This window comes from Arthrobacter sp. HS15c (assembly GCF_040812005.1).
Lineage (GTDB): Bacteria > Actinomycetota > Actinomycetes > Actinomycetales > Micrococcaceae > Arthrobacter.
This window is the reverse complement of record NZ_JBFOHM010000005.1, coordinates 113,087-170,757: the sequence shown is the minus strand read 5'-3', so window position 1 is coordinate 170,757 and position 57,671 is coordinate 113,087. Positions and strand designations below refer to the sequence as shown.

Sequence of the window (57,671 nt, the reverse complement as noted above, 5' to 3'; positions counted from 1 at the left end):
CCACAATGGAAAGTGTTCACTCAGTGAACGTCGCGTTCAAATTATTACCAGATAAGTCCGTCCTGGGACCTGAATCAACGGAGATGATGGCCATGAAAAGACGCGCAACGACCGCGCCCGCCGACCACCGATACCTTCCGCCCCTGTGCGTGCGGGCCACCACACGGGCGCATGCCTACTGCGTCCTGCCACCGGACTACGAGCTGGCGCTATTTCCCGACTTTGCAGTATGACCATGCCCAATTGGCGCCACAGGCAGAAGTCGAAGCACCGCAGAGAACCCGCCAAGCTGCTCCGGGAACGTGATGCGCGCCGGACCGAAGCACTCGCACAGAGCATCAGGGAGTTGAGCAGGGGAGCGGGACCGCAAGGAGTAACGCACACCCTGGTGGCCGAGCGCGTAGGAGTGCCGGTTCAGTACGTGCGCTGGAAATATCCGTCCGTGGAGCATCTCCTCGCGATGGCTGAAGCCTACTGAGGCAGAGATGCCTCGGCTCCCCTGCGGCAGTGGGCGGCGTCAGGCAGGCCCGGGTAACCCGTTCAGGAATCCCCTGAGTCAATACCGAGAAGCGCCTTCGCGATGTCCCGGCTTGCCGCACGCAGCTGGTCAATGGTCTCCGGCAGGCCTTCCGATTTCAGCCGCTGCTCGGGTCCGTTTACGGAGACGATGCCCACCAGCGCACCCGCCACGTCCCGGACTGGAAGTGCCACCACAAAGAGGCCTTCTTCGAGTTCGCTGTCAAGGACGGCATAGCCCTGGTCCCTGACTTTGTGCAGCTCCTGGATGAGCGCTTCTCGCTTGGTGATGGTGTTGGGAGTGAACGCTTCCAGCTTCCTTGGCAAGGCCTGAGCCACTTCCTCATCGCTCATCTCCGCGAGCATCAGCTTTCCGGTGGCACTGGCGTGCACAGGATAGGTTTCCCCAACGTACATTGTCACGTTCAGATACCGGGACCCCGAAGCTTCCGCGATCACGTCGTAGTTCACGGCGTCCCGCACCATTGCCAGGCTCACGGTCTCATTAAGCCTGACGGCGTATTCGTCCAGTATGGGCTGAACCCTGGCCACCGCACCTGTATACGGGTCAGCCAGCCGGCCCAGGCGGGCCATTTCCCAGCCCAGGGTGTAGCGGTTGTCCACGCGGTCCACAAACCCCGTTTGTTCCAGGCTCAACAGGAGGCGGAAAGCCGTTGGACGCGTCATGCCCACGGCCTGGGCGAGTTCGGTGACGGTGATGCCTGCGCGGTGCCGGCCAAGCTCACCGAGAAGCACGGTGGCCTTGATGACGGACTTATTTGTGAGGTCCACCGCCTCGGCCGGGGCATCATCGCCGTCTGTTGCTGCCTGCACGTCCATGCCTGTTTCCGCTGCCACATCAAACCCCGGTTTCGTTCGCGTCTGCTCAAGGCACGTGCCCCGATTGGATGTCCCCACCATCCTATGCCTCAAGAAGCGAACGGGGCGTTCAAGAATATTGGCGCCCGCCCTTACCGCTGACGGCGCTCCTCAGCATCGGGCAGGAGGCCGTCATGGACGACGTCGACGCCCCGCCCGCCAGTGAGCTTACGCATGGCCACGGGTAATCAACGGCGAAGATGCCGGGCCTCCACCGCGTCGCGTGCTGCGACGGCCAGCAGGCCCGTGTCCGAGGCCACGGGCATGAAACGGAAGCCGAGGCTGATCATGTTTTCGGACAACATCGGTTCGCCGGTGTAGATGCCGGGGACGACGTTTGCTTCCCGGCAGCGGCGCGCGATGTCCGCGAGGATCCCGTCCTGCCCCTCGCCGGTGAGTTCCTCCGGTGTCATCCCCAGGCTGAGGGAGAGGTCGTAGGGGCCCACGAAGATGGCGTCAGGTCCGGTGGCAAGGATGGCATCAAGATTGGCCAGGCCTGCGGCCGTTTCGATCATGAGGATACACAGCGCGTCGCCCTCCATTCCCCCGGGGGCCGGTTTAGCGTAGCGGGGGCTGCGGCGGGTTGGTCCGTAGCTACGCTTGCCGCGAGGTGCAAAGCGGGTGGCCGCGACCAAAGTGGCAGCAGTCGCTGGATCCTCCACAGTGGGAAAGATAATCCCGCATGCACCCGCGTCGAGCACCCTGCCGAGCGTGCCGACGTCCACTGCCGGGTCCCGGAAGCTCACCCACGCACCCGGGTGGATGCCGCCGTCGTTAATTGTCAGGCGGGGTGTGGGGAGGCCAGCGGAGTGGGCGCTTTCACCGTAGATCTTCATAGGTTCCTTCGGAGAGGTTTTTCGATGCTGGCAGAAACAGCCACAGATGCCTGGCCAGGGCGGAGCCGGCCAGGCATCTGTGGCTGTTGAAAGTTGTTTACAGCAGAGCCGCCTGGCCGAGCGGGGCTGAAGTGTCGCTCAGGCTCAGGCCCTTGGTTTCCGGCGCCAGGTACTGGGAGATCACTGCGCCCAGGACACAGATGCTTGCGGCGATCAGCATCGTGGTTCCGACGCCAAGGCCAGCTACGGACAAGGGCAGGATGAACGTTCCAGCAGCCGCGCCGATCCTCGAAATCGCCGTGGCGAAGCCGACTCCCGCGCCGCGGATTTCCGTGGGGAAGACCTCGCCGGGATAAACGCCGGTCAGGGCCGTGGAGACGGCGTTGAAGAACGAGAAGACTATGAAGCTGATGAGGATGATCATCGGCGACATGTGGGAGAACAGTCCGATGACAACCAAGGCCGCGGCGGCGATCCACATCGGCGGGATGGACAGCTTGCGGCGTCCCACCTTTTCAATGAGGAACATCGCGGCCAACGATCCGGCCACCACAACACCGTTGAGTACGAGTGCTCCAGCCAGGCCGTCTTCAACCCCCAGGCTTTCCAGGACGATGGGTGCGAAGGTGGCGATGGCGAAGTAGGGGGTGACGTTGCAGACCCAGTACATGCAGACGAAGATGGTCGAGTTTCTGTACTGCGGGGAGAAGAGCTTGGCAAAGTTGGGCTTTTCCGGCTTCTCGTGCTCAAGGTCCTTAATGTCGGCCTCCTCCATGCACTGGTGGGCGATGGCAAACGCCTCCTCACGGCGCCCCTTGCTGATGAGCCAGCGCGGAGATTCAGGCGATCCCAACCGGAGCAGGAACACAATGAGTGACGGCACGGTGCTCATGCCCAGGATGATGCGCCAGTCTGCGTGGATTGATGTGGACATGTAGTAGCCCACTGCGTAGGAAAGCAGGTAGCCCACGTACCAGGCAACCTCCTGGAAGGCCATGAGTTTGCCTCGCAGCCTGGCCGGCGAGAATTCGACAAGAAGGGGCCAGCCGATGGCGTAATCGGCCCCGATGGCCATGCCCATGACCAGGCGGATCACAAAGAGCTGCCAGGCGTCCGCCACAAAGAACTGCGCAGCGGAACCAACGAGGAAGATAGCAAGGTCGACGATGAACATCGGCTTGCGGCCGACCTTGTCCGCGAGGTAACCGCCGATGGGGCCGCCAAAGAAGATGCCGATCAGGGCCGAAGCTCCGATAAGCCCCTGCATGGTGGCGGACAGGCTCAGGTCCGCGGTCAGGGCCGGCATGACCAGTCCGATGCCGCCCAGAATAAAGCCGTCAATAAACATGCCGCCGGCGATCACGCCGCTGAGCTTGACGAGGAACTTCTTCTTTTGCGGGTCCTGGGGAGCCGATGAGTGCACTTGGGGCCTCTGTGCGGGTGTAACAGGTGTGTTCACGATGGACTTCCTTGTAGATCGTGCTCTTTCTGGGGAAATTTTCCAAGCGCCGGCTTTGGAGTTGCCGGGTGATTAAGGGGCGGTTGTTCACGCCCGGTACGTTCATTTTTCGAACGTCGTGATCAAAAATATGGCATGCGCCACATTGGGTGTCAATAGTTACGTCGAAGAATGCCCACGGAAAATCCGCCCCTTGACAGTGAGCTGGCTTACATTCTAGATTGAACGCAGTGTTCAAAAATTGAACGTCAAAATCTTCAGTTACGGCATTGTCCGGCACGAGTCCAAGGAAGCACCGCTGCCATGAAAAACGAACCCCTCAGCCTTTTCGCGTTTGACGTCTTCGCCCCCTCGCACCTGACTTCCGGGTCATGGCGCAATGACGGGGACCAGGGCTACCGCTACACCGACCTGCAATATTGGACCGGCATCGCACAGAAGCTGGAAAAGGCCGGGTTCGACGGAATCTTCTTCGCCGACAACGTCGGCTACCACGACGTCTACCGCGGAAACGGCGACGCCGCCCTTCGCGATGCAGCGCAGTTCCCGATCAACGACCCGACCGTGCTGATCAGCGGCATGGCTGCCGTGACGAAGCACCTCACGTTCGGGGTCACCGTCTCGGCAACATACGAGCCGCCCTACCTGCTGGCACGCAAGTTCAGCACACTGGACCACCTGACCGCCGGCCGCGTCGGCTGGAACATCGTGACGTCGTACTCAGACGCAGCCGCACGTAACCTTGGCAAGCAGCAGCAACTCACCCCCGCCGAGCGCTACGACATGGCCGACGAGTACATGGACGTGGTCTATAAGCTCTGGGAAAGCTCATTCGAAGAGGACGCCGTGGTCCGCGACGCCGAATCCGCCACGTACATCGACCCCGCCAAGGTGCACGCCATCGAACATTCCGGCGAGCACTTCACGGTCCCCGGTTTCCACCTCTGCGAGCCTTCACCGCAGCGCACCCCGGTGCTGTTCCAAGCCGGTTCCTCCGCCAGAGGCATGGAGTTCGGCGGCAAGCACGCCGAGGCAGTCTTCATCCAGAGCACATCGGTCGAGGGTGCCAAGCGTACTGTGGCCAAGCTCCGCCAGGCCGTGGCCGACGCCGGCCGCGATCCCCGCGACGTCAAGATCGTTATCCTGCTGACTGTCGTCGTTGCAGCCACCGACGAGGAAGCACAGGCCAAATACCGCAAGGCAGTGGAAACAGCCCCGATCGAGGGCATCCTGGCCCGCTTCAGCGGCTGGACCGGCATCGACATGTCCGAGTACGAACTCGACACGCCCCTGCGGTCCGTCGGCACCAAAGCAGGCCAGTCCATGGTGGACATGTTCTCCAAGGCGGACCCTGACCGGGATTGGACGCCGCGCCAGATTGCCGAGTTCCTTGCCGTCGGCGGCACCGGCTCCACCATCATCGGTTCCCCGGAAACCGTCGCAGCCGAACTGCGCCGCTGGCGCGACGAGGCAGACATCGACGGCCTCAACCTCAGCTACACCACCAAGCCCGGGGGCTGGGAGGACTTCATCGAACTGGCGTTGCCTGAACTCCGTGCCCAAGGCCTGATCGCCCCGGAACGCGGTGAGGACCAGGAACCGGTCACCCTGCGCGAAAAGCTCTTCGGCCAGAAATACACCCTGGCTGGCCACCCTGCCACGGCACAGCGGGCCAGGCACCTCAGCGACGCTGCCCGCTAAACGCTGCAGCTACCAACGGAATTATCAACGAAGGACCCTCTCATGACTGAACAAACTGACGTCGTCGTCATCGGTGCCGGCCTTGCCGGCCTCATCACAGCCCGCGAGCTTGGCAACCGCGGCCACAAAGTAGTGGTCCTGGAAGCCCGCGGCCGCATCGGCGGCAGGCTCTATACCGAGCGCCGTCTGGGTCAAAACCTGGAACTTGGCGGCAACTGGCTGCACTGGACCCAGCCCCATGTCTGGGCCGAGGTCACCCGCTACGGCCTGGAGGTCTCCCGGGGCCCGCGCTCGGAAGAAACCTACTGGCTGGCCGGCGATGAAGTACGCCGGGGCAACCTGGACGACTTTATGAAGCTGATCGACCCCGGCATGACGCGCCTGCTGGAAGACACCATGAAGTGGCTGCCCCGCCCCGACGCGCCGCTGACCGTCGAAAACCTGGCAGAGGCGGACCAGTACAACCTGCAGGAAATGCTGGACAAGCTGGACCTCTCCGAGGACGAGCGCAACGCCAACGAAGCCGCCTGGGTAGGCCACTTCAACGCACCCCTGGACCAGTGCGCCTACGTCAACGCACTCCGCTGGACCGCCGGGTCCTCCGGACACTGGCACCTGATGCACGAGGCCTCGGCCATCTACCGTCTCAAGGACGGCAACGACGGGCTGGCCAATGCCATCGCCGAAGACACCCACGCCGACATCCGCCTCAACACCCCGGTGACCGCCATCCGGCACACCAGCGGCGGCGCCACCGTCACCTACGGTGACGGCCAGGAAATCCAGGCCACCAAGGTGGTCATCACCCTCCCCCAGAACATCCTGCACAAGCTCGATGTCCAGCCTTCCCTTTCCGAGGGCAAGCTCGCTGCGAGCCACGAAAAGACTGCTTCCCAGGGGGTCAAGGCCTGGATCCGGGTCAAAGGACCCATCAAGCCGTTCTTCGCGTACTCCGCCCAGGACAAACCGCTTTCCGTCATCCGTACGGAATTCGTCGGAGACACGGATGCCGTCCTGGTCGGCTTCGGAGCCGACGCCAACCGCATCGACGTCACCGACATCGAGCAGGTCCAGGAAGCCATCAAGGTCTGGCGCGATGACCTGGAAGTCCTTGAAGTCACCGGACACAAATGGGGCGAAGACCCCTACGCAGAGGAAACCTGGCAGATCCAGCGCCCCGGCCAGCTCACCAAATACCACGCTGCACAGCAGGCCAGCGAAGGCGCCCTGCACTTCGCCAGCAGCGACACCGCCAACATCTGGGCAGGATTCTTCGACGGCGCCGTCGAAAGCGGCCTGCGCACCGGCCGCCTCATCCACACGGAACTGAAGGGCGAACGGTCATGACCGCCACCGCCATTGCCCCAACGACCATCGACGCCGAACGCTACCGGGCAGTCATGAGGCACCTTCCCACAGGAGTAGCCGCTGTCTGCTCCACCGATCCTGTGACCGGCATCCAGAACGGCATGATCGTGGGAACGTTCGCCTCCCTGTCCATGGAACCGGCGCTGGTGACGTTCAGCGTGATGCACTCCTCCACGAGCTGGCCAAAGATCTCCGAGGCCGCGACCTTCAGCGTCAGCCTGCTTTCCGAGGACCAGCAGCAGGTCTGCCGGGCACTGTCCGCGAAGGGCGGCGAAGACAAGCTCGGCTCCGTGGACTGGTCCGAATCCGTGTGGGGCACCCCGCACATCCACGGTTCCCTTGCCTGGTTCGACTGCCGGATCGACCAGCAGTTCACGGCCGGGGACCACATAGTAGTCATCGCCAGCGCCCTGGAAATGACGCCCGCTGAGCGGATTTCCGCGCCGCTCATCTTCCACGGCGGCCGCTTCGGCAGCTTCCGCGACGCCGCTTGAACCGCGAACTCCCCAAAGGACCCGACATGGATATCACCCCAGCCAACGCCTCGGCCCTGGCCGACATCACACCCGCCTACTACCGCCAGGTCCTGGGCAAACTCCCCACCGGAGTTACGGCCATCACCGGCATCAATGACGACGACGAGAAGCTCGGCCTGGTGGTCGGCACCTTCCAGTCCCTCTCCCTGGATCCGCCCCTTGTTATGTTCTGCGTGGACAAGTCCTCCTCCAGCTGGCCGAAGCTTCGCAAGCTGCAGAAGTTCACCGCCAATATCCTCTCTGATGACCAGATCAGCATCTGCCGTTCGCTATCGAGGAAGGGACCCCAGAAGTTCGAGGGCCTCCCCTGCGCGCCCGGCCCCCTGGGCACCCCGCATCTGGACGGCGCCACCGCCTACATAGACTGCACGGTCACGGCAGAGGTGGTGGTGGGCGACCACTACATGGTGGTGGGCGCAGTAACAAACATGGAGGAAGGAAGCGGCGACGCGCTGCTCTTCCGGGCCGGCAAGTTCGGACAATACCTTCCCATCGAAATTTCGGCACCAGTTGAGTCAGTGCCGGCAAGGAGCGCATCATGACCCGCCAGCAGACCATCCTCGACGCATGGAACCGTGCCTGGGGCGACGGCGACCTTGCCGCCTTCGAACAGATGCTCGCGCCGGACTACGTCCGCCGGTCCAAGTCCGGCAGCGAAGACTACGCCACCCTGCGGAAGACCATCGAGGCCACTCACGCAGCTTTCCCCGACACCACCACGGAGATCCTCCATATTCTCGAGGACGGCGCCACGGCCGCGATCCACTGGCAGACCAGGGGAACCCACCAGGGCGAGTTCATGGACGTTCCCGCCACGGGCCGCACCATCACCGTTTCCGGCGCATCCTTCCTGCGTTTCGACGGCGACAAGCTGGCGGAGGAATGGGTTGTCTGGGATCCGCGCGAGCTCCTCGCCGCCCTGGGCATCTGGCACCTCGGACCAGGCAACGCGTAATCAGACGCTTCCCCTCACTACTTTCCTACCGCCCAGGAGGGCATCACATGACGCTTCACGGACACTCCCTCATCGCCGGGGAATTAGCCTCGGGAACCGGCGGCACCACGCATGGGATCAACCCCGCCACTAACGAACAGCTGGAACCGTCCTACACCCTGATCGGCGAAGACCAGCTGCGGACCGCCACAGAGGCCGCGGCGGATGCTTTTGACTCCTTCAGCACACTGTCACCGGACCGGCACGCCCGATTCCTGGATGCCATCGCAGAAAACATCGAGGGCATTGGCGACGAACTCATCGAGCGGGCTTCCAACGAAACCGGCCTGGGCCTGGACCGCCTCCGCGGCGAACGTGCCCGCACCGTCGGCCAGTTGCGGCTTTTTGCCGAGGTGGTGCGCCAAGGTGACTTCCGCGGCGTCCGGATCGATCCTGCCATCCCGGACCGTGCACCGTTGCCCCGCGCAGACATCCGGCAGCGCCAGATTCCCTTGGGCCCGGTGGCCGTCTTCGGTGCCAGCAACTTCCCGCTCGCCTTTTCCGTTGCCGGTGGCGACACCGCTTCGGCGTTCGCTGCGGGCTGCCCGGTGATCGTCAAGGCACACAATTCCCACCCTGGCACGTCGGAACTCGTGGGCCAGGCCATCGTCAAGGCAGTCAGCGACCTGGGCCTCCACCCGGGGGTGTTCTCCCTCGTTTACGGCTCCGGCGCCAGCATCGGCCAGGCCCTCGTTGCCGATCCAGCCGTCAAGGCTGTGGGGTTCACCGGCTCCCGCGCCGGCGGAACTTCCTTGATGCGCACCGCCGCAGCCCGGTCGGAGCCCATCCCGGTCTACGCGGAAATGTCCTCCATCAACCCGGTTTATGTCTTCCCCGGAGCCCTCGAGGACGACGCCGAGGGGCTGGCCACGCAGTACGTCGCCTCCGTGACGGGCAGCTCGGGGCAGCTCTGCACCTCCCCCGGCCTGGTCTTCGTTCCTGCCGGCGAGGCGGGGGACCGCTTCGCCGCCGCCGTCTCGGGCGAGATCATCCCGCTGTCCGGACAGACGATGCTCAGCGGCGCAATCGCCTCAGCCTGGCACCACGGCCACGACGCGCTGGAGGGTGCCGCCGACGTCGAGCTCCTTGGCCGCGGCCGGAATGGTCCCGGTCAGAACGCACCCGCACCGGTGGTCTTCAGCTCGGAACTGGATGCCTTCACAGGTAACCCGGTGCTGCACGAGGAAATCTTCGGCGCAGCCAGCTTGGTGGTCCGCTACAAGGCCGTCGAGGACCTGGTGGCAGCCACCGGCAAGCTCGACGGCCAGCTGACGGCATCGTTGCACGTTACCGACGCCGACTACGCCGCTGCCGCTCCGCTCATCCCGGCCCTGGAACGCAAAGTGGGCCGGATCGTCATCAACGGCTGGCCCACGGGCGTTGAAGTAGGCCACGCCGTGGTCCACGGCGGCCCGTACCCGGCCACCTCGGACTCCAAAACGACGTCGGTGGGGACCCTGGCGATCGAACGGTTCCTCCGCCCCGTGGCTTACCAAAACTTCCCGGAGCAGCTCCGCCCCGAACCACTGCAGGACGCGAACCCCTGGAACGTCAGCCGCCTGATCGACGGGCAGCCGGAACACCGCTAGGCCGGCGCCACACCCCAAACCTTCCGGTCCCGGGCACGCCTCCCGCAACGAGTCGCCCGGGGCCGGAACCCGAACCACAGAGAAACTGAGGGACCATGTCCACCACCACGCTTGAAGATGTCGCCGGCACGCTCCGCACCGCCCGGCTGCAGGGACAGCCCGTCTCCGCCCCCACGGAAGCCTGGCCCGCGCTTGACGCGGACGCCGCGTTCCAGGTCCAGAAGATCAACGTTGAACACGCCCTCGCCGGTGGCGACCGGCTCGTTGGCTACAAGCTCGGCAACATCGCCAAGGTCATGCAGGACGCCTTCGGCCTGGACCAGCCGGACTACGGCCATCTGCTGGCAGGCATCTTCGAATTCGAAGGAGCCACCATCCGGCGGGACAATTTCATCGCCCCCTATGTGGAGCTCGAACCGGCATTTGTGCTCCGTTCCCGCCTGGGCGGCCGCAACACCACCATCGCGGACGTCATCAACGCCATCGATTACGCATTGCCCGCCATCGAGATCATTGACTCCCGCGTCAAGGACTGGGCCATCGGCCTGCCGGACACCCTGGCGGACAACGGCTCCACCGGCGCCGTCATCCTGGGCGGCACACCCCGGAAAGTCACCGACCTGAACCTGCGCGATACCCGCGGAGTCCTGACCTTCAACCACCGAGAAGTCATCTCCGGGACCACCGGAAACATCCTCGGCAACCCCCTCGCCGCCGTCGCGTGGCTGGTCAACCGCCTCGCGGACTACGACGTCGAGTTTGAAGCCGGCCAAGTGGTTCTCCCGGGCAGCTGCCTCCAGGCTGTGCCAATGAACGAGACCGGCCGCTGGTCAGGGACGTTCGAAGGCTGGGGCACCGTCGAATTCGACGTTTCGGCCTGACCGTGCGCCTGGCCAATATCTCCGGACGCCTCCACCTCGTGACGCCTGACGACCACGTGATCGACGTTTCGATGGAAACCGGCGGACATTTCAGTCCCCGGATCCAGGACTGCTACGAACGCTGGCCGGAGCTTCGCAGCGTCGCCTTCACGCTGGAGCAATGGAGCGGAACCCCGCTGGCCGACGTGCTGCCGTCGTCCTTCGGAAATCCCGCGCCGCAGCCCCGGCAGGTCTTTGCGATCGGGCTGAACTACGCGGCGCACGCCGCCGAGGCCTCACTGGCCGTTCCCGATGACCTCACGGTGTTCACGAAATTCGTGACCTCCCTGGCAGGCCCGCACGGAACCATCGTCCTTCCGCCAGGCACCGTGGACTGGGAGGCCGAACTCGTCGTCGTGATCGGCCGCGGCGGGTACCGCATCCCGGCTGAGGAAGCGTGGAAGCATGTGGCTGGCGTGTCCGTGGGACAGGACCTCTCGGAGCGCACCCTGCAGTCCTCCGGGCCGGCGCCCCAGTACAGCCTGGCAAAATCCTCCCCCGGGTTCGGCCCCATCGGGCCGCTGCTGGTGACCCCGGACGAATTTGATGACCCGGACAGCCTGGAACTGGGCTGCTCCATCAACGGCCAGGAAGTCCAGAAGGGCAACACCTCGGACATGGTGTTCCCCGTGCCGGAGATCATCGCCCGGCTTTCGCAGGTGACGCCGCTCCTGCCCGGCGACGTGATCTTTACCGGCACGCCTCCCGGGGTGGGCGTTGGCCGGGTGCCGCAGCGATTCCTCAACCCCGGGGACGAACTGGTCACCTATGTGCGCGGCATCGGCGAGATGCGGCACACATTCCAGTAACGAGCAGCAACATGCGGGCTGCCGGACACCCTTTGAGGGCCGGCGCCCCGCAGCGTTGGGTCTACCCGTCCAGGCGCACACCGCGCAGCAGCAGGAGCGTCCCGCCCATTACAGCCAGCCTGGGCTGAAAGCCAGGACATGGTGAGTGGCTGGCCGATGCCAAGCCCCAACCCCAGCACAGCCATGACCACAAACAGCAGCCATACCGGCATGGGAACTGCGGCCGCGGAAAGCGCGAGAGTGGACAACGCAAGGCTGGACACCAACAACCGCATGCGCCCCAGCTTCCGGGACATCTGCCCCAGCACGAGCCGGGAAACCATGGAGAACACGGCGCGGATGGTGAGCATCAGGCCAACCGTTGCCGCAGTGAGCCCGCGCTCGGACCCGAGCGCCGGGAGGTAGACCATGGTCAGGTCAACCACGGCCAGAACGGTGGCACTGGTGGCCAGGGCCCGGGCGACGCCGGGTGTCCTCAGCAGCGAAACAGCACCACCGCTGCCATCAGCGGCACCTCCGGCTGCTTTCCTTTTGCCGCCGCTGACTTTGGCCGAGACGCCGAAGGTGGCCACAAAAAGCACCAGGCTCATGCAGGCGGAGAGGAGGAAGATGGCCTGGGTGTCGGGACGGATCGATGCCCCTCCCACCAGGGAAATCGCCAACGGCCCCAGTGCCTGGCCCAGCGAGGCCGCGAAGGTCAGGTATCCGAAGGCCGAGTCCATCCTGGACGAGGCAGCATTGTTGGCCACCACGGCCTGCTGCCCCACTACGCAGGCAAGCTGGCCGGCACCGAGGAACGCGGTTCCGATGACCAGGGTCACGATCGACGACCCCCACAGCAGCAGGAAGGCAGAGCAGGCAAGAACGACGGCGGATCCGATGGCCATCAGCCGGCGCTCACCCAGGCGGTCCACCAGTCCGCCCGTCGGGACCGCGAGCAGCAGCGGAAAGACCGCGTAGCTGGCCGCAAGGAGACCCAGTGCGAAACCGGGAACATCCAGCTCGAGTGCACGGTAGGTGGCTGCCGGACGCACCAGGAAGGTCACCGCCTGGATCAGGGCGGAATGGGCAAGGAGGGCTGCGGCCGAGCGTCGTCCGAGTTCACCAATCATGTGGTGACGCTGCTGCCCGTGATGGCGCGCACAGCAGCGTCCCGGGCCCCCATGACGTGGTCGAAAGCGAGCTTGGCGGCTTTCTCCGGCTTTCCAGCGGCCACAGCCTCCACCAGGATCCGATGCTGTGCCAGGGCCTGGTCCCGCCGTTCCTGCGTGCTGTTGGTGAAGTGGCGGTACCGCTCCATCTGGCTGGAGATCTGCTCATGGAACCGCCGGGCCCACGAATTCCCCGCCATCTCGGCGATCTTGGCGTGCAGCGACATCCCCTGTTTCATGGCTTCATCGGCAAACCGCACCATGGCGGCATTGCGTTCAAGAATGCCGTTGAGGGCTTCGATGTCGGCCGGGGTCGCCTTCAGGCACGCCTGCCGCGCCATGAGCGACTCCATCGCCGCTCGCACCTCGTACAGCTCGGAAATTACTGCCTCATCAAGGGCGGGCAGCCGCACGCCCCCGGTAGGTTGCTGTTCCAGCAGGTTCTCCGAAATGAGCCTTCGTATGGCCTCCCGCAACGGGGTACGGCTTACTTGCAGTGCCTCAGCCATTGCCGGTTCGTAGATGCGCGCCCCTGGCTCCAGCTCAAGGCTCAGGATCTGCCGCTTCAGCTCCGCGTAGACAACGTGTGCCCCGGTGTTCCGGGACGGTGATTCTGCCATGTGGTGACCAGGTTGGCGCCCCGGCGGGCATGCCGTAGCAGCGCAGCCCCGGTCGACAGCTCCACGACGTAGACCACCAGGGGCGGCAGGTCACCGGTAGCCACCAGGACGGCGGCGAAGACTCCGGCCCCGCCCAGATTGAGCCAGCCCGGCCAGCGCGGGTCCTGTGGCAGGGCGCCGGAATTGGCGTGGGCACGCGCCCGTGCCAGCAGCGCGCCACCCAGGGCAGCCATCCCGGCAAGGCTCGCCCCCATGTACCCCTGGAAGGGCCAGCCGGGCAGCTTCCCCAACGCGAAGGCCTCCGGATCGCTGTATCGCGTCTTCAGCTGGCCCAGGAACAGGCCAGCTCCCGCGACCCATCCAAGCGCGGCGCCTTGGGCAAGCCGCTGCCCCGCCAAGAATTTCCGGCTGCCCCGACCGCTGCCCGTATCCCAGTAACGGGCAAGCATCACCACCCCAACGGGCAACGCAGCTGTGCCTGCAGCCAAGAGCACTTGCTGGGTACGCCACTGTCCAGGGTCCGCCAGCAGAATGGCCAGTTTGCGCTGCGGGTCACCTTCGACGTACACCCGCGAGACTGGCATAAAGGCCCCGGCCAGGAACGTCGCCGATCCCGCCGCCATGACGGCCGCCGCCGTCGCATCTCCGCGAATTCGCCGAGCCATGGGATTACGTTAAACCTCGACGTCGGCAGAGACAAGGACGTGGAACTGACGTCACACAACGCGACGGCATCCGGATCCGGACAGGCAACGATCTACCCTTGACACGTGACTTTGACTAAGATCCGTACCGCCGCCGCGAGCTCCCTCGCCGCCGCCGGTCTCCTGCTTACCCTCGCCGCCTGTTCCACGCCGGCCACCACCCAGCCATCCGCCTCTGCGCCGGTTTCCTCGGCAGCGGCCTCATCCAACGCCTCCGGCGGGCCCTGCGCCGGTGTGAAGGTCGTCGTCGATTCGGGTGCCCTGAAGCAGGACGCCGCTGAAACGTCGGTCTGCGTGGCCGTGGACGCAAAGACTCCCGCCTCCAAGGTGCTCGAAGAGGCAGAGGTGAAAACCGTAGGCACTACCCAATACCCCAACGAACTGGTGTGCCGCGTAAACGGTGTGCCCGCCGCAGACTTCGAGATCGTCCACAAGGGCGGCACGTACAAGGAAGAGTGCGCGGGAATGCCTGCCGCATTCGCCTACTGGTCCCTCTGGGTCAAGCCCGCCACTGGTGACTGGGCCTACGCGCAGGAAGGCCTCGCCACCCTGCAGGTCAGCCCGGGCGAGAGCCTCGAACTGCTCTACACCGTCGACGGCGTACCGGCCGCACCCACGGCATGACCTTTAGACCCGCGCCGCTACGCGCAGCGGCGGCTCTCGCCGTCGTGTTCATCGCGGCGCGGGTCATCTACCGCTTCCTTTTCAACGGGGCGGGCATCGGCGAACCGGTGCTGCTCGACCTGCCGGCGGTGCGGCTTTCTGCTCCCTACGCCCATGTGGTGCTCCTCGGCCCGCTGACGGCCCCCGGTTTGTGGGCGGCGGTCCTGTCCGCCCTGCCGATTGCCGGGGTGATCCTCGGTTTCGGCATCCTCAATGCGTTTGTGGACGTGGCCCGCGGCTTTGTGCACCTGGCCCGCCGCGGCCCCATGCAGGGCATTGCCCGGATGCTGGTGGTTGCGTGGGCGGCGCTTCCGGCACTTGCCGACGCCGTGACCTCCGTGCGCCTGGCGTTCCGGTTGCGGGGCGAACGCTTCGGAGCCCGTGCCCTGGTGCCCGTGCTCGAGCGCACCCTCGAGCACGCGAGCCGGGTTGCCGCGGCCCTGGAGCTGCGCGGCTTCGGAAGCCGGGCAGCACACCAGCCCGGCCAGGGGACCGAAGTTCCGGTCCTGATCCGGGACGCCCAATTCCGTATCGGTGACGCCCAGGTGCGCGTCGCAGCGTTCACGCCGCCGAGCGGGTCCATAACGGTCATTACCGGGCCCACAGGCTCCGGCAAGTCCACCATCCTGCGGGGCATCGCCGGCCTCCTCTCCCACGTTGACGGCGGCGAAATTACAGGCACCGTGCGCGTCGCCGGAACGGACCGCGCCGCCACGCCGCCGCGCGATACCGCCCGCCTCGTCGGCGTCGTCCTGCAGAATCCCCGCGCCGCCTTCGCCTCCACCCGGGTCCGGGACGAAATCTCCCTCGCCCTTGAGCTGCGCGGCATGGCATCCGGCACCGCCAACGCGCGGGTGCTGGAGGTCGCGGAGACTGTCGGGGTGTCGGCGCTGCTGGACCGGAATATCAGTACCCTCTCGGCAGGGGAGGCCACTCTCGTAGCCATCGCCGCCGCGGTGGTGGAGCATCCGGCCCTGCTCCTCGTGGATGAACCCCTGGCCGACCTCGACACCGCGGCACGGGCACGCGTCATCGCCGTACTCGATACCCTCGCCCGCGACGCCGGTGTCTGCGTCATCGTGGCGGAGCACCGGGCACAGCCGCTCGTACCGGTCGCCGATTCGTGGTGGACCATCATCGGCGGCGCCCTGGTACCCGGTGCCGCGCCATCCGCCCCGTCCGCCCCTGCCGCCGCGCCTCCAACGCCGGCACAGCCGGCTGACCTCGTTCCCGTACTGACGGCCGCAAACCTCGCGGTGCACCGCAAGGGCAAGCCGCTGGTGCGCGACGCATCCCTGACCCTGCACCGCGGTGAAGTGGTGGCACTGGTGGGGCCGAACGGTGCCGGGAAGTCGTCCCTCCTGGTGGCGCTCGCCCTGGGTGAAGGTACGGCGGGTCAAGGCACCGGCAGTGCAAGAATGGCCGACGGCGGAACGCTCGACGGCGGCCGCGTCGCCCTGGTGCCGGATGCCTCGGACGACCTCTTCACCAGGGATACCGTCGCGGCGGAGCTCCGCGCCGCCGACCGGCGCCAGGCCCGCGCTCGCCGCTCAGACCGGCGGCACCCAGACCGCCGCCGCCCGGGCACAGACCGGCTTCCCGCGGTGCCTGCGGAGTCACGCCTGGCCCGTCTGCGGGGAGACGTTAGGATGCCCATCGGACAGGAGCATCCCCGGGACCTCTCTGCGGGTGAGCGCAGGATCCTTGCCATCGCGCTGCAGACTATGGACGACCCCCAGGTGCTCCTGATCGACGAGCCCACCCGCGGACTCGATCCTGCGGCGCGCACCGCAGTCTCGGCGGCGCTGCGCGCGGCAGCGGACTCCGGCGCGGCGGTCCTGATCGCCACGCACGACCTCGACTTTGCGCACGGCCTCGGCGCCCGGATCCTCCCGATGCATGACGGCGTCGCGCCCGCTTCAGTGGAGGCCGAGGTCCCCGAAGTGCACCTTCCGCTCCCCCGGCCAACAAGTGCCGGACGAAAACCGCGGGTCATCGAACCGGACTCCCAGGGAGCGGTAACAAAGCGCCGCATCCGGATGCCGCGGGGCGTCGAGCTCGCCGTCCTCGCAGCGGCAAACCTTCTGGCGCTCGGTGCTTTCTGCTGGCCGCTGCTCGCCGCGGCCCTCCCGGAGGATGCCGCCGCGGCCCTCCCCTACGCGGCCCTGGCCATTGCGCCGCTCGCCGTCGTCGCCATCGTGGTGTCCTTGGACGGCTCGGTCAGCTCCGCGCACACGGTGGCGTTGCTCGGCGTCCTGGCAGCAGTCGGTTCGGCAGTGCGGGTGGCGAGCACCGGCGTCGGGGGCGTGGAGGCAGTCTTTATCCTGCTGATCCTCGCGGGCCGGGCCTTCGGTGCCCGATTCGGCATGCTCCTCGGTGCCGCCACGATCGCCGTCTCGAGTGCCTTGTGGGGCGGGATCGGGCCGTGGACGCCGTTCCAGATCTTCGCCTGTGCGTGGGTGGGCGCCGGCGCGGGGCTGCTCCCCCGCCGGGTGCGCGGGAAAGCCGAACTGTGGATGCTGTGCGGCTACGGTGCCGTGGCGTCCTACCTGTTCGGCCTGCTGACCAACCTGTGGTTCTGGCCGTTCGCCGTCGGCGCTGGCACGGGCATCTCCTACGTGGCCGGCGCGCCGCTGGCCACCAACCTCAGCAGCTTCCTGCTCTACTCGCTGGTGACGTCGACGGCGGGCTGGGACACCCTGCGCGCCGTCACCACCATCGTCGGAATCATTGTGGTGGGGCGGGCCATCCTCGCCGCGTTCCGGCGGGTGAAGCCGGTCTCCAGCGGTGGCGGTAAAGCCGCGAAGGCCTCCTCCGCCCAGGCCGGGGACCAGCACCAGTTCACACCCTGAAGTGCTGCACCGTTCCAGGACACGCAATCGGCCCGGGGACGCCCAAAAACGGGTGTCCCCGGACCGATTCTGCGTCCTCAGCCAAGCTCAGTGTCAGACGTTGGCTTTCCGCTTGAACCAGCCCCACACGGCCGTGGCCACGAACAGGACCAAGCCGATGAATGCCAGCCACAGCAGGCCCTTCACCACGAAGCCGAGGATCGAAAGGACAAGCCAGATAATAAGCAGTGTGATGATAATTCCCATAGGGGAAGCTTAGGCCCTCAACTCACACCTTGAAGTACTTCGCCTCGGGGTGGTGGAAAACGAAAGCGTCGGTGGACTGTTCGGGGTGCAGCATCAGCTCGTCGCTGAGGACCACGCCCATCCGCTCGGGTTTCAGCAGCTCCGTGACCTTGCGGCGGTCCTCCATGTCGGGGCACGCGGGGTACCCGAGGGAGAACCGGGCACCGCGGTACTCGAGCTTGAACAGGCCGGCCTTGTCCTTGGGTTCCTCGGAGGCGAAACCCAGTTCCTGGCGGATCCGGGAATGCCAGAACTCGGCCAGCGACTCGGTGAGCTGCATGACCAGGCCGTTGAGTTCGTAGTAGTCGCGGTACTGGTTGGCGGCGAACATCTTGGCGGTGAACTCTTCGATCTTCGAGCCGGCGGTGACGAGCTGCACGGGCAGGACGTCGATCTGCCCCGATTCGCGGGAGCGGACAAAGTCGGCCAGGCACAGGTGCCGGTCGCGGCGCTGGCGCGGGAAGTCGAACCGCAGCCGCTCGGTGCCGATCGGACCGCCTGAACCGCCGTCGGGGGCGAGCAGACCCGCAGTGCCGAGGACGCCGTCGGCATCCTCACCGTGGTGCAGGACTACGACCTGCTCCCCTTCGGCGACCACGGGGAAGTAGCCGTAGGCGACGGACGCGTCGAGCATGCCCTCGCCGAGGATGCGGTCCAGCCAGTACCGCAGGCGCGGCCGGCCTTCGCGTTCCACGAGTTCCTCGTAGGAGGCGCCGTCCTCGCCGCGGCCGGGCTTGAGCCCCCACTGCCCCATGAAGGTGGCGCGTTCGTCGAGGAAGCTGGCGTAGTCGTGCAGGGCCACGCCGCGCACGATGCGGGTGCCCCAGAACGGCGGCGCGGGTACGTGGTTGTCGGCGGCGACGTCGGACCGGCCGGGCATGGCCTCCGGTTCGGTCACCGTGAACTTCGGCCCGCCCTTGTGGATCCGCTTCTTCAGCGGCGGAAGGCCGACGGCGGCGGGGTCGGCGCCGCGGGCCACCTGCACCAGCGGTTCCATGAGGGCCAGCCCCTCGAAGGCGTCCTTGGCGTACCGGACGGTGCCTTCAAACTGCTCCGCCAGGTCCTGCTCAACGTAGGCGCGGGTCAGGGCGGCGCCGCCCAGGATGATGGGCCACTTCTTGGCGAGGCCGCGGGACTGGAGTTCGGCGAGGTTTTCCTTCATCACCACCGTGGACTTCACCAGCAGGCCGGACATGCCGATCACGTCGGCGTCATGTTCCTCGGCTGCGGCCATGATCTCGGCGATGCCCTGCTTGATGCCGATGTTGATGACTTTGTAGCCGTTGTTGGTGAGGATGATGTCCACCAGGTTCTTGCCGATGTCGTGTACATCGCCGCGGACGGTGGCGATCACCATGGTGCCCTTGCCCGACGAGTCCGACTTCTCCATGTGCGGCTCGAGCAGGGCCACCGCGTTCTTCATGACCTCGGCGGACTGCAGCACGAACGGCAGCTGCATCTCGCCGGCGCCGAAGCGCTCACCGACGACCTTCATGCCCTCGAGGAGCTGGTCGTTGATGATGGCCAGCGGGGACATGCCTTCGCTGCGGGCGAGGTCCAGGTCCGCTTCCAGGCCCTTGCCTTCGCCGTCGATGATGCGCCGCTGCAGGCGTTCGCCGGTGGGCAGGGCGGCGAGTTCCGCGGCGCGCTGGTCCTTGAGCGCTGCGGTGTCGACGCCGGCGAACAGGTCCAGCATGATGGCCAGGGGGTCGTACGTGACGTTGCCGTCGGCGTCGTATTCGCGCCGGTCATAGACGAGGTCCAGGGCGACCTTGCGCTGTTCTTCCGGGAGGGAGGCGAGCGGCACGATTTTGGCGGCGTCGATGATGCCGCTGGACAGGCCGGCCTGGACGGCCTCGTGCAGGAACACGGAGTTCAGTGCCATGCGCGCTGCCGGGTTGAGGCCGAAGGAGACGTTGGAGACGCCGAGGGTGGTGTTGATGCCGGGGTACTTGGTGGTGATCTGGCGGATGGCCTCGATGGTTTCGATGCCGTCGCGGCGGGTTTCTTCCTGGCCGGTGGCGACGGGGAAGGTCAGGGCGTCCACAATGATGTCCTCGACGCGCATGCCCCATTCGCCCACGAGTGCGTCGACGAGGCGGGAGGCGATGGCCACCTTGCCCTCGGTGGTGCGGGCCTGGCCCTGTTCGTCGATGGTCAGGGCGATCACGGCGGTGCCGTGTTCCTTCACCAGCGGCATGATGCGCGCGAAGCGGCTGTTGGGGCCGTCGCCGTCCTCGTAGTTGACGGAGTTGACCACCGGGCGGCCGCCGATGAGTTCGAGACCGGCCTGCAGCACGGGAGGTTCGGTGGAGTCGATGACCAGCGGGAGGGTGGAGGCCGACGCGAAACGTGAGACAACCTCCTTGATGTCGGCGACGCCGTCGCGTCCTACATAGTCGATGCAGACGTCGAGCAGGTGTGCGCCGACGCGGACCTGCTCGCGGGCGATGTCCACGCAGTCGTCCCAGCGCTCTTCGAGCATCGCCTGGCGGAACGCCTTGGAACCGTTGGCGTTGGTGCGCTCACCGATGGCGAGGTAGGCGGACTCCTGGTCGAAATTCACGTGGTGGTAAAGGGAGGCGATGCCGGCTTCGCGCTCGGTGGGGACGCGGCTGCCGTCGGCGCCCCGGCCGCCGCTGGTGACGGCGGCGGAGGTGCGGAAGGGGGCAAGGCGTTCGACGACGGCGGCCATGTGCTCCGGCGTCGTACCGCAACAGCCGCCCACCAGGCCCAGGCCGAACTCGCGCACGAACTGCTCGTGCGCGGTGGCGAGTTCGCTGGGTGAGAGGGGGTAGTGCGCGCCGTTGGGGCCGAGGACCGGGAGGCCGGCGTTGGGCATGCAGGCGATGGCTACGGAGGACTGCTTGGACAGGTGGCGCAGGTGCTCGCTCATCTCGTCCGGTCCGGTGGCGCAGTTCAGGCCGATGGCGTCGACGCCGAGCGGCTCGAGGGCGGTGAGTGCGGCGCCGATCTCGGATCCCATGAGCATGGTTCCGGTGGTTTCGACGGTCACCTCGACGAAGATGGGGAGCCGGATGCCGCGGGTGACGATGGCCTGTTTGCAGCCGTTGACCGCGGCTTTGGTCTGCAGGAGGTCCTGGCTGGTTTCGATGAGGAAGGCGTCCGCGCCGCCGTCGATGAGGCCCTCGGCCTGCAGGGCGAAGGTCTGCTTGAGGTAGTCGTAGGTGGTGTGGCCGAGGCTGGGGAGCTTGGTGCCCGGCCCCATGGAGCCCAAGACCCAGCGCATCCGTCCGTCTGTTTTTTCTGCCGCTTCGGCGCGCTCGCGGGCGATCTCCGCGCCCTTGCGGGCGAGCTCTTCGATCCGGTCGTCGATCCCGTAGTCGGAGAGGTTTGACCAGTTGGCGCCGAAGGTGTTGGTTTCCACCGCGTCGATGCCGGTGGCGAAGTACGCGTCGTGGATGTCCGCGAGGACGTCCGGGCGCGTGTCGTTGAGGATCTCGTTGCAGCCTTCGAGCCCCAGGAAGTCTTTTTCAAGGGACAGTTCCCGGCCCTGCAGCATGGTGCCCATGGCGCCGTCGGCAATGACGACCCGGTGGTTCACTGCGTCCAGGAGCTCCTGGGCGCGGACGGGGCGGGGGACGGACTCAATATCAAGCGCGAAACGAGGCATCTAAACAGGTTACGTGCGGGGGCGCGAACGTGACGCTGTGTGTCCGTGTACTACGGCGGGGATGGGCGCCCGACCTGCCAGTGCCGGTCCGCACATCGTCAAAGAAGAAGGGACCAGCTGCCAGAGGGCGTTTGCATATTCTCCAGTGGGACTGGCACGACATGGGCGCTCGTATTCATTCCTTGCTTAAACAGTCCGGGTTTGGCGAGGCGTCGGACGATTACCCCGAATAACTACTGTCACCACATGCCGCGGCTTCGCACCAACGACAGGCACTTCATCGACCCACACGGATTCCCTAAGCGAGGGAATCCCATAGGTATGGTCCGTCAAGTCAAGAATCGCGGCAATCGAGACCCTGGGACCAACCACTGTGTAGCCGGCAGCCTGACCTCCATATGCGGCAAGCAGCGCGCTTCGGGAGGCGTCCCTAAGCTCGCGTTTTACCTCGATCGTGAACCTATAATCTTGCGTGACCGTGACGTCGGCCCGACCTGCGCCGACATCGGGCTCCTCCATGCGCGTGAAGCGCCGCAACGACGAGCTTTTCAACCATGAATTCAAATCTCGCTGGAGGAAGACCTCAGTAAAATTCTTCCCGTCTGTCCGTGGAAAAAGGTAGGTAACGTCGGGGCCACCACTTCCCCGTCCAACATCCGCCCTATCCGCAGCGAACCGAAGTACTTCGACAAGCACTTCAACAAATTCTTCCCGGACAGTACCGGCTAGGTCCTCACAGCTCGCCAAGCCGTCCAGGGCAGTTCCCAATAGCTGGTCGACAACTGGATCACTCCGCCGAGCGCGTGCTCGAGCACGCGCCTCCGCTGCCTGATTCATCCAACCAATCACAGCCGGTACTACTTCGACTGCATGTGCTAGTTCAGCTGCGACAGCGGGGTCCGCGTCGGTGCCAAGTTCGGCAGCCAAAGCGGGCGCCGCTGCCCACACTTTTCCCGACGCACCACCTCCATCAGGCCTCTCGACTGAGTACAGAGAATCCAGAAGTCTCCGAGCGGCTTCTGCGTCAATTTCCTGGACCGCATCTGACTCCAAGGCATCCCTTAGGTGTGCAAGCAGGCCCTCACGTCGAATAAAGGCAGCCTGAACAGTTGGCTCCAATACGGTTCGAAGCCCATCAGGAGAAATCACGGTTACGGATCGGGCTGCTTGATAGGCAGCAAGGACTCGCGACAACGTATCAATGGGAGTCAGCCACGAAGACTGATGCAGTGGATCCGTGGCGGCCCTCAACGTATGAGCGAGCGAGTACCACTCGATTTCGGCCTGACGCCTAGGTCGAGCCCAACTGCCCATCGCCGTCCGAGTTGAGAAGATCGCCCGTTGTGACATCGCCTTTGTCAAGTCCTGAATTGCCTCTGATGAATCATCGGAGGTACCCGTCGGAGACCCGGCAAAAGCCACCATAATGTCCAAGGCACAACGAAAAATGGTCGCATCATCACGGGATTCAGCCATTGCCTCTACAGCAACGAATTGATCACGTGTGGATGTCAGGCCTGTCATGATGGCGTCTAATGATTCGCCTTCAAGTGCGGTTCGGAGTCCTACCTGCGCAAGCTCGAACAAGGCATCCGCTTTTGCCTCGTCGAACTCGGCCAGTCTGTCCAGGACATTTATGAGTTCGTCCTCGCCCCACCGATCGAGCGCTAGCCCCACCAATGAAGGCAATCGTTCAAGAAATGTGCTGGCGTCCTGCGACGTGACGGACAAAAGTAGGTCCAAGGCACGAAGCCGCGCTGCCGAGTGCGATAAGCCAAGCCGCGTCAACACCTCAAGGTATGCGTAGGCCTGGAAGCCGTCGGTTGCCCGGTTGATCTCTACCTGGCTGGCAAGAGCTACGGCAAGGGGGCGGGCATGCGCATCCATAAAGCGAGGACAGCTTAATGCAACATCGGCCGTCTCCATGAACACTAGCCGCTGGAGGTTAGGCAGCACCGACGCGACTACTTCGAGAAGTTGTTTCGACCGCGGGTCATTTGCCCGCGACGCAGCTTCGGCGAGGGCAACAAACTCAGGAGCGGATTGACGCGCCGCTTGCGTGACCACATCCCCATCATCTAGGTCAGCCGAGTCCACCCTTTGGTAAATGTCGTCGCCGAATGCCTCCAGCGCCTCTAGATCCATAGGCCCGGGAACCGCGAGTTGAAGCAATATGTCAGCTAGATGCATCACTCGTGCCACCTTTCGTGTGCGGCCGTAATCCTGTCGACGCTAGATCTCCCATTTATGCGTTCATTCAGGCGAATTACCACGTCCTTGGCTGCTCACCTTGCAACCCCTAATCACCACAATGGACTTCCGTCCAGGCTCGAATAAGTGCTCTCCTGTGCAACATTTCCAAGAACGGCTGCTGGCTCCGCTGACGCAACGACAACCTGCAATGTCGGAAGTTCATCTTTCAACGAATCCAGCTCACGCAAAAGTGTCGCTTCATCCTCGACTGTTAGCTCATCCGAACCCGGGGAGTCAAGAAGGATAAGTCCGGGATGGCTGCCCACGCCCGCTCGATGGCCAACTCGCAGCAAAGCGACGACAACCGCTACGCGAAGCCGGAGGCGCTCCCCGCCCGTCACATTCTTGAATGACGCCTGCACGCCAGCTGTCGTCACCTGCATGCCGCCTCTGCGATCGAGTTCAACATTCTCCAGGTTGTCGATCCCGAACTTCTTTCCGAGGGTGACGATTTCCTTGTTTAGTTCCGCAAACACTGTCGCGGCCGAGGCGCGTGTCACCCTGGCAAGCTCTTCGACTGCTGCCTCGAGCACTACCAGCGACTCAGAGGTCTCCAACTCCACACTGCCTTCAGTTACACTCTCCAGGCTTCCCTGTAGTCGAGCCTCCTCCAACTGAAGCGCCAAGCGTTTCGTGAACTCGTCTGAACGGCTAGTGTTACTTAATTCAACTGCGAGGGTTTCGACTTGTTTCTGTGCTTCCCGCTCATCTGTTGCAGCTGCGGCAGCAGTCTCCTTGGCAGCTGTTTCCGCCTGTCTTAAGGCTTCCAATACGTCGCCGGCATCCTCCGGCGCTCCATCTGCATCGGCGTCAATCCCAGAAAGGGCCGGGAGCTCTTTCGTGCATACGGCGCACTGATGGACGCTCAATTCCAGTTCGGTGCGTTGCGACTCGATGCTCTGCTCGCACCGCGGGCAGTGTTTGGGGAGAAGTCCATGGAAGAGCGCCGCAGCTAGCTCGGTTTCCCGAATGTCATTCATCTGCCGCTCCTCAGCCTGGCGCACCGCCTTCACCTCATGAAAGGTACGGCCAGCGGCCCTGCTCTCTGCTGAAGCTGATTCAAGAGCCTGTTCCGCGTCACGTAACTCCGCTGCGACCACTTCATACGAGCGACTAGATCCAGAGGGCAATGACTTCATTTGCTTCTGAACCTCTGCAAGTCTGACAGCCAGGGCAGCCCGCTCTTTAGCTCTTGCCAATGAGTCCCCTGCTATCTGTCGTGCCTGGTTTGCTTCATCCTGCCGCGCCTGCTTGGAAAGTGTGGTGAGCCGGATGTGAGTGCTCATCAACGGGACGTTGCAAAACATCTGCAGAATGCGCGCGGGAAGCCCTGCAAACACCGTATCCCCTAGCAAAACCTCAGACCCTGCCCGAGGCAGGTAGAGGCCGCCGAAGTACGCCGGCCAGCTGTTGACCTGAGGCCGCCCTTGATCGCTTCCACGGAACTTTTGGAAGTTCGTCATTGGTTCCAAAGCAAGTAGCGTCAGCATCATCTGATCCTGCTGCTTCGCGAATTCACCTTCCGATAGTCCTGACGCGAGCACATGCACCTCACCACTCGGGGAATCGCCGGCCAGGTAAGAGCGCAATGTTTCACTATCGCTGGCCCTCAAAACGTCTGCGACGAACCCATGTTCTTGCCTTTGAAGTACGACGGCCATTGGCATTCCGTTTACGGAGTACTCAAGCGAAATTCGATCAAACCAAGGTTTGACATCATCACGCAGTCGTCGTGGACTACCGCGCAATCCCCAAGTGATCAGTTCCAATATCGTCGACTTGCCACGAAGGTTTTCATTCGTAATCAGGGCAGTGACACCTCTTGAAAATTCAAACGTTTTCTCGAACGGACCGTCCCACAGAGTGTTAACTCTTTTGCCTTTTATCGAGAGTCGGAGGATGTCCAACGATCGCTGCGCCGGCGGCACTGGCATTAACGACACGCCATGACCAACGAGCACATTTGCCACCGTCTCTGCAGACAGATTTGAGCGTCTAACTATCGCATTTGTCAACTCATCTGGAGTAGGGACACTCATTCTTGTTTCTCCTCAATTTCCTCGCGAATTGCCGCTAGACGCCGCCGCGCTCGTTCGGTGATGCTCGGGATACGCACACCGTGAGACGTATTCAGATATTCGTCCACAATGTATTGACGGTCCTTCAGCTGGGTTGCGCCTTGCCCCTCCGCTAGCTGAACAACTAAAGCCGACCGCGCCGAGTACCACATCAATTCCGGGAAGTCAGTACCAATTTTGGCAACCGTGTCCCTCCCTGCCTGAAGCAGGAAGTAATCCGTCCGAGTTACGTGCCCAGGCCGACCCTGCTTGCGCCGGACGACGAGATCCGCATGGCGTAGCACTGCCAGCGCATCCTCGAGATCTTCGTAGGCGCCGAAGAGGTATCGGAGCATCGGGTATCGGCGCATCTCCGGTTCCTCGGTGTCCAGGATCTCTGCGGCCAGTCCTAAGAGGGCCAAGTCCTGATCACCGTTTTCATAGTCGTTGAGCAGTTCATTCGCTAAGTAGTCGGGGTTCCTGACCCAGAAATCCAACTTCTGCAGGCGGACTTGAGACCGTACCACCCCTACCGCGGACGCCAAGGCGGCATCAGCTGAGACATCGGAGTTACTTATCGGCTCTGCAGCTTTATCGATCAGCATGAGGATTCGTACCGCATCCTGCATACGCGTCGTCGGACTGCTCATTCAACCCCCGTTACCGCCCGAAGGCTGAACCAAAAGACCCTGAGGGCTGCGATTGCCGCTCTGCCTCGGACACAATCTAACCAGAGCCTGCACGACAAAGACCTGCGTTCCATGACTTTTGGAGAGGTGTCGCTGTAATCGAGTCAGCTCAGAGCAGGCTTGATCATTTCGCGTGCGCGACAGGGGAGTCGAGCGAACTTTGCAATTCGACGGAACACTTCCCAAGTTTCATTTCGCGGCATTAAACCTCCGCCACTGAACCGCGAACTTGGCCTAGTACAGCCACGCGTAAGCCCCGCCGGCAGCCAACAGTGAAGCGTGCGTCCCCTGCTCCACGATCTGGCCGGCCTCCATTACCAGGGTGAGGTCCGCGTCCCGGATCGTGGAGAGACGGAGGGCAATGACAAAAGAAGTCCGGTCGGGCCGTGAGGCACTCATCGCCTTCCGCACGAGCACCTCAGCCCGCATATCCACAGAAGAAGTCGCCTCATCCAGAATCATCCCGGCCCTGCAACAGCCTGCCCATCGCTCAGCAGCGGCAATGACGACCCGCTGGTTCACAGCATCCAGCAGCTCCTGTGAACGGACGTGGCGGGGAACGGAGTCACTATCGAGCGCGACACGAGGACTGGGGGCCGGAACGTTGTGCTGTGTCCCTGTACTACGGCGAGCGAGGTGGTGGCCGCCTCCGTAAACCGGCATTTCATTGTTGGCTACGAACTGAGTTTGTGCCGTTGAGAACGGAGGACCGGAGCCGGTACGCCGGGCACGCGAACTGCCAGCCTAGGAGATCGTCCCTCGGGGGTACTTCTCAACCATCGCCGCCAGAGCCCCGTTAGGTATGCGCTGATTGTCCGAACGCCTAGTCATTGTCCCCGAAACGGTCGATATTAGACCGGGCCATCATCGAGGCATCTGGCAGGTCGGAGACCATCACTGTATCTGCGGTCTGCGGCATTGTCCGATCAGCTAGAGTACGACGAAATTACGCACACCTACTGTTCTGACTCCTGCTACAGATTCATGGCGCCGAATGGCACATGAACGCTCGGCGTCATGAGTGCGGTTCTTTCCAAATGGTCCGTCTGGTCATCAAAAAAGATGTGTGGCTTCAGAACGCTTGTGACAAGCGATTTATCCACTCCACCTAGGAAGAATGCATCGTTGACCGTGACACCCCAGGATTTGAGCGTCGCCATAGCTCTTCTATGCGCTGGCGCATTGCGCGCGGTCACGATCGACGCGTGGACTCTTCGCTTATAAAGAGGATCCGTATTACAGCGTTCTTCCTCGATGCGTTGTATTTTATTCACGTTGGCAAGGAAATCTCGCAGTAGCCCGGGATCGTGGGGGGTTGCTGCATTCAGCTTTTCGTGTTCACGGAATTGCTCAATGCCACTCTCCTGGAAGATCTGCTCTGAACCGTCATCGGCAATAACTCCGTCGAAGTCGAAGGCTATGCGAAGGTCGTGGTCAGCGGGATCGTCCACGTAGGTGGAATCGAGAACACGACCCGCTGGAAGATTGGCCGCCACGGCCTCGCGTACATCTCTGTCATTGGCCGAAAGGAAAAGGGACATATTCAACGCTGGCATGAATTTGTACGGCGATTTTCCTTGCATGAAAATTGCTCTAGTAATAGGCAATCCGTAAGCCTCGATCGAGTTCATGACCCGCAGACCGGTGTCGGGGTCGTTGCGGGAGAGGATGATCACTTCGATCAACGGGTCGTCTTCGTCACCCAAGTCGTTCAAGGAGAGGAGCCGCTGTACGAATGGAAATGCCACGCCAGGGTTGAGGCGGTCGTCAAGATGTAGTTCCTGATATTCGCGGTATGCTTCCTCGCCGTCCGTTCGGAAAATAGCATCGGACTCCGCCAAGTCAAACAGCGCGCTAGATGCAAGCCCGATCACGAGCCGATCCTGAAGACTATATGGCATACCGCTCCCCAAAGTGATGTCTATGTGGCGGGCACTGGTTTGCCCTCTAGTTGAAGAATAGCGGGATCATTGGTCTCCGCTTTTTGACCCAGGGGCTTCTTTGCAGAAGTAGCCGGAGGGAGCTTCTGGCTGACCAAGTCATTGGACGGGGCAAAGTCGTCTACATTGTCCTGGCTTCCTTGGACATTCCGCCCCGACGGCTATCTCTGCTCTGACTATGGACGGCCCACTTCCGGGTACCACCAGCGAGGCATTTCCGAAGTATTGCGACGCTCAGGACCAACCTGAACAGTCCGCCAAGAAGGAGGTGCAGGGCGAGCCGTTTGTTCACTCGAAGCAATTCAAGGCGAAAAATCCAACGGGAGTGTATGTAACCACCTAAGCTTTCTCTCATGCCCGTCTCAACGCCTGATAGCCCAGCACCCAGAACTTCGAAGTGGGCATACCGCAGGCTGCTACTTCGCATTTCCCAATATCTCTGGGAAAAGAGCCTTCAATCCAGAGCACGCCTAGTTTCGGGAATTCTAGCCACCCTGTTCGCGGTTTGCATCGGACTGCTGGCTTTCTCGGGCTCCTGGCCCATGTTCGCAATATGGGCAGGATGGATCGCCCTGAGCCTCCTAGTTGTTGCTTGGGTGCATACGTCGGTGGTTGAAGCGGACCTACAAGACTTTGGCGTGAGGGCTGATCAGGAGCTTACCGCCCTACGAGTAGCCGCCGAGGTCCTCGAGACCCAGATGCGAGAAGCGACGGCAGCGGAAAAGGCCGCCATACAAGAACTTAAAGACTTCCGAGATGCGCTAAAGGGTGTTCTTCTACCTTTATCCGCGAAACTCGAAGAGATACCTTTGTCGGGGAGTCATGCGGATGCGTCGCACAAGACTGGCCAATTTCAAGGCTTGGCTCTGGATTTGCTGTTTCTCACTGCAGGTAAAGGGCGCTTCCCCAATGCAGCCCGTGCCACTCTCTACGGCGTAGAGAACGGCGTGCCGAAGCTAATCGACTTCCGGGGCAGAAGCGAATCACCACGGGAGTCCTTTGAAGGCGATTCTCTATTGAAAATAGAGGAGCTCATGCGAAGGGGGGACGCACGAGTTTTCTACACCAATGACAATGACAACAGTGTCACCCCGAGCCGTGGCAGCACCTACCAGGTGGTCGTGGCCTCGTCAGTCGGACGCAAACCTCCCAAGCACGGAATGCTGACCATTGACAGTTCGGCAAGGGACCACTTGTCTGACGACGATTTGGCAGTCGTTCAATCTGTCGGGAGCATGCTTGCCGCCTCGCACCGAATAGTGGGAATCATCCAGGAACTTGAGCGGGCCAAGTCTGAAAATGCCAAGCTAGCCGCGGGTATGGCTAGAGCGAGAGCCGCCGCAGCCAGACGCACTACGGGGGAGTGAAAAACACGTCCTTGCCCCACTGCTCGACGCAGACGTGCCGCCAGCAAAACGTCAGTTGCACGCGCTATAGTTCAACTACCATCACAGCTAGGAGGACGCCATGAACACCTCAGAGGTCATCAACAGAGCAATGGATCAGTTGCTCAGTGGCAAAATTTCCCCTGAAGAGTACGTGGAAGTCGTCAGCAAAGCCAATGAAGAAATTGCTGCGCACGAGATGGATCATCGGCTCGTTGCAGCGTAGGTAACACTGAGCAGTTCCACGTCGGACTTGTCCAACAGAAGAGCATGCGACCCCTCGGGGATGGTCCAGCAAACTGTTGGGCATTGGTTCGGGGCAAGCAGGCAGAGCCTCACAGTGATTCGCGAAGGTAACACAGCGACCGAGGTGCTTTTGCGCAATTGTGCGTCCCCGTCTAAGTCAAAAGGTAGAACGGCAACCCCACATTCTCTTTCGAGCGTCGTCCAGTCTGCGGAACGAAACCCACCCTTAAATTTCCGCCGCAGGAGCCGCGAACTGCGCCTCGTACAGCCGCGCACAGGCCCCGCCCGCGGCCAGCAGCGACGCGTGCGTCCCCTGCTCCACGATCTGGCCGGCCTCCATCACCAGGATGAGGTCGGCGTCGCGGATGGTGGACCGGCGGTGCGCCATCACAAAAGATGTCCGGTCGGACCGCAGCGCACGCATTGCCTTCGGCACCAGCACCTCGGTCCGGGTGTCCACTGAAGAAGTGGCCTCGTCCAGGATCAGCACCGACGGCCGGGCCAGGAACGCCCGGGCAATCGTCAACAACTGATTCTCGCCCGCGGACACATTGGAACCTTCGTCCTCCAGCACCGTGTCGTAGCCTTCCGGCAGCGAGTGCACGAACCGGTCCACGTATGTCGCCCGCGCCGCCTCCAGGATCTCGTCTTCGGAAGCCGACGGCCTGCCGTACGCGATGTTGTCCCGGATGCTCCCGCCGAACAGCCACGTATCCTGCAGCACCATCCCCAGCCGCGAGCGCAGCTCGTACCGCGTCATCGCGGTGACATCCACGCCGTCGAGCGTTATCCGCCCCGCATCCAGCTCGTAGAACCGCATCATCAGGTTCACCAGGGTGGTCTTGCCCGCCCCGGTCGGCCCCACGATCGCCACCGTCTGCCCCGGCTCGGCCACGAGACTAAGAGAAGAGATCAGCGGCTTGTCCGGCGAGTAGGAGAACGACACGTTCTCGAACACCAGCCGCCCCCGCCCGCCGTCGGGCGAGGAGCCGGGCGAAGGATCCGGCAGACTCCTCCTCCTCATCCAGCAACGAGAACACCCGCTCCGCCGACGCCACCCCGGACTGCAGCAGGTTGGCCATGGACCCCAGCTGCGCCAGCGGCATGGTGAACTGCCGCGAGTACTGGATGAACGCCTGCACGTCGCCCAGCTGCATGGCCCCGGACGCCACCTGCAGCCCGCCCACCACCGCGATCTCCACGTACACCAGGTTCCCGATGAACGTCATGGCCGGCATGATCAGCCCCGAAATGAACTGCGCGCCGAAATTCGGTGCCTTCCTGGCGGGGCTCCTCCTGCACATCTCGTTCTGCCTGATGGCGCAGTTCAGGACGATGACGTCGACGCCCAGCAGATTGAGGGCGGTGACTACGATGTGGATCCTACAGACCTGGGGAGGAGCGAAGCCAGGTGCTGTTCTCACCCGGCTTCCCTCTTTCCGGCCTGGTTACTGGGTGGCGCCCCTAGGTTCGTCCTCGACGTCCTTGGGTGCCGTGAGATCCATCTCGAGCAGCGGCACTACTTTGGACTTGGTGAGGTAGCGGTGACCCAGCCATAGAGCGACAAAGACTGGCAACCCGATGTAGGAGGAAAGCACCTCCACGGACCGTCCGGCAAGCACAGCCTCGTAATTCTGTCCCGCGATGACCAGTATGAGCAGGGCGAAGGCCAGCAGTGGGCCAATGGGGAACAGGGATGCTTTGTACGGCAGGTCGCTGACTTTGTTTCCCTGGGCCAGGAAGCCGCGCCTGAAACGGTAGTGGGAGACCGCGATTCCCGCCCAGACGATGAAGCCGCACAGGCCCGACATGTTCAGCAGCCAGGAGTAGGCTGCACCCTGCCCGACGATCGCGGACAGGAACCCGAAGAGTCCCACGGCCGCCGTCGCGAGCAACGCCGCCATCGGCACACCACGCGCATTGGTTCGGCCGAAGATCTTCGGGGCCATGCCGTCATGGGCCATGGCGTAAAGCATCCGGGTGGAGGCATACAGTCCGGAGTTGCCCGCGGACAGGATTGCGGTCAGGATCACGGCGTTCATCAAGGCCGCCGCGAAGGCGATCCCGGCGCGATCGAAGACCAGGGTAAAGGGCGATGATGCAATATCGGACTCACCGGAGGCCAGCAGGCTCGGATCGGTGAACGGGATGAGGCAGCCGATGATAAAGATGGCGCCAATGTAGAAAAGCATGATGCGCCAGAAGACAGTGCGGATGGCCTTAGGCACCTCGCGGCGCGGGTTCTTCGCTTCGCCGGCGGCGACTCCTACAAGCTCGGTGCCCTGGAAGGAGAACCCGGCAACCATGAAGACCGAGATGATCGAGACCCAGCCCCCGTGGAACACGTCATCGCGGCTTTCCCAGTTGCTCAGTCCCGGAGAGTTATCCCCGAGGATGCCGAAAATCATCAGCACGCCGGCGATCAGGAAAAGCACCACTGCGCTGACCTTGATCAGTGAGAGCCAGAACTCCGACTCACCAAAGGACTTCGCCGAGAGGGCATTGAGCCCGGTCAGCACCAGCAGGAAGATCCCGGCCCACACCCATCCTGGGACCCCCGGGAACCAGAAATCCATGATGATTCCGGCCGCGACCAGCTCTGCGGCCACCGTGATGGCCCAGTTGAACCAATAGTTCCAGCCGATCGCGAACCCAAAGGACGGGGAGACGAAGCGGGTGGCAAAGGACTGGAATGAACCGGCAACCGGAATTTTGGCCGACATCTCGCCGAGTGACTGCATCAACAGGAATACCATCAGCCCGACCAGCGCGTAGCCGGCCAGCGCACCGCCGGGACCCGCCTGGGAAATGGTGCTGCCCGAGGCCACAAAAAGCCCGGTACCGATCGCACCGCCGATGGCGATCATCTGCAGGTGGCGGTGGTTCAGCCCGCGCTTGAGTTCGTTGGTGGATTCGCCGGAAGGGCGATCTGCCGCTATCGCAAGGGCGGACCCCTGTGTTCCATTGGGCTTGATTTCTTCTTTGAGATCAATAGCCCGATCACTTAATTGCGTTTGGGAGCCAAGTCCCATGGTGCCTCCGAAAAGGTAGCTGCGGTGAATTTGGGCCTTCCGAAGCACTCGGCCGGGAAGGATGGTGATCAAGCTAACACACGCAATGGAAGCGCCATTTGGCGTGGCGAATGTTGCACGCCCGACGGGTCAAGTCCTTACGCATTGGCCGTGGCAATCCAATTTGAGCACAAGAGTTGCTGATTTGAGCCCGTTCGGTGACTAAGCAGCTCTGACGATCTGATAGGGCGCGTCGACGCCGCTTCCGGGATGTCTTAAAACCACCGACCCAAAGGTCAGACGCAGGCATTGCACTGAAGAGCAGCCGCCAAGCAAAAGTATTTCTTATGCATGCGGTAAGAATCCTTCACGGATGCTTACGCACTGCTAGCTTCTTCAGGAATCCCCTCAACGGAAGGAACGAGCATGTCTGTAATCGCAAACCCTGAAGTGACAACCATCCGCGCAGAAGACCTCAAGGCGCTCCCCGCATGGCAGGCCCTGAAGGCAGCCGTCGTCGGGCTGCAGCAGGTTCAAGTGCAGGACGGTTCCGTTCCGGAACCCGCCGACCATGACCAGGCCCGCCAGAATGTCGGCATCATCACGGACTCAATCAACGATCTGCGCCACCACCTCCCCCACGACACGGACTACCTTGAACTGCTCGTGCAGGACTTCCAGCGGTGGGCGTCCGAGGGCTTCGTCGTACCGGATTTCCTCGACTCATTGGTAGCCTTCCACCCCGAGCAGTGGCGCATCGACGGGCTGCCGCACCTGGTTCTGTTTCCCATGTACACGCAGAACGGCAGCACGAACCGCTACTTCGAGGCCGTCCTCATCGAGGTCATTTGGCCTGCATTCGTGGCTGACCTGGAGGCAACTAACTACTCCAACAAGCTGTTCGTCCCCATCAGCTTCATCGATTTCACGCCCGGCTATGACACGAACTCCGCAGTTCTCTTCCCCGAGAGCGTAGCGGTCCGGAGCACCCCTTCCTTCACGTGGGGAGGCATCTTCGCGGACCGCGAAGCTGCCCGGTTCCGTCGCGTCCTCAAAGCTGCTGCCGACATCACCTCCCTGGACCTGCCGGCTGACGCCGCGGAACTCATCCACGACCAGCACCTCACGGAGAAGACCTTCGTGATGTGGGATCTGATCCACGACCGGACCCACATGCGCGGCGACCTGCCCTTCGATCCCTTCATGATCAAGCAGCGGATGCCGTACTTCCTGTACTCCCTCGAGGAGCTGCGCTGCGACCTGACCGCCTTCCGCGAGTCCGTCCTGATCGAGAAGGACGAGAACGCTTCCGAGGACGCCCGCAAGCACGCCAAGCTGGTCCAGTACGCCGTGATCTTCGACCGCATTTTCCGCTTCGCGATTACCGGGAACCGGGTCCGTAACTACGACGCCGTGGGCGGCCAGCTGCTGTTCGCCTGGATGCACCAGCACCGGGTCCTGCACTGGACCGACGGAAAGTTGAGCATCGACTGGACGGACGTCGCCGGCGTCGTCGTCGAACTCGGAATCCGCATCGAGGAACTCTACTGGCGTTCCATCGACCGGCCCAAGACCGCACACTGGCTCGCTGCCTATGACCTCGTCTCGGAGACCCTCACCCCAAACCCCTCCTCCGTCTGGGCCAAGGGACCCGGCGCCCTTCCCCTGGACGGTCCGCCCAAGGGTCTGACCGACCAGGTCCTGGACGACGAGTTCCCGCTGTCGATGTTCTATGAAGCACTGGAGAAGAAAATGCGCCCCGTCATCGAATCAACTGCCGGGATCACCGGGCAGAGCCCTGTAAAGACCGACGGCGAGGCGGGCGCATGAGCCAGGACCTCTCAGGGCGTACGGTCGTCGTCGCCGGTTCGACAAGCGCCGCAGGCGTCGCGGTAGTCCAGGCCCTCTCGCATGCAGGGGCACGCGTGGCCGCCGTGGACATCCTCGAGGACCGGGTGCAGGAGCTCGCGGCCGCGTACAACAACGTCACGGGCTATGCCTGCGACCTCGCGGACCTGCAAGCCGTTGAGTACCTGGCGACGTCTGTCCGTAACGATCTGGGTCCCGTGGACGGCCTTATCCATCTTGTCGGAGGGTGGCGAGGCGGCACCGGAATTACAGGCCAGACGGATGAAGACTGGGACTTCCTGCACACCAGCGTCCTCACCACACTGAGGAACACCAGCCGCGCTTTTTACGACGATTTGGCTGCCTCCCCTGCGGGTCGACTGGCCGTCGTTTCCGCACAGTCCGCCTCCGCGCCGACAGCGAGCGGCGCCGCCTATGCCGCCGTCAAGTCCGCCGCCGAGGCATGGACCCTCGCCGTGGCCGACGGATTCCGGCACCTGCAGGGAGGCAATGAAAGCCCCCACTCCGCCCAGCACTCAGCCGCTTTGGTCTTCGTGGTCAAGGCTCTGGTCGATGACCGGATGCGCGCAGCCCAGCCGGAACGGAAATTTCCGGGCTACACCGATGTCAGTGTCCTTGCCGACGCTGTACAGCGGATCTTCGTTCTGGAGGCAGCACAGATCAACGGGCAGCGCTTGCCCCTCACGGCCGGCCTCCTCGCGGGTGCACCGGCATGAGCGTCAGCGTTGATACAAAAGCAGGCGTCCCACAGGTACTCGCGGGGCGCCTGCACGACCCGGCTTACCGGGGCTTCGCCTCGGATAACTACGCCGGGGCCCACGCCGAAATCATCGAAGCAGTTCAGGCAGCCAACGAAGGCCACGTCACCGCATACGGGGAAGATGTCTACACAGCAGCGCTTCAAGTTCTCATCAAGTCCCACTTCGGGGCAGCTGCCACCGCATATCCGGTCTTCAATGGAACAGGGGCCAATGTCCTCGCCCTGCAGGCCCTGCTCCCGCGTTGGGGCGCTGTCATCTGCGCAGCAACAGCGCACATCAATACCGACGAAAACGGCGCCCCGGAACGGATCGGCGGGATAAAGCTCCTCCCGGTCCCCACACCGGACGGCAAACTCACCCCGGAATTGATCGACGCCGAAGCCTGGGGGTGGGGAGACGAGCACCGGGCGCAACCGCTGGTCGTATCGATCACCCAGACCACCGAACTGGGCACCTGCTACACGCCGGAAGAAATCCAACGGATCGCTGAACACGTCCATGCGAAGGGAATGAAACTGCACCTGGACGGAGCAAGGCTGGCCAACGCGGCAGCACATCTCGGGCTTCCTTTGCGGGCATTCACCACCGACGCCGGTGTGGACGTCCTGTCTTTTGGCGGCACGAAAAACGGGCTGTTGTTCGGCGAAGCCGTTGTCTGGCTCAACTCACAGTCCGACCCAGGCATGAGCTACCTGCGCAAGATGAACATGCAGCTGGCCTCAAAGATGCGTTTCGTCTCTGCGCAACTCGTAGCCCTCCTAACGGATGGGTTGTGGCTGCGGTCCGCCAGCCAGGCCAACGAAATGGCTCAACTTCTCAGCGAAGGAATCTCGGCCATTAACGGCGTCTCGCTGACGCAAGCAACCCAATCCAATGGCGTCTTTGCCGTCCTTCCCGCTGGGGCAGCGGCGAAAGTCCGGGAGTCCTTCCGCTTCTATGACTGGGACCAGGCACGCGGGGAAGTCCGGTGGATGTGCTCGTGGGACACCACCGAGACCGACGTCCACTCTCTCGTTGCTGCAGTGAAGCATGCCGTAGGCTCTCCAGCCAACGAAACGCCTGCATAAGGAAGACGCAGCTGCCATCCACTGGCGGCACTTTCCGGCGGGCGTGGTCTCAAGGGGCCGCGCCCGTTCCCTAAACCTCCGCCACCGGAGCCGCGAACTGCGCCTCGTACAGCCGCGCGTACGCCCCACCCGCGGCCAGCAGTGAAGCGTGCGTGCCCTGCTCCACGATCTGGCCGGCCTCCATCACGAGAATGAGGTCGGCGTCGCGGATCGTGGACAGGCGGTGCGCAATCACAAAGGAAGTCCGGTCGGACCGCAAAGCTCGCATCGCCTTCTGCACCAGCACCTCGGTCCGGGTGTCCACCGAAGACGTGGCCTCGTCCAGGATCAGCACCGATGGCCGGGCCAGGAACGCCCGGGCAATCGTCAGCAGCTGCTTCTCGCCGGCGGACACGTTGGAACCCTCGTCCTCCAGCACCGTGTCGTACCCCTCTGGCAGCGAGTGCACGAACCGGTCCACATAGGTGGCCGTGGCCGCTTCCAGAATCTCGGATTCAGTAGCCCCAGGCCGTCCGTACGCGATGTTGTCCCGGATGGTCCCGCCGAATAGCCACGTATCCTGCAGCACCATGCCCAGCCGCGAGCGCAGCTCGCGCCGTGGCACCGAGGTGATGTCCACGCCGTCGAGCGTTATCCGCCCGGCGTCCAGCTCGTAGAACCGCATCATCAGGTTCACCAGCGTGGTCTTCCCGGCACCGGTCGGCCCGACAATCGCGACTGTCTGCCCCGGCTCCGCCACCAGAGACAGCGAGGAGATCAGGGGCTTGTCCGGCGAGTAGGAGAAGGACACGTCCTCGAACACCAGCCGCCCCCGCCCGGCCCCATTAACAGAAACACCTGAAGCAGGATCCGGGGACTGCTCATCCTCATCCAGCAGCGAGAACACCCGCTCGGCGGACGCCACCCCGGACTGCAGCAGGTTGGCCATGGACCCCAGCTGCGCCAGCGGCATGGTGAACTGCCGCGAGTACTGGATGAACGCCTGCACGTCGCCCAGCTGCATCGCCCCGGACGCCACCTGCAGGCCGCCCACGACGGCGATCCCCACGTACACCAGGTTCCCGATGAACGTCATGGCCGGCATGATCAGCCCGGAAATGAACTGCGCGCCGAAGCTCGCGTCGTACAGCTCCACGTTCTTCTGCCGGAACCGTTCCTCCACCTCGCGCTGCCGGCCGAACACCTTCACCAGCGCATGCCCGGTGTATGTCTCCTCGATCTGCCCGTTCAGCTCCCCCGTGTGCTTCCACTGCGCCACGAACAGCTTCTGCGAGCGCTTGGCGATCAGCGCCGTGATTCCGAGCGTCAAGGGAATGGTCACCAGCGCGATCAGCGCCAGCGTGGGCGACAGGATGACCATCATCACGAGCACACCCACCACGGTCAGCACCGACGTGACCGCCTGGCTGATGGACTGCTGCAGGCTCTGGGAGATGTTGTCGACGTCGTTCGTCACCCGGCTGAGCAGCTCACCGCGCTGGATCGAATCGAAATACCGCAGCGGCAGCCGGTGGATCTTCGCCTCGATCTCCTCGCGCAGCCCGAACACTGTCCGCTGCACCACCCCGTTCAGCACATACGCCTGCACCCACATAAACGCCGACGCCAGCACGTACAGCACCAGCGCCCACAGCAGCACGCTGGACAGCGCCGCGAAGTCGATCCCCTCGCCCGGGGTCAGCGCCATGGGCGTGAGCATGTCCGCCTTCTGGTTCTCCCCCGCGGCCCGCAGCTGCGCGATCAGCTCCGCCTTGCTCACCCCGGCGGGCAGTTCCTTGGACACCACTCCGGCGAAGATCAGGTTGGTGCCCTCGCCCAGCAGCCGCGGCCCGATCACCGAGAGCGTCACGCTGGCGATGCCCATCACCAGCACCAGCAGCAGCCACGCCCGCTCCGGCTGCAGCGTGCCCAGCAGCCGCCTGGCCGACGGCCCGAAGTTCATCGCCTTCTCGGCCGGGACGTTCATCCCCGCGAACGGTCCGCCGCGTCCCGGCCCGCCCGCCGGACGGGGAATGCGTACGACGTCGGCAGTCCCGGGTTTCGAGGCGGGTGCGGTTGCGCCGGGGCCGGCTGCGTGGTTGGCGCCCGACGGCGGCCGGTGCGGCGTGCTCATGCCGTCTCCTCCGCTGCCAGCTGGGAGGACACAATCTCCCGGTACGTTTCCGAGGTCTCCAGGAGCTCGCTGTGCGTTCCGCGCCCGACGATCCTGCCGTCGTCGAGCACCAGGATCTGGTCCGCGTCCGCGATGCTGGACACGCGCTGGGCGATGATCACCAGTGTGGCGCCGGCGGTGCTGCGCTTGAGCGCCTGCCGGAGCCGGGCGTCGGTGCCGGTGTCCAGCGAGGAGAACGAGTCGTCAAAGATGTACAGTTCGGGCCGTTTCACCAGGGCCCGGGCGATGGCCAGCCGCTGCCGCTGCCCGCCGGAGACGTTGGTGCCGCCCTGCGAGATGGGTGCGTCCAGCCCGCCTTCCATGTCCTCGACGAAGTCGCGGGCCTGGGCGATCTCCAGGGCGGTCCAGAGCTCGTCCTCGGTGGCGTCCGGCTTGCCGTACTGCAGGTTGGAGCGGACGGTGCCGGTGAACAGGTAGGGCCGCTGCGGGACCAGGCCGATGTGCCCCCAGAGCAGGTCCGGGTGCAGCTCGCGGACGTCCACGCCGTCGATCCGGACCGAGCCGGTGGTGGCGTCGAACAGCCGCGGCATGAGGTTCACCAGGGTGGTCTTGCCGGCGCCGGTGCTGCCGATGATCGCCGTCGTCTGCCCGGCCCTGGCGGTGAAGCTGATCCCGGAGAGGACGGGCTGGTCGGCACCCGGGTAGGCGAATCCGGCGTCGAGCATTTCAAGTTCGCCGCGGCGCACGGCACTGCTGAGCGGATTCCTGGGCGGCCGGACGGATGACTCGGTGCCCAGCACCTCGCCGATCCGGTCCGCGGAGACGGCGGCGCGCGGGATCATCACCGCCATGAAGGTGGCCATCATGACGGACATCAGGATCTGCATCAGGTAGCTCAGGAAGGCGATCAGGGTGCCCACCTGCATGGAGCCGTCCTCGATCCGGAACGAGCCGAACCAGATCACGGCGACGGACGATACGTTCAGCACCAGCATGACCACGGGGAACGCGAGCGCCATCAGCCGGCCGGCCCGCAGCGCGGTGTCCGTGACGTCGTCGTTGGCCTGGGCGAAGCGGGCGGTCTCGATGTCCTCGCGGACGAAGGCGCGCACTACGCGGATGCCGGTGAGCTGCTCGCGGAGCACACGGTTGACCGTGTCGATCCGCTTCTGCATCTTCCGGAACAGCGGCACCATCCGGGTGATGATGAGCCCCACCCCGATCAGCAGGACGGGCACGGCGACGGCGATCAGCCAGGACAGCTGCACGTCCTGCCGGACGGCCATGATCACGCCGCCGATGGCCAGCATGGGCGCGGCCACCATCATGGTGGCGGCCATCAGCACCAGCTGCTGGACCTGCTGGACGTCGTTGGTGGAGCGGGTGATCAGGCTGGGCGCGCCGAACCTGGTGACTTCCTGCTCGGAGAACTCCCCCACGCGGGCGAAGATGGCGCCGCGCAGGTCCCTTCCGGTACCCATGGCGGCCTTCGCTCCGAAGTACACGGCGATCACGGCGCAGATGATCTGCAGCAGCGTGATGCCCAGCATGAGGGCGCCGAGGCTGAGGATGACGCCGGTGTCGCCCTTGGCCACGCCCTCGTCGATGATGTCCGCGTTCAGGGTGGGCAGGTACAGGGACGCGATGGACTGTGCCAGCTGGAAAACGACGACGGCGATCAGCAGCTGCCGGTGCGGCCGCAGGTATTCAACAAGCAGTTTCCAGAGCAAAAGCGGCTCCTGGTCCAGGGCTCACGGAACGTGATGCGAAGGTCAGTTTACGTCTGGTTGCTGGGGGCAACCAGTAGGTGGCCGGGAGAAGTTGGCGGGTTCTCCCACAGCGTATTCGCCGCCTCGCGGGACTGCGCTGCCCAGAACTTCCGGACGCTCAGCCGCGGCGGGGAGCTGAAAAATCGGCGGTGTCGAGGCTGATCGTGAACGGTCCGTCATTGACCAGGGACACTTGCATCATGGCCCCGAACCGCCCGGTGGAAACCTCTGCCCCAAGGCCGCGCAGGGAAGCGATCAGGTGTTCAATCAAGGGCTCGCTGGTGTTCGCCGGCGCCGCGTCCGACCAGGAGGGGCGCCGCCCACGCCGTGTGTCGGCGTACAGCGTGAACTGGCTGACCACCAGCAGGGGCCCGTTCTGGTCGGCACACGACTTCTCGTCGTCAAGGATCCGCAAGGTCCAGATCTTGGCGGCGAGGGCCGCTGCATCGTCCAAAGTGTCCGTGTGGGTGGCGCCGGCCAGGACAACCAGCCCCGGGCGGTCGATGGACCCTACTGTTTCGCCGTCGACAGTGACCTCGGCTCGGGTGACCCGCTGAAGGATGGCTCGCACGCATCAACCCTAACGGAGTCCGTAGCCGGGAGAAGTGGGCGGGTTCTCCCACAGCGCATTCGCCCCCATCCCAGGCGCCGCCGGTTGCCTTCCCGGCGGCCCGCCGCCGCAGCGGCGGGACAGGCTGACGGCACCGCCATGGACGCGTCAAGCACCCAAACAAGAAATCCACTCCCCAATTTCTCGGATGCCAAGATCCCCTGCTAAATGGGCTTTCCATGGGCCCCTTTAGGCAGGGAGCCCGATCTCCTGGCCCCAGGTTGTGCATGATGCACCACGTTCCGGAAGGCCCCCTGTCTAACGTGATTTTCCACACACCAAGTTCCACCAGAACCATGAGGAGATACACATGCCGAACTACAGGGTGTCGATGGATATCGGCGGAACGTTCACGGACATCGTGGCGTACGACCAAAGCGCAGGGACCTACGAGGCGACGAAAGCATCCACCACGCCGGGCAACCTGAGCGCCGGCGTCATCGCCGGTCTCGAATCGATTATTACCGACCTTTCCGATATCGAATTCCTGGTGCATGGCACCACCCAGGGCCTCAACGCTTTCCTTGAGCGTCGCGGCGTTCCGGTACTGCTGCTGGCCACTGCGGGCGTGGAGGACTCGTACCACATCGCCCGCGGCCCCCGCCTGGAGCTTTACAACGCCCAGTACCGCAAGCCGGCTCCCCTGGTCGAGCGGAAGGACGTCATCGGCGTCGGCGGACGCCTCGACGGCCAGGGCCACGAGATCCGGCCGCTTGACGAAGTTGCCGTCCGCCAGGCGGCCCGCCGGGCACAGCAGGAGGGATACGGCGCCGTTGCCGTTGCATTCCTCTTCAGCTACAAGAACCCGGCCCATGAACTTCGTGCCCGCGAAATCCTGCTCGAAGAACTGGGCGAGGATTTCACCGTCTCGCTTTCACATGAAGCAGCCAAGGAGTGGCGTGAATACGAGCGCACCTCCTCCGCCGTGGTTGAGGCCTACACGGGCCCCGTGGTCCGCAATTATCTTCTGGACCTGGAAGAGAAGCTTGCCGACCGCGGCGTGGAGGCTCCGCTGCACATCATGCAGTCCTCCGGCGGCGTGCTCACTGCAGAGTCCGCCCGCAAGCGTCCGCTTCAGACGCTGCTGTCCGGGCCGGTCGGCGGCGCAATGGGCGACGTCGAACTGGCCGGCGTGTCCGGCAACCGCAACCTCATCGGTGTTGACATGGGCGGCACCTCCTTTGACGTCTCCCTCGTTGTCGACGGAAAACCCGACGTATCCACCGAAGCCCACCTTGAGGGCCTGCCGATGCTCATGAGCGTCGTCAACATCCACACCGTGGGAGCCGGCGGCGGCTCTGTGGCATGGCTCGAAGCCGGGGGCCTCCGGGTGGGACCCCGGTCCGCCGGTGCCACCCCCGGGCCGGCCTGCTACGGCCGCGGCGGCACCGAACCCACGGTCACCGACGCCAACCTGGTGCTCGGCCGCGTGGACCCCGACTGGTTCGCCGGCGGACAGGTTGCCCTGGACCGCGAAGCAGCCATCACAGCCCTGAAGACAGTCGGAGACGAGCTCGGCCTGGACCCGATCGCCATGGCCGAAGGCATCTGCGACGTAGCCAACTCCCAGATGGCCCAGGCCATCAGGACCATCACCATCTCCCGGGGCATCGAACCCCGCGACTTTGCCCTCGTCGCGTTCGGCGGCGCAGGGCCCATGCACGCGGTCTTCCTCGCCAAGGAACTCGGGATCCCGGAAACCGTGGTTCCCCGGTTCCCCGGCGCGTTTTCGGCGTGGGGCATGCTGCAGACGAACATCCGCAAGGACTTCTCCGAACCGTACTTCTTCCTCGACGAAGACATCGACGTGGCTGACATGGCCGGTGTCCTGCGAAGGATGGAAGTGGAGGGCCTGACGTCCCTGGTTTCCGAAGGCGTCCCTGAGGAAAGCCGCCAAACCACCGCTTCCGTGGACGTGCGCTACCAGTCCCAGGAATTCTCACTGAACGTCCCCCTCACGTCCGCCGACGAACCCGAGTCAGAGGGCTTCGTCGCCGACCTGGCGGTCCGCTTCTCCGCGATGTACCACGAGCGCTACGGGCACTCCAACCTGGGCGCCCCCATCGAGATCGTCGCACTGCGGACCCAGGCGGTAGGCGACCTGGGCCGGCTGGAGGCACCGCTCTTCGCAACCGCGCAGAGCCCCGAGTTCAAGCACGAAATGCGCCGGGTGGTCTTTGACCACGTGGAACACGAGACCACCGTAGTGCGCCGCGACGACCTGGCCGCGGGGCACACCTTCGAAGGACCCGCCATCATCGTGGAGCAGACCGCCACCACCGTGGTGCCGCCCGGGTTCAACGTCACGGTCGACGAGTTCGGCTCCCTGGTCATCCGCACTGAAGACGCAGAAGGAAATTGAGGTACCACTAATGACAATCACTGCAGTCAAAACCCTGGATCCCGTAACCGTGGAAATCATCCGCAACGCGCTCACCAGCGCCGCGGACGATATGAACGCCACCCTGATCCGCTCCGCCTACTCACCCATCCTCTACGAGGGCGGTGACTGCGTGGTGGCGCTGCTGGACACCGAACACCGCGTACTCGGACAGTCCGCCGGGCTCCCGCTGTTCCTCGGCAACCTCGAAACGTGCTCCATTGCTGTGGAGGAGCTGTACGGCCGCGAGGTCTGGCAGGAAGGGGACGTGTGGATCCTCAACGACTCCTACCTCGGCGGAACGCACCTGAACGATGTCACCATCTTCGCGCCGATTTTTGACGACGGCTCGGTGGTTGGCTTCGCCGCCACCCGCGCGCACTGGATGGACATGGGGTCCAAGGATGTGGGCGGCTCGATGGATGCCACGGACATCTTCCAGGAAGGCTTCCGCATGGGCCCGGTCAAGCTCATGGAAGCCGGCATTGAAACCTCCGTGGTGGACCTGATCCGCACCAACGTCCGCTTCCCCTACCAGACCATCGGCGACATGCACGCGATGATCGCCGCACTCCGGATGGGAACCACCCGGATGAAGGAGCTGGTGGGCCGGTACGGCATGGAGCAGCTCGATGCCGCACGCGATGAGATCTTCCGCCAGACGGAGGAGATTGAGCGCGAGACCGTCCGCAACATCCCCGACGGCGTCTACGAAGCCGAAGGCTTCCTGGACAACGACGGCATCAACCTGGACACCCCCATCCCCATCAAGCTGAAGATCACAGTCGCCGGCGACACTGTCGACTTCGACGTCACCGGCTCCGCCGACCAGACCATGGGCCCGGTCAACTGCGGCGCAGCCCAGGCCGTCTCGGCCCTGCGCGTGGGGTACAAGCTCCTGGTCAGCCCGGACTCCAACTCCAACGGCGGGTCCTTCCGCCCCATGACCACCCAGGTGCGTTCCGGCTCGGTGCTGGGTGCAGTGGCACCGGCACCATGCCAGTGGTACTTCTCGCATCTCGGGCTGCTGATCGACTTGGTCTCCAAGGCAATGGCACCCGCCATGCCTGAACGCGTAGCCAGCGCCAGCCATGGTGACTCCATGATCATTACTGCCGCCGGCTTCGACCCCCGCTTCGGCCGGAACTTCGTCAGCATGGAAGCCACTCTTGGCGGCTGGGGCGCCTGGCAGGGAACCGACGGCGAATCCGCCATGATCAACAACGTCAACGGGTCCCTCAAGGACCTGCCCATCGAAATGATGGAAACCCGTTATCCGCTGCGGATCAACGAGTACTCCATCCGCCCGAACTCCGGTGGCCCTGGCCAGTGGCGGGGCGGCAACGGAGTGATCCGTGAATACGAGTTCCTGGCCGACTGCGTCGTGGGGCTGTGGTTCGAAAGGTCCAAGACGCCGGCCTGGGGCCTCTTCGGCGGTTCTGACGCCCAGGGCCCGGAGGTAGTGATCAATCCTGGCCGCCACGATGAGGTCCGGACGCTGAAGGCCAACGCACGGAAAATCAAGGCCGGCGACGTCGTCCGCCTCGCCGTCGGAGGCGGCGGCGGTTTCGGAGACGTCTCCAAGCGCTCCCAAGAAGACATTGAGTACGACATTGTCAACGGTTTCATCACCGAGGACTTCGCCAAAACCCACTACGGCTACTAAACGCCGCGCCAGAAAGGATTGACTGTGAAAATCACCAAACGTCCAGCCGCAGCGATGGCCCTCATGAGCCTCGCCCTGCTGACCTCAGCATGCGCCCCGCCCGCCCAGACCAGCACCACAGAAGCAGTGGCTGCCGGTGCAGACCAGAAACTCAACGTTGGATTCTTCGGTTTTGCCAAATCCAACGGCTTTGCCCAGGGCACGTACCTCGGCGTGGAGCAGGCGGCCAAAGCCAACAACGCCAGCGCCACCTTCGTGGACTCCAATTTCAGTGCCCAGACCCAGGTCCAGCAGATCCAGGACGCCGTCACCTCCAAGCAGTTCGAGGTGATCGTGGTCCAGGCCAATGACAACCAGGCCCTCATCGCACCTTTGACGCAGGCCGTACAGGCGGGCATCACGGTGGTTGTCGAATTCTCGGTCATCGGGCCAAAGTTCGACACCATCGAGGCGCAGGTCCCTGGTGCCATCAGCATCGTGGACCTGCCCACCCGCAACGGCAAGGTGCTCGGCGAGATGGGCAAGCAAGCCTGCGCCACGGTGCCGGGCGACACGTGCAAGGTGGCCTACCTCGAAGGCTTCAAGGCCATGCCCCTGGATAACGCCCGGACCGATGCCGTGAAGACCGAACTGGCCACCGATCCGAGAATCAAGCTCGTGGCCAGCGTCGAAGGCGGGTACACCCAGGACACCGGCCGCCAGGCATTCCAAAACGTCTCACAGGCGAACCCTGATGTTGACGTGGTGATTGGCGCATCCCAGGCCATCACCGGCGCCGCCGCAGCCGCCGGGGACAGTGACATCAAGTTCATCGGCAACGGTGCATCCGTTTCCAATGTGGAAGCGGTCCGGTCCGGTAAATGGTTCTCCATCTACGTCAGCGACGTCGTAGCCAACGGCGCCAAGGCCACCGAACTGGGGCTCGCCAAGGCGCGGGGCAAGCAAGTGGAATCTGCCATCGACGAGGCCAGCCTGGCCCCCAACAACAGCAAGGGCACCAAAGAAGCACTCGATGCCCTGAACTACGTCTCAAAGTACTCGGACTAGTCCAGCCACCTCCCGGGGGCAACCCCGGGGCCGGAGCCTGACCGCTTCGGCCCCGGGGATCCGGCCCTCAACTCCCTTCCATTTCCAGAGGTCAACATGGCGATACAACAGTTGGAAAAACCTGAGCATGCCAGCCGGCGGACCGCACCGGAGATCACGGTCTCCGGAATCGGTAAACGTTACGGTGCAACCCCGGTGCTGAAGGACGTCACACTGTCGGTAACCCCCGGGGAAATCCACGGCATCATGGGGGAAAACGGCGCAGGAAAGAGCACCCTGCTCAAAATCCTGGGCGGTGCCATCATGGCGGACTCCGGCACCATGGAATTGGACGGAAACCCGGTCAGGATCACAACCCCACGGGACGCCATCTCCCACGGGATTTCCCTCATCTCCCAGGAATTGGCACTCATCCCCAACCTGTCGGTGCTGGAGAATGTCTTCCTGGGCCGCTGGGCCCAGAGGGGAAGCCTCCTCCGCCCCAACAAGGACGGCGAGCATTTCGCCCGGTTGTTGGAAGAGACCGGTTTTGACCTGGACCCCCGGGCAACAGTGGGGAGCCTGCCTATCGGCCAACAGCAGCAGGTGGAAATCCTGAAAGCCCTCGCCCGCGGGGCGAAGGTGCTGTGCATGGACGAACCCACAGCGGTCCTTAACGAGGCCGAGAAGGAAAAACTCCTGCAGGTTATCAAAAGGCTGGCCTCTAGCGGGACCACCGTCCTCATCGTCTCCCATTACCTGGAGGAAGTCCTGGAGTTGGTGGACCGGGTGACCATTCTGCGCGACGGACAGCACATCGTCACCGAAGACGCTGCCGGCCACACGCCGGAGTCGCTCGTGCGGCTGATGGTTGGCCGGGACGTCGATTTCCTCCTCCCCGACGTTCCGCAGGTGTCGTCCAAAGCTGAGACGGTTCTTCGGGTTGCCGGATTGACCAGCGCCAAGGTTAGCGACATATCCATTGAGGTCCGTCGCGCAGAGATCCTGGGCATCGCCGGCCTCGTGGGCAGCGGCCGCAGCGAAACCTTGCTCGCCATTTTCGGTGCAGACCGGACCACCGGCGGCTACGTCGAGATCAACGGCCGCCGCCTCCGTCCTAGCTCCATCAGGGACGCCATCAGGGCTGGTATTGCCCTCATTCCGGAGTCACGGAAAGAACAGGGCCTGGTCATGTCCCGGCCAGCCTCAGAGAATATTGCCCTCTCAACCCTGTCGGGCCGGTCATGGGCCGGCTTCGTCAGTTCACGGCGGGAAAGGGCGGCCGTCAAGGACGTCAGCAAGGCAGTTGACCTGCGCGGCGCCCGCCCGGGACAGCCCATTGCCAACCTTTCCGGCGGGAACCAGCAGAAGGCACTTTTCGCCAAATGGCTGTTGGATCCTCCGGCAGTGCTGTTGGTGGATGAACCCACCCGGGGAGTGGACATCGCAGCCAAGGCCCGGATCCACAGCATCATCGTTGAACTGGCTGCTAAGGGTACAGCAGTCATCGTGGTCAGCTCCGAGCTCGAGGAAGTGCTCGGCCTGTCCCACCGTGTCCATGTCATGAGGCACGGGCGCATTGTTGCCGAGTTCGACCGAAACGCCTCCCGCGATGAAGTCATGACTTCCGCTTTCCTGAAATAGGTGAATCCACATGAGCACAACAACAGTTGCCGTGCCTTCGACGGCAGAGAAAAAGTTCAATCTGAATCTCAAAGATTTCGGAATCGTTTTTGGCCTGGCCGCCATCATGCTTTTCCTGGCCCTGAACACCGGAACATTCCTCACGGGCCGCAACTTCATCAACCTGTTCGACCAGGCCGCCGTCGTGGGACTGCTCGCCGCGGCAGCCACGCTCTGCATCATCAGCGGGGTTTTTGACCTTTCCTCCACCGCAACCCTCGCGGTCTCCGCCATTTCGGGCGTGATGCTCACCCAGCACTTCGGTGTTGCGGCAGGGTTCTTCGGGGCTTTGCTGGTGGGCGCCCTGCTGGGGACCCTCACAGGGCTGATCGTGGTGAGCACGAAGGTCAACTCGTTCATCGGAACACTCGCGGTGAGCATCATTTACCGGGGCTTGGCCATCGTGATCACCGGCGGCGCGATAGTCGCACCGCTGCCCGACCAGCTCGCAACCTTCCAAACCTGGACGTGGCCCAGCATCTTCGGCCTCACGGCCGGCTCGGTATTGATGCTGGCAATGACCGTGGTCCTGGGAATTGTTCTCTGGCGCACCACCTTCGGCCGCAGGATCTACGCCGTAGGCGGCAACCAGGAAGCTGCCCGTTTGAGCGGCATCCGTACGGGCTCAATCCACGTTGCGGTCTTCGCCATCAGCGGTCTCTGCTCGGCAATGGCCGGCATGATTCTTGCCTCGCGTGCCGGCTCGGCGCAACCGGCCATGGCCATCGGCATCGAGCTCACCGCAATCGCCGCTGTGGTCATCGGCGGCACCAGCATCATGGGCGGGCAGGGCGCCATGTGGAGGGCCTTCGTGGGAGTCATGATCCTCACCGTTATCAGCAACGGCTTCAACCTGCTGCATTGGGATACCACGTACCAGCAGGTGGTGACAGGTGTCCTCATCCTGGTGGCCGTTGCAGCCGACGGATTGTTCTTCCGCAAAGCCACCAGATGACGGTCCAGGGTGGACCCTAGAGATATGACATGGATGCACCGCGGGGCAGGGGCCCGGCAGGCAGTTGAACAGGAGGCCCGGCAATGAGGATAGGACTGATGCTCCAGGGCACCAGTTGCCGGGCGCTCGTTCTGGAAGGACGCTCCGTCATCTCCGTGGCCGAACAGCTGCAGGCCGGCAGCCTGGCTGAGGCGCTGGACGGGGTGCTGTCCGCGTTACGCCTGCAGTTCGGGAGCCGGATCACAGACGTAACGGCCGACGTCGGACGCGTGCTCGCCGCGGGGCAGCCAGGGGACGTCGTCGCAATCCGCATCTCCCCCCGCCCTCCGGCTGATCGGTTCCACCACACCGTCCTGCCGGCGCTCATTGAGCCTGCAGTCATCAGGACCATGCATGTCCGCGGCGGCCACGACCTGCGGGGACGGCCCCTTGCGCCGCTGGACCTGAAAGCGTTCCTGAAGGAATTGCCCTCCATGCTGTCCGGACACGTGCGGAACGTAGCCATCACCGCCGTCGGCTCCACCGCCTCCCCGGAGCACGAAACGCGCATCGCGGACGCCATCCTGTCGAACAACAGCGACACGCGGATCAGTGTTTCCAGTGAGTTCTACTCGAGCGTATTCCGCGACCGTGACTACACAGCCATCCTTAATAGCGCCCTGATGGAATCGGGCGAAGAGCTGGGGGCACTCCTGGAAGAGGCCGGGAAGCGCCACTTCCCCGCCGCCACACTGTCCTATGCCAGGAACGACGGCGGCCGTGCACCCCTTGCGCGGCTGGCGGTAGCGCCCGTGCACGCGCTTCGTCCGGAACCTGCAATGGCAATCCTCGGCGCGGCCACGTTGGGCGGGCTGCGTGATGGCGAAGTAGTTGTCTGCACCGATGCGGGTGTGAGCGTGGGCAACATGCGCCGCGGTCTTCCTGTCGCACACAGCCTCATCCGGCAGGGGTTTGGAGCGAGCCTTGCCACCAACGCCACCATCGTGGAGCCCTACACTGCCAACCATCCAGTCCGAGCCGACATCCCGTCACTGGTCGCCGACGTCCGCACCAGCCAGGACACCCCGCCTGAGTTCGGCCTGGTGCCAACACTCCCAGATGCCCAGGACCTGCCCCTCATAGGATGTGCCGCGGCACCGCTGACGGCGTGGATCGACAGGCTCGAAAGGGTCAGCGGACAGGCGGATCTGCGGCGGGTGCAGCACCGAGCTGAGGAGGAAGCCCAGTCGGCTGCGGTCCAGTTGGGCGCGAGCCCCACAGACACCCGCATCATCGAATCAAACGTCTTCGCCATGCCTTACGGGAATCCCGGAATCGTCCGGATCCGGGTCCAGGCCGCGGACGGGACTTCCAGCCCTGAGGAATGGGCGACCACCGCGCAAACCATGGAGGCCACGGCATGAGCACGGTCCTCACAGCCGAAGACGTCGGGCACCTCCGGACCGGTGCCCATTTCCTGGCCTGCGCCATCGATCCCACGGCCATCCATATCTACGCCGGCATGATCCAGGAGGCCATGAAGACCCGGTCCGTGGAGCTCGTCACCGTGGATGAACTCGCTCCAGATGACCTGGTAGTGGCAGTGGGCATGGTGACCCAAGGCCTGTTCATCGCTGACATGCCCCCGGTGGGTGACGAGTTCACGGGCTGTATCGATGCGATTGAAACCAGGCTGGGCCGCAGGGTGCGGGCCATCTATTCACTCGCCGCCGCCAACATCAACGGAATCATTCCGCTCATGGTGGGGCTGCAGTCCTCGCTTCCCGTGATCGACTCCGATCCCATGGGGCGCGTCTTCCCCCTCATCAGCCAGACCACCTTGAACATCGGCGGGGTGGCCATTGGCCCCATAGCGCTCATGGGGGTAACCGGCGAGCGCGCCCTGGTGGAGGCGAGTGATCCGCAGCGTGCCGAGACGCTGGTCCGCGCGCTCGTCACCGAGCTCGGCGGCTGGGCCGCCACCGTCATGTATCCATGCTCCGCGCGTGAGCTGAAGGAGCACGGAGTGCACGGCTCCATCAGCCGGATGATCCGCATAGGACAGATCCTCGACGCCGAAACCTCGGCGGAGAGCAAGTTCCTGTCACTTGCCGACTTCCTCGGCGTGAAGCGGATTGCACGCGCGCGGGTGAGCCACATCGAAGGCCTGTCCCGCCCAACCGACCTGGGACTGCCTGCCCAGCCGTCAAGCCTGACCCTGGAGGATGAAACCACCGGGCAGATCATCCGGCTGGAGATCCAGAATGAGATTCTGCTGGTGCTTGTGGACGGTGCTGTAGCGGCAGCCGTCCCCGACATGGTGACGCTGCTCAACTCCGAGCACGGCTCTGTGGCCAACCTCGACGACGTCCGGGTAGGCAACGTTGTGGATGTGCTCAAGCTCAATGCCGCGCCGCAGTGGTATTCGGAGGCGGGACTGGACCTGGCCGAACCGGCTGCATTCGGCATTCCGCTCAAGCATCCAAGGCGGCGCCATGAGTAGGTCGATGAAGGACACACGGCTTGATGTAGCGGGGCTGCTGGCGCACGGGTCCCTGCGCGGCACGACGCCGCTGTATCTCACCCCCACCAGCGCAGTGATCGAAAGCGTCGTTCTTATCTCGCAGCTGGAGGCAATCCAGCGCGTGCGGCCAAACACCGTTGTGGTCCTCGCGGCAGAAATGGGTTCGGGTGGATGGCTTGTGTCCGCGGCACTGCGGCATGCCTGGGAGCGGCGGGCCAGTGCCGTCGTCGTTGCCGGGAGCACCTATTCCAACGCTGTGATCGGCCTGGCTGAACGGCTGGGCATCACCCTTTTGGCTGCGGAGGGAAATCCGGCCGAAGTCGCGTTGTCTCTGGCAGCTGAAATCGGTGCCGCCCTGTCCGTGGTGGATGCCGAGCTCGCCCGGTTCGCCCGTGCAGTGGCCAAGGACAGTACACTCGCTGACGTCCTCAAGACCATATCCGGTGAGCTGGATGGCGTGGGCGTTTCGCTGGAATACGACGGGGTGGTCCTCGCCTCAGCAGGTGCTGCCCCGCGGGATTCGGCGAAGGTCATCACGGTTGACGTTGGCGCGGCCAACGCCGCCGTCCCTTCAGCCCTCACCGCCCGGGTACCCGCCTCCGGAGTACACAACCTGCGGCTGGTTCGTTCGATTCTCGAAGTAGCGGCTCCCTCCGTTAAAGCCGCATGGTTGTTGGGCAACTCCCGGGACGAGGCCCGCGCTGTTCCCACTGCGGCACTGGCCAGGCTAAACCAGGGCCCAGGTTCTTCCGGCACCGCCTTCGAGGAAGATCACCGGCATCTCCTCTCACAGCTGGGCTGGCGCAGGGACGAACGCTACGCGGCCATCTGGATCTGCCGCAGCACTGTGCACGCGGCAGGTAACGACTTGACGGCTGTGCTGAGGCTGCTCTGGCGTAAGGTCGCTGCACGCAGTCCTCTGGCGGAGGTCGACGGCGGCTGGCTGGCACTTGTTCCGGCCGCACACCAGGAAGTTCTGTCACAGCTTGAACTCCGGCTCAAGGCACGGCTCCAGCCTGCCTTGGCCGAGCTGGGCCTGGTGGCCGGCCTGTCCCGCTGGGCGGAGGAGGCTCCGCCGCTTCCGTCCATCATTCAGGAGGCCCGGCTGTCTGCTGTATCAGCCCGGTCAGCGGGCCCGGGCACGGTATTGGGTTTTGCCGGTCTGGGCGTAGCGGCGGCATTTACATTTGTCGACAAGGACGCCGTGGCACTGGTGGCTGAGCTGACCCTGCCACGGCTGATGGCCTCTCCTGACCGGGAAGCGATAGTGGCAGCCGTAGCGGCGTTCCTTGACCACCGCGGCTCGGTAAGCCTCGCCGCGTCGGCACTGGATGTGCACCGCAACACCCTCCAGGCCCGGCTTAGCCGCGCACGGGAACTCGGCGTCCCCTTGGACAATCCGTCCGAGTTGCTGTCCGTCCATTTGATCCTCACCGTGCTATCGGCGACAACACATGAGAAACCAACGTTCCAAGCCCCTAATGAAACCAGAAAGGACTCCCATGAGTTCCCAGTTTGAATCCTTCGACGACGTCTACGCCTCCGCCCGGGACACAGTCGGTGTCCGCCTCTTTACTGCCTCCGTCATCGCCGACGAAGGCACCAGCATGGCTCGCATTTACACCACCCACCCCGAGGTCTACCCGATAGGCGGGAAGAAAACCCTCGCGGGGGACACCAATCCTGTGTGGCTGGAGCAGGTCCTTATCGGCCAGCAGCCGTTCCTGGGCGCTGACAGGGAAGCCGTCCGCGCCTTCTTCTTCGACTCCGGAACCATTGAATCGCTGGGGTGTGGCGCGATTGTCAACGTTCCGGTGGTGAGCGGCGGCCGTACCATCGGCTCCATGAACTTCCTGGCCCCCGAAGGCAGCTATGACCAGTCCTCCGTGGACGCCGCCGTAGTAGTTGCGGAGCGCTCCGTCCAGCTCCTCGAAGCCGCCTTGGCCGCCACAAGCTAGCTTGCCGACGACAACAGGAAGGAAACACTCCACGTGATCCCCAAGTTCCCGGGAAACCTGACCATTCGGAACGCCAGAATCTTCGACGGCGAATCACCTGCACTCGTAGAGGGCTCCATCACTGTCCGCGATGGCCGAATCACAGCCGTGCGCGGCACCACAGAGGACAGTGGCGCCTGGCCCGGCTCCGAGACAGTACTCGATGCGGGCGGCCGGGTGGTGATTCCCGGCCTCATCGATGCCCACTTCCACGCCTATGCACTCAGCCTGACCTCGGCGCTGAACGAAACCGGGCCTTTGAGCTACTCCGCGCTGGCCGGTGCCCGCAGACTTGAGGCCGCGCTGCGCAGGGGCTTCACCTCAGTGAGGGACGTGGCTGGGGGTGACGTGGGCCTTGCGGCTGCAATTGAGGAAGGACTGTGCCCCGGTCCCCGCTACTTCTTTACCGGTCCCGCGCTGAGCCAGACCGGCGGCCACGGTGATATCCGCGCCGCGAACGACGGAAGCTGCTTCCATGGCGGTCACATGTGCGAGGTGGTGGATGGTGTTGAGGACTTGCTGCGGGCGGTGCGCCACAGGTTCCGGACCGGTGCCACCGCCATCAAGCTCATGACCTCCGGAGGAGTGATCTCCCCGGTCGATCCGATCCGTGTCCCGCAGTACAGCGCCGCGGAGATCAGGGCGGTCACTGAGGAGGCATCCCGGAGGGGCAGTTACGCCACCGCGCACGCCTACTCCCCCGAAGCCATCAGCCATTCGGTCCTCAACGGGGTTCGCTGCATCGAACACGGCAACCTGCTGGATGCCGAAACCGCCCGGCTCATGGCGGAGTACGACGTCTATCTCGTGCCCACGCTGGTGACGTACGATGCCATGGGCCGCCGCGGAGCGGAAATTGGGCTTACAGAAGTGGGTGCAGCCAAGAACCAGGAAGTACTGGCCGCGGGCAAGAACGCCGTCACACTGGCACACGAGGCCGGGGTCCGGATTGGCTTCGGCACCGACCTCATGGGTGACCTTGAGGATGAGCAGCTGGCCGGGCTGCGCCTTCAGGTCGAAGTGCTGGGCGTCTACGAAGCACTCCGCTCGGCGACATCAACGAACGCCGCACTCCTCCGGCGGGAAGACCTGGGACGCATCGCGGAAGGGGCCTGGGCGGACCTGGTGATACTGGACGGCAATCCCTTCGATGAGCCGTCAGTGCTGTGGGACGGGAGCCTGAACCGCATCGTCATCAAGGCCGGCCACATTGTCTCCTCAGACGGCCTTCCGGACGGTCATGCGGCGATGGACGAGGCGATCAGCGGCGCTGCCGCCTGACGCGGCGGTAAGTATCAGACAAGCAGTTTCCAGAGCAGCGCGGCTCTTGGTGCAGCGCTCACGCGCCACCAGGCGACCGGTTTCAGCCATATCGAATCGGGAGTGGGCTGCTGCCGCTGGGGCCTTTTGGACTGATACGGCCGTGCGTCTGGGACGGCCTGGAATCATCGTGGACCTGCCCGGCCATGGCCGCAGTGATCGGCCGTCGGACTTTTGCTACTCACTCCCTGAGATGGCCGAAGGGGTTGGCCGGGCAATTGGGGCAGTAACGGACGGCGAACCCGTGGATCTTGTGTCGCACAGCCTAGGCGGCACGATCGCCATTGTGCTGGCTGCAACCCGGCCCGATCTTGTGCGCCACTCCGTCCTCGTCGAGTCGGCGATTGATCCCGTCCAAATCCGCCCCGGGGACATCGCCGCATACAGCGAGGACGCAATTCTTGATGGTGGCTGGAAGCAGATTCTTGCCGCCGAACTCGACTGGAGACGCTGCGAGATGCGCCTCGCCGATCCGATTGCCATCCGGCGTTTGGCCGCTGCCCTGTGCAACGCATTGGACGGGACGCTACACGCCCTAAATTCGGCCGGTTCTCCCACAGCATAGTGCGGGTTTGGCCGGGGGTGCCTGCACAGCAACGCAAGGTCATCAGCATGGGGCGGCGGAGGCAGCGGGGCATACGCTGGGAAGCAGCCGCCCCCCGATGCTGAAGGAAGCCCATGCCCGAGCCCACCCGTCCCTTGCGCCAGCTTGGCTTCCTCACCATCGGCCTGTTCGATCCGGCCGACCCCGCTGCGGGCCACGAATCAACGCTGCAGATCATTGAACTTGGCGAGCGGCTTGGGTTCGACAGTGCCTGGCTCCGGCACCGCCATCTGCAGTTCGGCATATCGTCCCCGGTGGCAGTCATGGCTGCCGCGAGCCAGCGCACGTCCCGGATCCAACTGGGCACCGCGGTCACCCCGCTCGGCTGGGAAAACCCCTTGCGCCTGGCCGAGGACCTGGCCACGGTGGATCTGCTCGCCGGGGGACGCATCAATCCAGGGCTGAGTGTGGGGCAGCCCATGCACTACGACACCGTAAAACACGAGCTGTACCCGGACTCCTCGGAGCTGGAGGACTTCAGCTACGCCCGGGTGGAGCGGTTTGCCCGGCTGGTCGCCGGTGACAAGGTGCGCGACTTTTCCGGGAAACAAGGAGTGACCGAGGAATTCTCCAACCGCGTGGAGCCCCACTCAGCCGGGCTGCGCGGCCGGCTTTGGTATGGGGCGGGAAGCACTAAGTCGGCCATTTGGGCAGGAGCCAACGGCTTCAACCTGCTGTCCAGCAGCGTGGTCTTCCCCGGGACTGACCAGGAGCCGGATTTCGCACTGGTTCAGCAATCCCAGATCCGGGCCTACCGTGAGGCCGCTGCTGCGTCACCGGCGCAGGGGCCGGCCCGGGTGTCGCAGGGCCTGGTGGTGATCCCCACCGATTCAGCGTCGCGGCAGCAGCGGGAGAAGTACCAACGCTACGTGGATGAACGCACTCCCCGCACGCGGGCGCCGCAGGGGCCCAACCGCATGTTGTTCGCGCCGGACATCATCGGCACCAGCGATGAGATCGCCGCGCAGCTCTACGCACACGCAGGATTCCAGGAAGTCGACGAGGTGGCGTTCGCGCTGCCCTTCAGCTTTGAGCATGAAGACTACGTCCAGATCCTCACCGACATCGCAAGCAAGCTCGGTCCGGCGCTGGGCTGGTCACCGGCCGTGCAGTCATGACGACGCCGGCGCCTCGCCTTGGGTGCCTGCCTCCGCCTCCAGGTGGTTCCGCAGTTTCCCGGTAATCCTGCCAAGGTCCGCCAAGTCTTCCGGGGTCAGTGCGTCGATGAACAGCTGGCGGATCAGGCGCAGATGTGGGGCCGATGATGCCCGGAACGTGCGTGCGCCTTCATCAGTAAGTTCCACTACTGCCCCGCGGCTGTCATTGTCCGACTTTTTCCGGCAGATGAGGCCGCGGCTTTCCATGCGCCCGAGGTGATGGGAGAGCCTGCTCCGCTCCCAGCCGATGCCCTCGGCAAGCACCGATGATCTCAGCCTGCCCTCCTCCGCTTCGCTTAACGCCAGAAGGATTCCGTAATCACCGGGCGAGATGCCGGAGGTGGCGTGCAGCCCGGCCGCCATCGCCTGGCGGACATACTCGCTGGTTTCCACGTACGCGCGCCAGACTCCCAGCTCCTGGGCTGTGGGGCTCCGACGCCCCGACTTGCCGCCCTGCTCCATAATTTTCTCCTTGCTTGACATGTCAACCATAGCGGGGTGATGATTGACGCGTCAATTAAGTAATTGACACATCAATTAAAAGGGCAAGTGAGATCATGATCTTTGGTTTGGACACCTTCGGCGATGTCCCGCTGGACGACGCCGGTCAACCCGTCAGCCACGCCAGGTCCATCCGTCAACTGGTGGACGAGGCCATACTCGCTGACCAGCTTGGCGTGGACGTCTTCACGGTGGGCGAACACCACCGCCCCGAATATTCGGTCTCAAGCCCGGAAACGGTCCTGGCCGGAATGGCAACAGTGACCTCCCGGATCCGCCTGGGCTCGGGCGTCACGGTCCTCAGCTCCGACGATCCCGTGCGTGTCTTCCAGCGCTTTGCCACCGTGGATGCGCTGTCCAACGGCCGTGCCGACGTCATTCTGGGAAGGGGCTCCTTCACCGAGTCCTTCCCGCTCTTCGGCTACGACCTGAAGGACTACGACGTCCTGTTTGAGGAAAAGATCGAACTCTTCGCCCAGCTCCTCAAGGAAGCTCCGGTCACCTGGAACGGCACCATGCGGGCACCGTTGGTTGACGCCGACGTGTACCCCAAGACGGAAAGCGGCCTCAAAACCTGGGTAGGTGTCGGCGGA

46 protein-coding genes and 2 pseudogenes (1 of these 48 cut by a window edge) are annotated in these 57,671 nt (G+C 63.9%); 29 read left to right on the top strand and 19 right to left on the bottom strand.

Going from position 1 to position 57,671, the window contains the following annotated elements; translation table 11 throughout:
• Positions 1-229: 229 nt before the first annotated feature.
• On the top strand, positions 230-478 hold the full coding sequence (locus ABV518_RS09635; protein WP_367766767.1) for a hypothetical protein: 249 nt from the start codon (positions 230-232) through the stop codon (positions 476-478).
• A gap of 62 nt (positions 479-540) precedes the next feature.
• Here ABV518_RS09635 and ABV518_RS09630 read toward each other — a convergent pair whose 3' ends face one another.
• The 3 genes from ABV518_RS09630 to ABV518_RS09620 all read right to left on the bottom strand — a co-directional run bounded on the left by ABV518_RS09630 (position 541) and on the right by ABV518_RS09620 (position 3,690).
• Positions 541-1,374, bottom strand: a complete 834-nt coding sequence (locus ABV518_RS09630) for an IclR family transcriptional regulator (protein ID WP_367766766.1) — start codon at positions 1,372-1,374, stop codon at positions 541-543.
• Between the two features lie 209 nt (positions 1,375-1,583).
• Positions 1,584-2,231, bottom strand: coding sequence for an aldolase/citrate lyase family protein (locus tag ABV518_RS09625; protein WP_367766765.1), 648 nt, complete (start codon positions 2,229-2,231; stop codon positions 1,584-1,586).
• A 97-nt stretch (positions 2,232-2,328) separates the two neighbouring features.
• Entirely contained in the window at positions 2,329-3,690 is a 1,362-nt protein-coding gene (locus tag ABV518_RS09620; RefSeq protein WP_367766764.1) for an MFS transporter, read from the bottom strand.
• A 303-nt stretch (positions 3,691-3,993) separates the two neighbouring features.
• Here ABV518_RS09620 and ABV518_RS09615 point away from each other — a divergent pair, with 303 nt between their 5' ends.
• The 8 genes from ABV518_RS09615 (at position 3,994) to ABV518_RS09580 (ending at position 11,607) form a co-directional block, all read left to right on the top strand.
• Positions 3,994-5,391 (top strand): LLM class flavin-dependent oxidoreductase, encoded by a 1,398-nt coding sequence (locus ABV518_RS09615; protein WP_367766763.1) that lies wholly within the window; start codon positions 3,994-3,996, stop codon positions 5,389-5,391.
• A 42-nt stretch (positions 5,392-5,433) separates the two neighbouring features.
• Entirely contained in the window at positions 5,434-6,738 is a 1,305-nt protein-coding gene (locus tag ABV518_RS09610; protein ID WP_367766762.1) for a flavin monoamine oxidase family protein, read from the top strand.
• Positions 6,735-7,253: a flavin reductase family protein gene (locus ABV518_RS09605; RefSeq protein ID WP_367766761.1), complete on the top strand. Its 519-nt coding sequence runs from the start codon at positions 6,735-6,737 to the stop codon at positions 7,251-7,253. Before ABV518_RS09610 ends, ABV518_RS09605 begins: the two co-directional genes overlap by 4 nt.
• A 26-nt stretch (positions 7,254-7,279) precedes the next feature.
• Positions 7,280-7,837, top strand: coding sequence for a flavin reductase family protein (locus tag ABV518_RS09600; protein WP_367766760.1), 558 nt, complete (start codon positions 7,280-7,282; stop codon positions 7,835-7,837).
• Positions 7,834-8,250, top strand: coding sequence for an ester cyclase (locus ABV518_RS09595; protein WP_367766759.1), 417 nt, complete (start codon positions 7,834-7,836; stop codon positions 8,248-8,250). Before ABV518_RS09600 ends, ABV518_RS09595 begins: the two co-directional genes overlap by 4 nt.
• Before the next feature lie 47 nt (positions 8,251-8,297).
• Positions 8,298-9,878 (top strand): aldehyde dehydrogenase (NADP(+)), encoded by a 1,581-nt coding sequence (locus ABV518_RS09590; RefSeq protein ID WP_367766757.1) that lies wholly within the window; start codon positions 8,298-8,300, stop codon positions 9,876-9,878.
• A gap of 95 nt (positions 9,879-9,973) precedes the next feature.
• Positions 9,974-10,759 (top strand): 2-keto-4-pentenoate hydratase, encoded by a 786-nt coding sequence (locus ABV518_RS09585; RefSeq protein ID WP_367766756.1) that lies wholly within the window; start codon positions 9,974-9,976, stop codon positions 10,757-10,759.
• 2 nt (positions 10,760-10,761) lie between these two features.
• The gene (locus tag ABV518_RS09580; protein WP_367766755.1) at positions 10,762-11,607 is read left to right on the top strand and encodes a fumarylacetoacetate hydrolase family protein; all 846 of its coding nucleotides are present in this window, start codon (positions 10,762-10,764) and stop codon (positions 11,605-11,607) included.
• Here ABV518_RS09580 and ABV518_RS09575 read toward each other — a convergent pair.
• Genes ABV518_RS09575 through ABV518_RS09565 form a run of 3 tightly spaced genes read right to left on the bottom strand, consistent with a single transcriptional unit; the run spans position 11,565 to position 14,043 of the window.
• Positions 11,565-12,719 carry an MFS transporter gene (locus ABV518_RS09575; protein ID WP_367766754.1) on the bottom strand — a complete coding sequence of 385 codons (1,155 nt, stop codon included), beginning with the start codon at positions 12,717-12,719 and terminating at the stop codon, positions 11,565-11,567. The genes ABV518_RS09580 and ABV518_RS09575 overlap by 43 nt on opposite strands.
• Positions 12,716-13,378, bottom strand: coding sequence for a GntR family transcriptional regulator (locus ABV518_RS09570; RefSeq protein ID WP_367766753.1), 663 nt, complete (start codon positions 13,376-13,378; stop codon positions 12,716-12,718). The genes ABV518_RS09575 and ABV518_RS09570 overlap by 4 nt, the downstream gene beginning before the upstream one ends.
• Positions 13,324-14,043: a hypothetical protein gene (locus tag ABV518_RS09565; RefSeq protein WP_367766752.1), complete on the bottom strand. Its 720-nt coding sequence runs from the start codon at positions 14,041-14,043 to the stop codon at positions 13,324-13,326. Before ABV518_RS09565 ends, ABV518_RS09570 begins: the two co-directional genes overlap by 55 nt.
• A gap of 105 nt (positions 14,044-14,148) precedes the next feature.
• On the opposite strand from ABV518_RS09565, the gene ABV518_RS09560 reads away from it, so the two are divergent.
• Together ABV518_RS09560 and ABV518_RS09555 are read left to right on the top strand one after the other, a co-directional pair.
• Positions 14,149-14,706 (top strand): hypothetical protein, encoded by a 558-nt coding sequence (locus tag ABV518_RS09560; RefSeq protein WP_367766750.1) that lies wholly within the window; start codon positions 14,149-14,151, stop codon positions 14,704-14,706.
• Positions 14,703-17,597, top strand: coding sequence for an ATP-binding cassette domain-containing protein (locus ABV518_RS09555; RefSeq protein WP_367766749.1), 2,895 nt, complete (start codon positions 14,703-14,705; stop codon positions 17,595-17,597). Before ABV518_RS09560 ends, ABV518_RS09555 begins: the two co-directional genes overlap by 4 nt.
• Before the next feature lie 93 nt (positions 17,598-17,690).
• Here ABV518_RS09555 and ABV518_RS09550 read toward each other — a convergent pair whose 3' ends face one another.
• The 7 genes and pseudogenes from ABV518_RS09550 to ABV518_RS09520 all read right to left on the bottom strand — a co-directional run bounded on the left by ABV518_RS09550 (position 17,691) and on the right by ABV518_RS09520 (position 28,416).
• Positions 17,691-17,843 carry a hypothetical protein gene (locus ABV518_RS09550; protein WP_367766748.1) on the bottom strand — a complete coding sequence of 51 codons (153 nt, stop codon included), beginning with the start codon at positions 17,841-17,843 and terminating at the stop codon, positions 17,691-17,693.
• A 22-nt stretch (positions 17,844-17,865) separates the two neighbouring features.
• On the bottom strand, positions 17,866-21,516 hold the full coding sequence (metH, locus tag ABV518_RS09545) for a methionine synthase (protein ID WP_367766747.1): 3,651 nt from the start codon (positions 21,514-21,516) through the stop codon (positions 17,866-17,868).
• Between the two features lie 186 nt (positions 21,517-21,702).
• Entirely contained in the window at positions 21,703-23,709 is a 2,007-nt protein-coding gene (locus ABV518_RS09540) for a hypothetical protein (RefSeq protein ID WP_367766746.1), read from the bottom strand.
• 110 nt (positions 23,710-23,819) lie between these two features.
• Complete coding sequence (locus ABV518_RS09535) at positions 23,820-25,808, bottom strand: ATP-binding protein (protein ID WP_367766745.1); 1,989 nt, start codon at positions 25,806-25,808, stop codon at positions 23,820-23,822.
• Positions 25,805-26,476 carry a hypothetical protein gene (locus ABV518_RS09530; protein WP_367766744.1) on the bottom strand — a complete coding sequence of 224 codons (672 nt, stop codon included), beginning with the start codon at positions 26,474-26,476 and terminating at the stop codon, positions 25,805-25,807. The genes ABV518_RS09535 and ABV518_RS09530 overlap by 4 nt, the downstream gene beginning before the upstream one ends.
• Before the next feature lie 273 nt (positions 26,477-26,749).
• Positions 26,750-26,977, bottom strand: a pseudogene (locus ABV518_RS09525) (ABC transporter ATP-binding protein); the annotation flags it as partial.
• Between the two features lie 512 nt (positions 26,978-27,489).
• Positions 27,490-28,416 (bottom strand): 5'-nucleotidase, encoded by a 927-nt coding sequence (locus ABV518_RS09520; protein ID WP_367766743.1) that lies wholly within the window; start codon positions 28,414-28,416, stop codon positions 27,490-27,492.
• 392 nt (positions 28,417-28,808) lie between these two features.
• Between ABV518_RS09520 and ABV518_RS09515 the strand changes: the two genes are divergently transcribed.
• The gene (locus tag ABV518_RS09515) at positions 28,809-29,822 is read left to right on the top strand and encodes a hypothetical protein (RefSeq protein ID WP_367766742.1); all 1,014 of its coding nucleotides are present in this window, start codon (positions 28,809-28,811) and stop codon (positions 29,820-29,822) included.
• Positions 29,823-29,922: 100 nt separating this feature from the next.
• Positions 29,923-30,066, top strand: coding sequence for a hypothetical protein (locus ABV518_RS09510; protein WP_367766740.1), 144 nt, complete (start codon positions 29,923-29,925; stop codon positions 30,064-30,066).
• Positions 30,067-30,312: 246 nt separating this feature from the next.
• Here ABV518_RS09510 and ABV518_RS09505 read toward each other — a convergent pair.
• Positions 30,313-31,357: pseudogene (locus tag ABV518_RS09505) on the bottom strand (ABC transporter ATP-binding protein); the annotation flags it as partial.
• A gap of 177 nt (positions 31,358-31,534) precedes the next feature.
• Entirely contained in the window at positions 31,535-33,118 is a 1,584-nt protein-coding gene (locus ABV518_RS09500) for an amino acid permease (RefSeq protein WP_367766738.1), read from the bottom strand.
• Positions 33,119-33,523: 405 nt separating this feature from the next.
• Here ABV518_RS09500 and ABV518_RS09495 point away from each other — a divergent pair, with 405 nt between their 5' ends.
• The 3 genes from ABV518_RS09495 to ABV518_RS09485 are packed head-to-tail and all read left to right on the top strand — an operon-like array spanning position 33,524 to position 36,794.
• Entirely contained in the window at positions 33,524-34,927 is a 1,404-nt protein-coding gene (locus ABV518_RS09495; protein ID WP_367766737.1) for a DUF6421 family protein, read from the top strand.
• A complete protein-coding gene (locus tag ABV518_RS09490; protein WP_367766736.1) occupies positions 34,924-35,682 on the top strand; it encodes an SDR family NAD(P)-dependent oxidoreductase in 759 nt (252 codons plus the stop codon). Before ABV518_RS09495 ends, ABV518_RS09490 begins: the two co-directional genes overlap by 4 nt.
• On the top strand, positions 35,679-36,794 hold the full coding sequence (locus ABV518_RS09485; RefSeq protein WP_367766734.1) for a low specificity L-threonine aldolase: 1,116 nt from the start codon (positions 35,679-35,681) through the stop codon (positions 36,792-36,794). The genes ABV518_RS09490 and ABV518_RS09485 overlap by 4 nt, the downstream gene beginning before the upstream one ends.
• A 70-nt stretch (positions 36,795-36,864) precedes the next feature.
• On the opposite strand, the gene ABV518_RS09480 is transcribed toward ABV518_RS09485, so the two are convergent.
• The 3 genes from ABV518_RS09480 to dtd all read right to left on the bottom strand — a co-directional run bounded on the left by ABV518_RS09480 (position 36,865) and on the right by dtd (position 41,247).
• Complete coding sequence (locus tag ABV518_RS09480; protein WP_367766733.1) at positions 36,865-38,907, bottom strand: ABC transporter ATP-binding protein; 2,043 nt, start codon at positions 38,905-38,907, stop codon at positions 36,865-36,867.
• A complete protein-coding gene (locus tag ABV518_RS09475) occupies positions 38,904-40,637 on the bottom strand; it encodes an ABC transporter ATP-binding protein (protein WP_367766732.1) in 1,734 nt (577 codons plus the stop codon). The genes ABV518_RS09480 and ABV518_RS09475 overlap by 4 nt, the downstream gene beginning before the upstream one ends.
• Positions 40,638-40,794: 157 nt before the next feature.
• On the bottom strand, positions 40,795-41,247 hold the full coding sequence (gene dtd / locus ABV518_RS09470; RefSeq protein WP_367766730.1) for a D-aminoacyl-tRNA deacylase: 453 nt from the start codon (positions 41,245-41,247) through the stop codon (positions 40,795-40,797).
• Positions 41,248-41,596: 349 nt separating this feature from the next.
• Here dtd and ABV518_RS09465 point away from each other — a divergent pair, with 349 nt between their 5' ends.
• From ABV518_RS09465 to ABV518_RS09410, 12 genes are all read left to right on the top strand, one after another.
• On the top strand, positions 41,597-43,648 hold the full coding sequence (locus tag ABV518_RS09465) for a hydantoinase/oxoprolinase family protein (protein WP_367766729.1): 2,052 nt from the start codon (positions 41,597-41,599) through the stop codon (positions 43,646-43,648).
• A gap of 10 nt (positions 43,649-43,658) precedes the next feature.
• Positions 43,659-45,332, top strand: coding sequence for a hydantoinase B/oxoprolinase family protein (locus tag ABV518_RS09460; protein ID WP_367766728.1), 1,674 nt, complete (start codon positions 43,659-43,661; stop codon positions 45,330-45,332).
• A gap of 24 nt (positions 45,333-45,356) precedes the next feature.
• Positions 45,357-46,379, top strand: a complete 1,023-nt coding sequence (locus tag ABV518_RS09455) for a sugar ABC transporter substrate-binding protein (protein WP_367766726.1) — start codon at positions 45,357-45,359, stop codon at positions 46,377-46,379.
• Between the two features lie 96 nt (positions 46,380-46,475).
• Positions 46,476-48,002, top strand: coding sequence for a sugar ABC transporter ATP-binding protein (locus tag ABV518_RS09450; protein WP_367766724.1), 1,527 nt, complete (start codon positions 46,476-46,478; stop codon positions 48,000-48,002).
• Positions 48,003-48,012: 10 nt separating this feature from the next.
• Positions 48,013-48,996 carry an ABC transporter permease gene (locus tag ABV518_RS09445; protein WP_367766721.1) on the top strand — a complete coding sequence of 328 codons (984 nt, stop codon included), beginning with the start codon at positions 48,013-48,015 and terminating at the stop codon, positions 48,994-48,996.
• Between the two features lie 83 nt (positions 48,997-49,079).
• Positions 49,080-50,399: a hydantoinase/oxoprolinase N-terminal domain-containing protein gene (locus ABV518_RS09440; protein WP_367766719.1), complete on the top strand. Its 1,320-nt coding sequence runs from the start codon at positions 49,080-49,082 to the stop codon at positions 50,397-50,399.
• Positions 50,396-51,478, top strand: coding sequence for a DUF917 domain-containing protein (locus ABV518_RS09435; RefSeq protein WP_367766717.1), 1,083 nt, complete (start codon positions 50,396-50,398; stop codon positions 51,476-51,478). The genes ABV518_RS09440 and ABV518_RS09435 overlap by 4 nt, the downstream gene beginning before the upstream one ends.
• Positions 51,471-53,018 carry a helix-turn-helix domain-containing protein gene (locus ABV518_RS09430; RefSeq protein WP_367766716.1) on the top strand — a complete coding sequence of 516 codons (1,548 nt, stop codon included), beginning with the start codon at positions 51,471-51,473 and terminating at the stop codon, positions 53,016-53,018. The genes ABV518_RS09435 and ABV518_RS09430 overlap by 8 nt, the downstream gene beginning before the upstream one ends.
• The gene (locus ABV518_RS09425) at positions 53,002-53,457 is read left to right on the top strand and encodes a GAF domain-containing protein (protein ID WP_367766715.1); all 456 of its coding nucleotides are present in this window, start codon (positions 53,002-53,004) and stop codon (positions 53,455-53,457) included. Before ABV518_RS09430 ends, ABV518_RS09425 begins: the two co-directional genes overlap by 17 nt.
• A 33-nt stretch (positions 53,458-53,490) precedes the next feature.
• The gene (locus ABV518_RS09420) at positions 53,491-54,777 is read left to right on the top strand and encodes an amidohydrolase family protein (RefSeq protein WP_367766714.1); all 1,287 of its coding nucleotides are present in this window, start codon (positions 53,491-53,493) and stop codon (positions 54,775-54,777) included.
• A complete protein-coding gene (locus ABV518_RS09415) occupies positions 54,737-55,381 on the top strand; it encodes an alpha/beta fold hydrolase (protein WP_367766713.1) in 645 nt (214 codons plus the stop codon). Before ABV518_RS09420 ends, ABV518_RS09415 begins: the two co-directional genes overlap by 41 nt.
• Before the next feature lie 113 nt (positions 55,382-55,494).
• Positions 55,495-56,538 carry an LLM class flavin-dependent oxidoreductase gene (locus tag ABV518_RS09410; protein WP_367766712.1) on the top strand — a complete coding sequence of 348 codons (1,044 nt, stop codon included), beginning with the start codon at positions 55,495-55,497 and terminating at the stop codon, positions 56,536-56,538.
• Here the strand turns inward: ABV518_RS09410 and ABV518_RS09405 are convergent.
• Entirely contained in the window at positions 56,533-57,060 is a 528-nt protein-coding gene (locus ABV518_RS09405) for a MarR family winged helix-turn-helix transcriptional regulator (protein ID WP_367766709.1), read from the bottom strand. The two genes, ABV518_RS09410 and ABV518_RS09405, sit on opposite strands and share 6 nt — an antisense overlap.
• A gap of 74 nt (positions 57,061-57,134) precedes the next feature.
• Here ABV518_RS09405 and ABV518_RS09400 point away from each other — a divergent pair, with 74 nt between their 5' ends.
• Positions 57,135-57,671 carry the 5' portion of an LLM class flavin-dependent oxidoreductase gene (locus ABV518_RS09400; RefSeq protein WP_367766708.1) on the top strand. The gene runs 504 nt beyond the window's last position, so 537 of the gene's 1,041 nt are visible here — the first part of the coding sequence; its start codon is at positions 57,135-57,137; the stop codon falls past the right edge of the window.

Coding starts and splice junctions, on each gene's coding strand:
- ABV518_RS09595 (WP_367766759.1), top strand. CDS start 7,834: ATGACCCGCCAGCAGACCATCCTCGACGCATGGAACCGTGCCTGGGGC.
- ABV518_RS09555 (WP_367766749.1), top strand. CDS start 14,703: ATGACCTTTAGACCCGCGCCGCTACGCGCAGCGGCGGCTCTCGCCGTC.
- ABV518_RS09590 (WP_367766757.1), top strand. CDS start 8,298: ATGACGCTTCACGGACACTCCCTCATCGCCGGGGAATTAGCCTCGGGA.
- ABV518_RS09615 (WP_367766763.1), top strand. CDS start 3,994: ATGAAAAACGAACCCCTCAGCCTTTTCGCGTTTGACGTCTTCGCCCCC.
- ABV518_RS09445 (WP_367766721.1), top strand. CDS start 48,013: ATGAGCACAACAACAGTTGCCGTGCCTTCGACGGCAGAGAAAAAGTTC.
- ABV518_RS09565 (WP_367766752.1), bottom strand. CDS start 14,043: ATGGCTCGGCGAATTCGCGGAGATGCGACGGCGGCGGCCGTCATGGCG.
- ABV518_RS09635 (WP_367766767.1), top strand. CDS start 230: ATGACCATGCCCAATTGGCGCCACAGGCAGAAGTCGAAGCACCGCAGA.
- ABV518_RS09605 (WP_367766761.1), top strand. CDS start 6,735: ATGACCGCCACCGCCATTGCCCCAACGACCATCGACGCCGAACGCTAC.
- ABV518_RS09500 (WP_367766738.1), bottom strand. CDS start 33,118: ATGGGACTTGGCTCCCAAACGCAATTAAGTGATCGGGCTATTGATCTC.
- ABV518_RS09495 (WP_367766737.1), top strand. CDS start 33,524: ATGTCTGTAATCGCAAACCCTGAAGTGACAACCATCCGCGCAGAAGAC.
- ABV518_RS09450 (WP_367766724.1), top strand. CDS start 46,476: ATGGCGATACAACAGTTGGAAAAACCTGAGCATGCCAGCCGGCGGACC.
- ABV518_RS09465 (WP_367766729.1), top strand. CDS start 41,597: ATGCCGAACTACAGGGTGTCGATGGATATCGGCGGAACGTTCACGGAC.
- ABV518_RS09625 (WP_367766765.1), bottom strand. CDS start 2,231: ATGAAGATCTACGGTGAAAGCGCCCACTCCGCTGGCCTCCCCACACCC.
- ABV518_RS09480 (WP_367766733.1), bottom strand. CDS start 38,907: ATGAGCACGCCGCACCGGCCGCCGTCGGGCGCCAACCACGCAGCCGGC.
- ABV518_RS09430 (WP_367766716.1), top strand. CDS start 51,471: ATGAGTAGGTCGATGAAGGACACACGGCTTGATGTAGCGGGGCTGCTG.
- ABV518_RS09425 (WP_367766715.1), top strand. CDS start 53,002: ATGAGTTCCCAGTTTGAATCCTTCGACGACGTCTACGCCTCCGCCCGG.
- ABV518_RS09435 (WP_367766717.1), top strand. CDS start 50,396: ATGAGCACGGTCCTCACAGCCGAAGACGTCGGGCACCTCCGGACCGGT.
- metH (WP_367766747.1), bottom strand. CDS start 21,516: ATGCCTCGTTTCGCGCTTGATATTGAGTCCGTCCCCCGCCCCGTCCGC.
- ABV518_RS09405 (WP_367766709.1), bottom strand. CDS start 57,060: ATGTCAAGCAAGGAGAAAATTATGGAGCAGGGCGGCAAGTCGGGGCGT.
- ABV518_RS09440 (WP_367766719.1), top strand. CDS start 49,080: ATGAGGATAGGACTGATGCTCCAGGGCACCAGTTGCCGGGCGCTCGTT.
- ABV518_RS09515 (WP_367766742.1), top strand. CDS start 28,809: ATGCCCGTCTCAACGCCTGATAGCCCAGCACCCAGAACTTCGAAGTGG.
- ABV518_RS09535 (WP_367766745.1), bottom strand. CDS start 25,808: ATGAGTGTCCCTACTCCAGATGAGTTGACAAATGCGATAGTTAGACGC.
- ABV518_RS09600 (WP_367766760.1), top strand. CDS start 7,280: ATGGATATCACCCCAGCCAACGCCTCGGCCCTGGCCGACATCACACCC.
- ABV518_RS09485 (WP_367766734.1), top strand. CDS start 35,679: ATGAGCGTCAGCGTTGATACAAAAGCAGGCGTCCCACAGGTACTCGCG.
- ABV518_RS09610 (WP_367766762.1), top strand. CDS start 5,434: ATGACTGAACAAACTGACGTCGTCGTCATCGGTGCCGGCCTTGCCGGC.
- ABV518_RS09415 (WP_367766713.1), top strand. CDS start 54,737: ATGCGGCGATGGACGAGGCGATCAGCGGCGCTGCCGCCTGACGCGGCG.
- ABV518_RS09550 (WP_367766748.1), bottom strand. CDS start 17,843: ATGGGAATTATCATCACACTGCTTATTATCTGGCTTGTCCTTTCGATC.
- ABV518_RS09510 (WP_367766740.1), top strand. CDS start 29,923: ATGAACACCTCAGAGGTCATCAACAGAGCAATGGATCAGTTGCTCAGT.
- ABV518_RS09575 (WP_367766754.1), bottom strand. CDS start 12,719: ATGATTGGTGAACTCGGACGACGCTCGGCCGCAGCCCTCCTTGCCCAT.
- ABV518_RS09570 (WP_367766753.1), bottom strand. CDS start 13,378: ATGGCAGAATCACCGTCCCGGAACACCGGGGCACACGTTGTCTACGCG.
- ABV518_RS09490 (WP_367766736.1), top strand. CDS start 34,924: ATGAGCCAGGACCTCTCAGGGCGTACGGTCGTCGTCGCCGGTTCGACA.
- ABV518_RS09530 (WP_367766744.1), bottom strand. CDS start 26,476: ATGAGCAGTCCGACGACGCGTATGCAGGATGCGGTACGAATCCTCATG.
- ABV518_RS09410 (WP_367766712.1), top strand. CDS start 55,495: ATGCCCGAGCCCACCCGTCCCTTGCGCCAGCTTGGCTTCCTCACCATC.
- ABV518_RS09520 (WP_367766743.1), bottom strand. CDS start 28,416: ATGCCATATAGTCTTCAGGATCGGCTCGTGATCGGGCTTGCATCTAGC.
- ABV518_RS09585 (WP_367766756.1), top strand. CDS start 9,974: ATGTCCACCACCACGCTTGAAGATGTCGCCGGCACGCTCCGCACCGCC.
- ABV518_RS09460 (WP_367766728.1), top strand. CDS start 43,659: ATGACAATCACTGCAGTCAAAACCCTGGATCCCGTAACCGTGGAAATC.